Source organism: Amycolatopsis sp. NPDC033938, from assembly GCF_055575975.1.
Window position 1 is genome coordinate 509,023 of sequence record NZ_JBVIRO010000001.1, and the last position, 56,659, is coordinate 565,681.

The following is a 56,659-nucleotide window of genomic DNA, read 5'->3' on the forward strand; positions in this document are numbered from 1 at the left end:
GACGCTTTCCCCACATGCGACGCGGGTAAAGGGCCCTTCACCGCGTCTCATGCGGGTATGGCGTCCTTCAGCTCGCGTCAGCGGCCGATCGCGTCGGCGAGCGCCAGGATCCGCCGCGCGTTGTCCACGTGCAGGTTCTCGATCATCCGCCCGTCCACGGTCACGACGCCCTGTCCGGCAGCCTGAGCCTCTTCGAACGCCGAGATGATCTTCCGCGACCGCTCGATCTCCTCCTCCGACGGCGCGAAGACGCGGTTGCACGGCTCCAACTGCGAAGGGTGGATCAGCGTCTTGCCGTCGAAACCGAACTGACGTCCCTGAAGGCATTCGGCCTCGAAGCCTTCGAGGTCCTTCACGTCGTTGTAGACGCCGTCGAGGATCGCCTTGCCGGTCGCGCGGGCGGCCAGCAGCGCCAAGGAAAGCCCGCCGAGCAGCGGCGCGCGGCCGGGGACGAACTCGGCGTGCAGTTCCTTCGCCAGGTCGTTCGTGCCCATGACCAGCACGGTCAGCCGTTCGGACGCCGCCGCGATCTCCTCGGCGTGCAGCATCGCGACGGGGGTTTCGACCATCGCCCAGATCTTCGTGTGGTCGGGTGCGCCGCCGAGTTCCAGCGCGCGTTCGATGTTGTGCACCTCGGCGGCGGAGTTCACCTTCGGCACCACGATCGCGGCCGGGCCGGCCTGCGCGGCGGCCCGGAGGTCCGCGTCGTGCCACTCGGTGTCGAGGCCGTTCACGCGGATGGTCACCTCGCGTGAGCCGTACTCCTTCGACGACGCGGCCGCGCAAACGCGTTCACGTGCGGCTTCCTTCGCGTCAGGCGCGACGGCGTCTTCGAGGTCGAGGATGAGCCCGTCCGCGTCCAGCGTCTTGGCCTTTTCCAGCGCTCTTTCGTTCGCGCCCGGCATGTACAGCACCGAGCGGCGGGGCTTCAAAGCCGCGGAAGTCATGAGAGGGCCTCCTTGGTGGCCGCGTCGTAGGCGGCGGCGAGTTCGGGGTCGTCGGCGGCCAGCGCGTCGGCGAGTTCGGCGACCACGCGGCACTGCTTCACCGACGCGTCGTCCTGCATCTTCCCGTCGATCATCACGGCACCGGTGCCGTCACCCATCGCGGCGATCACGCGCCGCGCCCAGGCGACGTCCTCGGGGGACGGCGAGAACACCTTCTTGGCGATGTCGATCTGCACCGGGTGCAGGCTCCACGCGCCGACACAGCCGAGCAGGAACGCGTTGCGGAACTGGTCTTCGCAGGCCACGACGTCGCGGATGTCGCCGAACGGCCCGTAGTACGGCAGGATCCCGTTCGCCGCGCAGGCGTCGACCATCCGCGCGACGGTGTAGTGCCAGAGGTCCTGCTGATACGTCGTGCGTCCCTCGTTCAGGTCTTCGCCGGTCGGGTCCGTGCGCACGAGGTAACCGGGGTGTCCGCCACCCACCCGGGTGGTCTTCATCCGGCGGCTCGCGGCGAGGTCGGCCGGGCCGAGCGAGATGCCCTGCATGCGGGGGCTCGCGCCGGCGATCTCCTCGACGTTCGCGACACCGCTGGCGGTCTCCAGGATGGCGTGCACCAGGAGCGGTTTCGTCAGGCCGGCCCGCGCTTCGAGCTGCGCGAGGAGCCTGTCGACGTAGTGGATGTCCTGCGCGCCTTCGACCTTCGGCACCATGATCACGTCGAGCTTGTCGCCGATCTCGGTGACCAGGGTGATCAGGTCGTCGAGCACCCAAGGCGAGTCGAGGCTGTTGACGCGGGTCCACAGCTGCGTCTTGCCGAAGTCGGTCGACTTCGCGATGGAGACGAGCCCGTTCCGCGCCGCCTCCTTGCGGTCGGCCCGCACCGCGTCCTCTAGATTCCCGAGCAGGACGTCGACCTTCTTGGCGATGTCCGGGACCTTGGCGGCCATCTTCTCGTTGCTGGGGTCGAAGAAGTGGATCATCCGCGAAGGAGGCACGGGGATCTGGCGGAGCGGTTCCGGCGCCCCCACCGCGAGCGGGGCGAAGAAATCCTTCGGCGAACGCATCGTTCCTCCATCGCAACGGGCCAAGTGACCGACGAGTAACCCTAAACCCGGAACCCGGGGAACCGCTGCGGCGCAGCTCACCTCCAAGGGGACACGATCGGGAATCGCGGAGGATTCTGTGGACGACTGGGCCTTGCCGGGTTTCACCGAGATGGGGTCGCTCGGGGAGGGCGGTTTCGGCCGGGTCGTGCTGGCGCGGCACGACGAATCCGCCCAGGTCGTGGCCATCAAATACCTGTACGCGAGGTTCGCGGCGGATCCGGTGAGGCTGGCCGAATTCCGCCACGAGGCCCAGATTCTCAGCCGCGTCGCGGGGCCGCATATCGCCCGTCTGCACCAGTTCGTGGAAACCCCGCAAGGTGCCGCCATCATCATGGAAGCGGTGCACGGGGTCTCCCTGAAAGAGATCCTCGGCCGCCAGGAGAAGCTCGAACCCGAAGCCGCGCTGGCCATCCTCAAAGGGTCGCTGCTCGGCCTCGCCGGGGCGCACGCCGCGGGCACCGTCCACCGCGACTACAAACCGGCCAACGTCCTGGTCACCCGTGAGGGGCAGAGCAAACTCGTCGACTTCGGCATCGCCGTCCTCGCCGGGCAGACCGGCGTCGCCGCGGGCACACCCGCGTACATGGCGCCCGAGCAGTGGGCAGGCGGGGTCGCCACCCCCGCCACCGACGTCTACGCCGCGACCTGCGTGTTCTTCCAGTGCGTCGCCGGGCACCGGCCGTACGAGGCCGAACAGACCGAAGTGCTGCGCACGCTGCACGAATACGCGCCGATCCCGTTCGGCGAGGTCCCCGAGCCGGTACGCGACCTCATCGCGCGTGGCATGGCGAAGGACGTCGCCCAGCGGCCGTCGGGCGCCGCCGAATTCGTCACCGAACTGGAGACGTCCGCGCGGAAGGCGTACGGCGACGACTGGGAGCGCAACGGCTGGCACTGGCTCGCCAAGGGCGCCGGTGTCCTGGTCGCCCTGTCCCCGCTGGCCCTGCTCGGGGCCGGGACCGCCGCCGCGCCGGTCGTCGCGGGCGGCGCGGCGGGTGGTGTCGCGGCGACCACCGGCGGCGGGATCGCACTCGGGCTCAAGGTGACCGCCGCGATCGCCGCCGTCACCGCGGCCGCCGTCGGCACGGTCGTGGTGATCAACGCCAACGGCGACGACCAGGCCTCCGCGCCGCCACGGACCGCGACTCTCGCCGCGATGCAGGTCGACCTGCTCACCCGCACCGAGAAGCTCGACGGCTACGACTACAACGGCAAGTACGTCCGGATCACCGGGCTGAAGGACAAGGCCGCGGAAGAGCGGGCCAACAAGGCGCTGATGGCGCCCATCGACGGCTGGCTCGAGAACTTCTGGCCGGACAGCTACCGGCCGCAGCTCGAACCCGACGGCGACATCCCGCATATGAAGACCGAAGCCGAGGTCCTGCGTAAGGACGACAAGGTGGTGTCGATCGTCTACAAGCGCTCGATCGACTCCGTGCAGTTCGGCAACCGCGGCGGCTTCAGCATCCGCCCGATCGTCATCGACCTCACGACCGGTGAGCAGGTCACCAGCGCGAACCTGTTCGACAACGTCGACGGCACGCCCTCCCGGACGCGAATACTGGAGGATCGGCTCCTCGAAGCGGCGAAGCCGGGCAACTGCCTCGCCGGCGCGCGGAACGACGTCGAACATTTCCCGCCGAGCCCGCTGTCTTCGCGATACACCTTCGACTACGACAGTGCCCTGCAGGCGGCGCCCACGGCCGACGGGATGCGGTTCTACGTCTACGGCAGCGCACTCGGCTACCCGCACGTCTGCGATCCGACGGAGCTGGACGTCCCGTTCGACCGCCTGCATGACCTGATGAGCCCCACCGTCATGAAACTGCTCGGCCGCTCGTCCACCGGTACGCAGGGGCCACGGACCAAAGAGGAGAACGTCGGCGCCTTCACGATCACCACGCCGGAGAAATGGTCTCTGCTCTCCAGCGCGTTCGTCGAGCGCTATCTGGTGACCGCCGACCAGTGCGCGGGTGGCGGCGCGCAGCCTGCCCAGTGCGCGCACGTCCTCTTCAGCGACAACTCGCGCGTGGACCCGGCGACTCCGGCGTATGAACCGGGCAAACCGTACAACCGCTCGACCGGCCCGCGGCCGTGTCATTCCATCGGGGCACCTGGCGAAACGCAGGGTTCGCCCGTCCTGCAGAAGAAGGAGCTCCGGCCGATCGGGACGAAACGGGCCGCCTACGAGGAATGGCGGCTCACCTGCTCCGGCGGCGGGACGGTCACCCAGAGGGTCTGGTTCCTGCCGAAAACGCAGCTCGTGATCGTCGACGAGTGGAACACTCCAGGTCTCGACAAGATTCTGGAAGAGGCACGGTGGCAGTGAACGACGAGTGGAGACTGCCCGGTTTCACCGAGCTGGAGCAGCTGGGCACGGGCACCTTCGGCCGCGTGGTGCTGGCCCGTCAGGACAACACGGGCCATGTCGTCGCGATCAAGTACCTCTTCTCCCGCTTCGCCGCGGACCCCGCTTACCTGGCCGCGTTCCGGCAGGAGGCGCTGGCGCTGCATCGGGTGACGAGCCCGCACGTGGTCCGCCTGTACGAGTTCTTCGAGACACCGCAGGGCGCGGCGATCGTGATGGAAGCGATCAACGGCGTCTCCCTGCTTTCCGTGCTTCGGGCCGAAGGCGCTCTCGAACCCGAAGCCGCGCTCGCGGTGCTGAAGGGTTCGCTGCTCGGTCTGGCCGCGGCGCATTCCGTCGACGTCGTCCACCGGGACTACAAACCGGGCAACGTCCTCGTCGCCGACACCGGCGAAAGCAAACTGGTCGACTTCGGCACGGCCGTCCTGGCGGGTGAACAGGGACCGTCCGTCGGAACACCGGCGTATATGGCGCCCGAGCAGTGGGCAGGCGGCCCGGCCACTCCCGCCACCGACGTCTACGCCGCGACCTGCGTGTTCTTCCAGTGCGTCGCCGGGCACCGGCCCTACCAGGCCGAAGAAACCGAGATACTCCGCACACTGCACCAGCACGCGCCCATCCCGTTCGGCGAGGCCCCCGACCAGGTGCACGAGATCATCGCGCTCGGGATGGCGAAGGACCCCTCGAAGCGGCCGGTCGACGCGCTCACCTTCGTCGGCGAACTCGAACGCGTCGCCCGTGCGGGTTACGGCGACGACTGGGAGCGCAAGGGCTGGTCACGGCTGGCGAAGGCGACGGGTGTCCTCGTCGCGGCGACACCGCTGGTCCTGCTCGGTGCCGGGACGGCGGCCGCGCCCGGCGTCGCCGCCGCCGGAACCGGCGCGGTGGCCGCGTCGACCGGCGGGATCGCGGCCGGGCTGAAGATCGCCATCGGCGTCGTCGCGGCGACCGCCGCGGTGGTCGGCTCCGTGGTCGTCTTCTCCGACGCGAGCACCCCGCCGCCATCGCCGCCGACCACCCAGCAGGCCGTCGCGCTGAAGGTCGCCATGAAGACCAAGACCGGGACAGTCCCCGGTACGAACATCGCCTTCACCGGCGACTACCCGGAGGTGACCGGGACCACCGACCAGGCCTGGTTGAAACGGGTCAACGACGCCTTGGCCGCGCCGATCGACGACTGGAACCGCAAAACCGGCCCCGGCGCCGCCAAGCTGGAGCCCGAACGCGGTCCGTACACGCTCCTCACGAAGGCCGAAGTGCGCTCGCAGAACGAGCGGTACCTCTCGGTCCGCTACTCGCACGATCTCGCGAACAAACCGCATCCGACCTGGAGTTACGGCCGGGCCACGGTGACGATCGACCTGAAGGAGGGCAAGGCGCTCACCCCGGAGGAGCTGTTCGCCCCCGGGAAGCTCACCGACGACGGGACGCGGATCCTCACCGAACGGATCTGGCCCGACAAGGAGCAGTGCGGGCCGCCCAACAGCTACTTCCCGTACCGGCCCCTCAAGGCGGTGGATTTCACCAGCGAGCGGAAGGCGTGGCTCGCCTTCACGCCGACGGCCGTCGAGATCACCGTCAACATGACCGATCTCGGTTTCTCCACCGCCTGCGCCGTCCAGGACTACTCGCTGCCCTACGACAAGGTGGCCGATCTGCTGAACCCGGATCTCGTGGCAGGCGTGACCGGCGGAAAGCAGTTGAAGGGGACGTCGTCCGCGCCGCCTGCCCAAGGACTCACCGACGTCTCCGTCGGCGCGTTGACCCTGCACCTGCCGCCGGGTTGGTCGGTGCAGTCGCAGGGACTCGAGAAGGTCATCGTCGATTCGAGCTGCCCGGATCCGAAGAAGTACTTCAACTGCCGGTACTTCCTGGTCACCGACAACACGCAGGAGTCGGCGGAGCAGCCGTCGTACCGGCCGGGCGAGTTCTACCGTCGCAGCGCGGGAGGCCGTGCCTGCAACGCCGCCGGCCGCAAGGACCTCCGCCAAGAGGGTGACGCCGCGTCCACGGTTTCCGCCACCGCACCGATCGGCGCCGCGACGGCGACCTATCAGGAGTGGATCATCAACTGTGTTCCTCGTGGACAGACCGGTGGGAACAGCGAGACGCGGGTCACCCAACGGATCTGGTTCCTTGCGGAGAAGCAGATCGTCGTCATGGACGAGTGGCAGACCCCCGGCGTCGAAGAACTCCTCCGGACCGCGACGGTCTCATGACCCTGACCTGCGAAGGTCCACAGTGGAATGACTATTCACTGGGCTGAATGGACTAGTGGACTACTTCCGTTGCCGCGCCTGTGTTCGGTGGCGGCCCGTTCGCGCCTGTGACCGTTCGGAGACGCCGGGTAACACCACTTACCTCGCTCTCACTCGGTTGGCGGCACGGTCGGACTGAAGTCCGATGACCGCCCACCGACCGGTCACCGATCGCAAGGCGCCGCCGATCGCAGCCACTCCCGTTGTCCGGCGCCGCCGCCTTCCGGCCCTGTTAGACAGTTCATGTGCCGCTTCCACCGAGGTGGCACGGGATGAAGAGCCTTAGGGAAACCAGGTTCGAAGGAGGCGGAACGTGGCGGCTACACCGAACATGGAGAGCTCGACGGTCGCCGGTGGCGCGAAGCGCAGCCGGTCACTGCCGAGCCGGGTGGTGCCGCCGATCGAACTGCCCGCGAGCGTCGAGGAGCTATCGCGCAAGGCGGCGGCCCTGCTCGGCTGGAACGGCATCGTGTTGCCGGAGACCACCGTGCTCGGCCGCAAGATCTGCGTGGTCGCCCGGCTCCGTACCGACGTGCACGCGGAGCGCATCGCGATGGGCATGGGTCCCGTCGTCGATCGCGCCACCGTCGACACCTGGACATGGCCAGAGCTGGCCGCGACCGCACCCGCGCCGGCCGCCGAGATCATCGGCGTCCTCGCGGTCGCCCGGCACTGGCGCACCGCGATGGCCTCCGCGGTCCCGTTCGCACGCTACGGCGAGGCCGCGATGGTGCTCCCATCGCCAGCCGTACTGACCGAGGACTACGTCGGCAACTGCCTGCCGCGTGCCCGCGCCTACGGGCTCGCCATCGTCAGCGCCGACCCCAACGCGGTCACCGACCTCGACCTCGAGGGCCACAACGAGCGCATGATCCTGGACGAGGACCCGGTCTCGCGCCTGGTCAACGAGATCGTCTACGACCAGCTGCTGCGCGCCACCGAGCTCCCTGCCGAAGTGGACTGAACCCACTACTGTCGGTGCCATGCGAGTCGTCATTGCGGGTGGACACGGACAGATCGCGCTGAAGCTGGAGAAACTCCTCTCGGCGCGCGGTGATCAGGCGGTCGGGATCGTGCGCAATCCCGATCACGTCGCCGATCTCGAAGCGGCAGGCGCCGAAGCCGTCGTCCTCGACCTGGAAAAGTCCGATGTGGACGCCGTGGCCAAGGTGCTCGACGGCGCCGACGCCGCCGTCTTCGCGGCGGGCGCGGGCCCCGGCAGCGGCACGGCCCGTAAGGACACTGTGGACAGGGCCGCCGCGGCGCTCTTCGCGGCGGCGTCCGAACAGGCGGGTGTCCGGCGGCACATCCAGGTCGGTTCGATCAGCGCCGACGAATGGGAGACCGCGGACGTGCCGGACGATTTCCGGCTCTACCTCAAAGCCAAGAAAGCGGCCGAAGACGATCTGCGTGCCCGCGATCTCGACTGGACGATCCTGCGACCGGGTCAGCTCACCAACGACGAAGGCACCGGCAAGGTCCTCATCGCCGAAACCACCGAACGCGGCCCCATTCCTCGTCAGGATGTCGCCGCGATCCTGGTCGCGCTGCTCGACGAGCCGTCGACGGCGGGACGTATCCTCACCGCGATTTCTGGTGATACTGCTATCTCTGAGGCCGTTTCCGCTTTGTGAAACCATAGTGTGTGGACGTAATCCGTCTTTTGACTGAACGGAGTAGGTCCTTGCGCGAGGACATCGCGGTTTTCAGCGGTAGCGCACATCCCGAGCTCGCCGAGGAGATCTGCACTCATCTGGGTGTGCCGTTGCATCCCGTGCGGGTCCAGCGGTTCGCCAACGACTGTCTCGAAGTCCAGCTCCAGGCGAACTGCCGCGAACGCGACGTCTTCCTGATCCAGCCGCTGGTGCGGCCGGTGCAGGAGAACCTCGTCGAACTGCTGCTGATGCTGGACGCCGCGCGGGGCGCGTCGGCGAAGCGGATCACCGTCGTCATGCCCCACTACGCGTACGCCCGATCGGACAAGAAGGACGCGCCGCGGATTTCGATCGGCGGCCGTCTCGTCGCCGACCTGATGGCGACGGCGGGTGCCGATCGCGTCCTCGCGATGACCCTGCACTCGCCGCAGGTGCACGGCTTCTTCAGCGTCCCGGTCGACCACCTGCACGCGTTGCAGGAACTGGCCAAGTACTTCCGCCAGTACGACCTCTCCGCGACCACCGTGGTCTCGCCGGATCTCGGCAACGCCAAGGAGGCCGCGCATTTCGCGCGGCTGCTCGGGGTTCAGGTCGCCGCCGGCGCGAAGCAGCGCTTCGCCGACGACAGGGTCGAGATCAGCTCGGTGATCGGTGAGATCACCGGCCGCGACGTGATCGTCCTCGACGACGAGATCGCCAAGGGCAGCACGGTGATCGAACTGCTCACCAAGCTGCGGGAACTGAAGCCGCGCTCGATCCGCGTCGCGTGTACGCACGGGCTGTTCTCCAGCGGCGCGCTGAAGCGGATCGGCGGCCAGCCGGACGTGCTGGAGATCGTCTGCACGAACACGGTGCCGATCGCGCCGGAGGAGCAGAGCCCGAAGCTGCGGGTCCTGTCGATCGCGCCCGCGCTGGCGGAGGCGATGCGGCGGATCCACAACGGCGAGTCGGTCAGCGCACTGTTCGATACGGCCTAAACGGTGCCGAGAACCCGGTCGAGGTAAGTGTTCGCGAAGACCCCGGCCGGGTCCACCTCCTTGCGGACCCGTGAGAAGTCGTCGAACCGCGGATAGCGCGAGCGCAGGGTCGCGGCGTCGAGGTCGTGCATCTTGCCCCAATGCGGGCGGCCGCCGACCTCGCCGACGATCGAGGCGAACCCGGCGAAGTACTCGCGGTAGGGCATGCCGACGAACTGGTGGATCGCGATGTAGGCGGAGTCGCGGCCGTTCGCCGTCGAGAGCCAGATGTCGTCCGCGGCGGCGACGCGCACCTCGACCGGGAACGCGACCGGATTCTCCAGTTTCGGTACCAGCGCGCGGAGTTCGGCGAAGACGTCGAGCAGCGATTCACGCGGGACCGCGAACTCCGACTCGACGAACCGCACCCCGCGATGGGTCACGAAGACGCGATGCGACGTGTCGCTGTACTCGCGGACGGAGAGGACGTTCGACGCGAACCCGCCGAGCGGTCGCACGAGTTTCGGCACCGCCCGGCCGAGGCGGCAGAGGCCGCCGAACGCGAGGTTCTCCGTGATCTCGTAGTCGACGAATTCCTTCAGCTTGGTCAGCGGACGGCGCTCGCTGCCCGCCGGAAGCCGGTTGTTGCGTTTGACCAGTGCGTTCTTGCCGTAGGGAAACCAGTAGAACTCGAAGTGGTCGTTCTCGTCGGCGAACTGGTCGAAGCCTTCGAGAACCTGTTCGAGGGGTTCCGGTCGTTCCTGCGCGGACAGCAGGAACGACGGTTCACACTGCAGGGTGACGGTGCTGATGACACCGAGCGCGCCGAGGCCGACTCGCGCGGCGGCGAACAGCTCGGGCCGTTCGTCCGCCGAACAGGTGATCACGGTGCCGTCCGCGAGGACGAGTTCGAGCGCGGCGATCTGCGTGGCGATGCCGCCGAGCCGGGCACCGGTGCCGTGGGTGCCGGTGGAGATCGCGCCCGCGACGGTCTGCGCGTCGATGTCACCGAGGTTGGTCATCGCCAGCCCCAGCGCGTCGAGTTCGGCGTTGAGCTGCTTGAGCGTGGTGCCCGAACGGACCGTGACCAGGCCTTTGGCGACATCTGCCGACGCGATACCCGTCCAGCCGGTCAGGTCCATCGCGTCCGAATTCGCCGCGGCGATCGCGGTGAACGAGTGGCCGCTGCCCAGTGGGCGCAGGCGGCGTCCGTCCGCGACCGTACGGCCGATCGCTTCGGCGATGCCGTTCGTGTCACGCGGTCGATGCACGCGCAGCGGCGACGCCGTCGCGGTGCCGGCCCAGTTGCTCCACCGTGTCATGCGCCACCCGTTCCGTGAGTGTTCGAGTGCCGAAACAGTAAGTGAATAGTATTCGCGTTTCAAGCCCTTCTGTCGTACCTTAGTTCGGGTGACCAGTGCGACGGTGTACGACTTGGCGACGAAGGACCTGGATCCTCCGTTCGCGGTTGTCGACTTGGATGCTTTCGACGCGAACGGCGCCGACCTGCTGCGGCGGGCGGGCGGCAAGCCGATCCGCGTGGTCAGCAAGTCGGTCCGTTGCCGGTATCTGCTCGACCGGGTGCTAGCGCGGCCCGGCTTCGAGGGCCTCATGTGCTACTCGCTCGCCGAAGCCGTCTGGCACGTCGAGCAGGGGACGACCGATGACATCGTCGTCGCGTACCCGACCGCCGACCACGGCGCGCTGCGGCGGCTGGCGGCGAACGACCGGGCGCGGGCGGCGATCTCGATCATGGTCGACTCGCCGGAACACCTCGATCTTGTCGACGCCGCGCTCGGCCAGGACCACCCAGAGATCCGGGTTTGTCTCGAACTCGACGCTTCGTGGCGGCCGCTGCCCGGCGTGCACGTCGGCACCAGGCGTTCGCCGGTGTTCAGCCCGCGGCAGGCCGCGGATCTGACGCGGACCATCTTGTCCCGCAAGGGTTTCCGGCTCGTCGGGATGATGGCGTACGAGGGTCAGATCGCCGGGCTCGGTGACGCGGCGGGCAGCGGCGTCAAGAACGCCGTCGTCGGCTGGATGCAGCGAAAGTCCATTGTGGAAATCGCGAAGCGCCGCGCGGCCGCCGTCCGGGCGGTGCGGGCGCTGGCGGAGCTGGAATTCGTCAACGGTGGCGGCAGCGGCAGCGTCGAATCGACCGGTGCCGAGGAAGCCGTCACCGAGATCGCCGCGGGCTCCGGCCTCATCGGGCCCACGCTCTTCGACGGCTACGCGCACTTCTCGCCGCGACCGGCCGCGATGTTCGCGCTCCCCGTGGTCCGGCGCCCGGCACCGAAGATCGCGACGCTCTTCTCCGGCGGCTACATCGCTTCAGGACCGGCAGAGTCTTCGCGACTCCCGACGCCGTACCTGCCCGAAGGACTTTCGCTGCTCGGTTTCGAAGGCGCCGGCGAAGTCCAGACCCCCGTATCCGGCGAAGCCGCCCGCCACCTGCGGCTCGGCGACCGCGTCTGGCTGCGCCACGCGAAAGCCGGCGAACTCGCCGAACGCTTCACGCACTACCACGTCGTCGTCGGCGACCGCGTCGACCGGACCGTCCCCACCTACCGAGGCGAACACCAGAACTTCGGCTGATCCCGCGCGACCCACCCATCCCTGTGCCTCGTTCTGTTGATCAAGCTTCGCAAACGGATGCGAACCCGCGACGATGAAGGAATTGGGACACTCAACGTCCCAATTCCTTCATCGTCGGCCTGCAAGACGGGCCCCTGGCGCTAGACGCATGAAGGCTCCCTCCACGGACGATCGGGAGCGTCGGATTGCTGCCCCACCCAGCCCCCGCCCATCCCTGGGGGGCGCGCCCTGCACCAGCGTATCGGGAGGGGGTGTCGGGAATCGGGGTTCGGCGGAGTGAGGGGCGCGGTTGTCCACAACTGTGGGTGGGTGTGGACAACTTATGTGGATAACCGCGTAAAGCCAGGTCAGGATGGGTGGCGGCGTGGCTTGTGGGGATTGTGTGACTGCTGGGGCAGGGGGTCCGGGCGCCGGTGGACACGAATGGAGCAGGGGGATCCACCGGTGTCGCGAAGGCCCCCTTGGGGACGTTGAGCGTCCCCAAGGGGGCCTTCGCGACGTCCGATCAGTGAGTCGCGAGTCCACAAGGGACGGTCACGGGCTGAAAGCGTCCTTCACCGAGTCCGAAGCGACGAAGGGGCCCTTCACCGAGTCAGATGCGGTGAAGGGCCCCTTCAGCCCCCACTCAGGCTTCGCCGAACTTGCTCGCCAAGTACCCCTTGACCACCGACTTCGCTTCCGCGACGATCCGCTCGTCCCCGCGCGGGTCACGACGGAACGCCAGTTTCAGCAGCGCGTCGGCCGTCTCGTTCGCGATCGTCAGCGCGAACCGGATGTCGTCGAGCGGCGAGGAGATCCGCGCCGAAAGCACCTTGGTGAGCTCGTCGACGATGACGGCGTTGTTGTCGCGGGTCTCGTCCAGGAGCTGCCTGTCCACGACGTCACCGAAGTGGACCTTCGAGAACCCGGGAACCTCGCGGTGCATGTCGAGATAGATGTCGAGGATCGAGTCCACGACGTCCCACCAGTGCTCGGGCGCCAGCTGGTTCAACGTCTCCGACACCGAGGCGACGAATCGTTCGAGATTGCGCTGCGTCAGCGCCTGCACCACGGCCCGCTTGTCGGGGAAGAACTGGTACAGCGACCCGACGGCCACCCCGGCGCGTTTCGCGATCAGAGTGGTCGTCAGTGCGTCGTAACCGAGTTCGTCGATCAGCTGGGCGCTGGCGTCGAGCATCTGCTCCACCCGCTTGGCGCTGCGTTGCTGGACGGGCTGCCGCCGGAGCGGAGTCGTCTCCGCCGGCGGTTTCGCGGCCTGGATGTCGGACACTCGGGCTCCTCCTTCGCTGATCTGCGACTTTATCGTGCCGACGGGGTTCCCCACGGTCGAGTGAAGGCATAGTATCTGAGAACTTTTCATGTTCGGCCGTGTCTCCGGAGAAAGGTGCGTAGCCGGTGGAAAAATCGATCTTCCCGTCCGAATTCCTGTGGGGGGTTTCGACCTCCGCCTTCCAGATCGAGGGGGCGACCGGCGAGGGCGGCCGAGGACAGTCCATTTGGGACACATTCACCGAAACGGAGGGAAAGATCGCGCGGGCTGAGCACGCAAAGGTAGCCGCCGATCACTTCCACCGCTACTCCGAGGACATCGCGCTGATGGCCGACCTCGGTGTCGGCGCCTACCGGATGTCCTTCGCCTGGCCGAGGATCCAGCCCGACGGCGATGGCAAGCCCAACGCCGAAGGCCTTGCCTTCTACGACAAGCTCATCGACGAGGTCTGCGCCGCCGGAATCGACCCGGCGGGGACGCTCTTTCACTGGGACCTCCCGCAGGCGCTCGAGGACAAGGGTGGCTGGCTCGCCCGTGACACCGCTGAGCGGTTCGGCGAATACGCCGCCATCGTGGGCGAGCGATTCTCCGATCGGGTGAAAATGTGGATCCCGCTCAACGAGCCCATGGTCATGTCGATCTTCGGCTACGCGATCGGCGAATACGCTCCCGGCAAGACGCTCCTGCTCGACGCCCTGCCCACCGCGCACTACCAGAATCTCGCCCACGGTCTCGCCGTCCAAGCCCTGCGCGCGGCAGGTGCCCGCAGTGTCGGCACCGCCAACAACCATTCACCCATTTGGCCCGCCACCGATTCACCGGAGGACAAGGCTGCCGGCGAATGGATCGACGCCCTCATCAACCGGACGTACGCGGATCCCGTGCTGCTGGGCCGTTATCCCGAACAAGTCGTCCCGCATCTCCCCGTGGGCTTCGCGGAAGATCTCGCCACCATCGCGCAGCCGCTCGACTTCTACGGGGTGAACTACTACGAGCCGCAGGGCGTCGCCGCTCCCGGTGAAGGCAATCCGCTGCCCTTCGAGCTTCGCGCGATCGAGGGATATCCCATGACCACCAACGATTCGCCGATCGTCCCGCAGGGATTGCGCGAACTGCTCGTCGGCTTCCACGAGCGCTACCGGGAGCATCTCCCGCCCGTCTACATCACCGAAAACGGCTGCAGTTTCGATGACGTCGTGGCCGAAGACGGACGCGTGCACGATCAGGAGCGCATCGACTTCCTCGAAAGTCACCTCGTCGCGGTCCGGGAAGCGATGGACGCCGGTGTCGACGTCCGCGGGTACTTCGTCTGGTCGCTGATGGACAACTTCGAATGGTCGAAGGGCTACCAGCCGCGGTTCGGCCTGGTGCACATCGACTACGAGACGCAGCGGCGGACACCGAAGGATTCCTTCGGCTGGTACCGGAAACTGATCCGCCATGAGTGAGGTCAAGGCGCTGCCCGAGGCACTCGCCGAGCCGGTCGCCAGGGTCCGCGCGGGCTGGATGAGCCTGCTGTTCTTCGCGAACATCGCGCTCTGGCTCGGGGTTTACGCGCCCATCCAGGTTCTCCTGCCGAAACAGGCCGAGATTCTGGACGCCGCCGGCAAGGAGGCCGTGTTCAGCCTGGTCACCGGGATCGGCGCGCTCGTCGCGCTGATCGCCAACCCCGCCGTCGGCCTGCTTTCGGACCGAACCTGTTCCGTCCGCGGCCGCCGTCATCCGTGGACGGCGGCCGGTGCGGTGGTCGCCGCGGCCGGGCTCATGGCCCTCGCGTTCGCGCCGAACATCGCGGTCATGGTGCTCGGCTGGTGCCTCGTGCAGGCGGGGCTGAACGGGATGCTCGCGATGCTGGTCTCGGCGATCGCGGACCGGGTGCCCGTGCCCCAGCGCGCGCAGGTCGGCGGGCTGGTCGGCATCGCCCAGATGCTCGGGACCGTGCTCGGCGCGGTGGTGGTCGTGGTGATGCTGGATGTCGCGGGACTGCCACTGGCCTACGCGGTGTGCGCGGCCATCGTGCTGGTGGGGGCGGCGGCGTTCGTCCTGCGCACACCGGACGCGCGGCTGCCGATCGCGTTCCGGCCGTCCGTCCGGACCAAGGACGTGCTGGCGAATCTGTGGATCTCCCCGCGTAAGCATCCGGACTTCGCCTGGGCGTGGGGCTGCCACTTCATGATCAACCTCGGCAACGCCTTCGGCACGCTGTACCTGCTGTTCTTCCTCAAGGACGCGGTGCACTACGAAGATCCGGACACCGGGCTGTTGATCATGATGGGGCTCTACGGGGCGGCGCTCATCGTCGGCGCGCTCATCGCCGGGCATTTCTCCGACAAGTCCGGACGACGTAAGCCCTACGTCCTGGCGGCGTCGGCGGTGATGGCGATCGCCGCGCTGCTGCTGGTCGTCTGGCAGAACTGGACGGCCGCGCTCGTGGCGTCACCGTTGCTGGGCGTCGGCTTCGGTGCGTACATGGCCGTCGCGCTGGCGATGCTCACACAGGTGCTGCCCGCCGCGCAGGACCGGGCGAAGGACCTCGGGGTCATCAACATCGCGAACTCGCTGCCGCAGGTGGTGGCGCCGATGCTGACCGCGCCGATCCTGGCCTACCTCGGCGGATATCCGAGCCTCTTCGCGGCGTCGGCGCTGGCCACCGTTCTCGCCGCGGTGCTGGTCACGCGGGTGAAGGCAGTCAGCTGAAAGAAGGTTGGAGACCGCGGACCGGTGCCGGTCGGGGGAGGGGAGTGCAACGGCACCGGCCCGCGGGGTTCGGGGGATGACAACGCGGAACCGAAGGAATCTCGCGTTGCGTTTGTGATCATCAACTTAGCGACCGATTACGGCCTTCGCTAGGTGTTCTGTCGATAATTTTCGATTAATCGCGGTGGGGACCGGGGTGGTTACCGAGAGCGGCTCGTCACGTTCGGGGGTACGGGCGAACCGCTTCCGGCGGGAGGCGAGCTCGTGGCGTGGTTGCCGAGGGGGCGCTCGGACCGCCGTTCACTCGCCGACATCTAGGCGTGCACGCCGCCGATGGCCGGCCTGCGCGGGGTGACCAGCGCGTGCCTGCCGGTGGTTTCGGCGGGGGTCGGGTGCGCTCCGCGGGCCTGGCCGGGGACGAGGCGACGGCTTTGCCGCCGGTGGTCCTGGGAGGCCGCGGTCTGCTGAGGGGCGAGGCCGCCGGCGACCAGATGCTCGTGCGCCACCTGCCAGACCGAGCAGGGGGCCTTGCACTTGTGCCAGCGGGTCGAGCAGGTGGGGCAGTCCCCGCGCTCGTCGGGCTCGTGCGCCTGGAGCATGGCGCGCCAACCCTCGGTCAGCCGGGGGAGCTCCGAGCGGGCGACCGACACGAGCGACTGCGCGTCGGCCCGGTTCGCGAGATCGGAGAGCATGTCGAGGCGTTCCCAAACCGCGTTGCGGAGGACTTGCCCTAGGACCTGATCCACGGAGAACTCACCGTTACCTTTCCGCCATCTTGGCGGCTTCGTTGAGCGCGGCCCTGAGCTGTCCGAGCTGGCCGGACGTCAGGCGCGCGGTCTCTCCTGGCGGCGAGACGAGAACCACCTGGTTGTCTTCGACGAACACGGTGACGGCACGCTCGCGGCTGATGAGATCGCCGCACTGCACCCGCCAGACCAGTTGTCCGCCTTCATAACGGCGCACGCTCGCGGTACGGGGGTCGACCGGGGCGGACGGTGAGACCGGACGGTTGGCGCCGGGGGCGACGGCGACCGCCTGCTGACCGGCGGGGCCGGTCGCACGCAGGTGGCGCGTGGCCATACCGGGCCGTCCCGCGGTGATGGAGCCTGTTGCGATCGAGTCCACGAACTCCACTGGCTCTGCTCCGCTCTCTCGTTCCACGTCGTCTTCGTAACCGCGTATCCGCACCTGTAGGGGGTTCGGAGACTGGTAGCTCTCTGTGATCGCTGCCGGTGGCCGGTAGGTCACGGAGATCTGACAACTACAGTGATGTGAAACCGAGTTCGATAGAAGGTCGAACCGCCGTCATAGCGGTGACCGGACGAGGTTTCACGGTGAGCGGTCAAACGACTTCTGCCGGGCCGATCACGACGGGCATTCCGGTGTTTCGCGCGGTTGAATAGGTGTGCCTACGCTGTTTCTCGACCCCAACGGAACTGTGAGGGGGCGCAATGGACGCCAGTATCGGTGGCGGCGCTGTCGCCGGCTCGGACACGAATGTCAAGGGCCGCCAGAGTCACCCCGTGCCACCGGATGCCTGGGAGCAGCCGGAGATGCGAGCCGCACTGGCCACCCGGGAGATCTCTTCCGTGTACCGGCTGTTGCGCAAGCACGGTGTTTCGCAGCGTCAGATCGCCGCGATGACCGGCCAGTCGCAGTCCGAGGTGTCCGAGATCCTCAAAGGTCGCCAGGTGATGGCGTACGACGTGCTCACCCGCATCGCTGACGGCCTTGGTGTCCCACGGGGATACATGGGTCTCGCCTACGACGAGGCGACAGCGATAAAGGTCGTCGGCGCTGCCGACGGCCAGCAGGCGGAGGAGGACGAGTCCGTGAAGCGACGGAGGTTCCTCGCGCACGCCGCCCAGGTCACGATGGGGGCGGCGGTGTTCGGTCCGGAATCGGGTACGTGGTCCGCGGGACCGGCGAAGACGCCGGCCCCCGGGCGGATCGGTATGACCGACGTCCGCCAGGTGGAAGCCGCGACCAGGGCGCTCCGGTCCCTCGACTACCAGTATGGCGGCGGTTTCTGCCGTGACGCCGTGGTCGCCCAGCTGTCCTGGGGACAGCAGATGCTCGAGTCCAGCGGCACCGAAATGGTCAAGAACCGCCTCTACGTCGCGCTGGCCGACCTGCACAGTCTGGCCGGCTGGACGTCCTTCGACACCGGCCTCATGGACTCCGCCCGCGGACATTTCGCGAACGCGCTCGACCTGGCCAAACAGGGCGACAACCACCCGCTCGTGGCCAACGTGCTGTACCGGATGGGCCGCGTCTACCTGCACCAGGACGCGCCGAACGACGCGCTGAAACTGTTCCAGCTCGGCCAGATCGCCGCCCAGGAATCGGGCTCCGAACTGGCGGTCGCCGTGCTCTGCGCCAACGAGGCGTGGGCCTACGCGATGATGGGCAACGAGGAGCAGGCCGTGAAGCTGCTCGGCCGGAGCAAGGACGAATTCGCCCGCGCCAACCTGGCCGAGGCCGAGTCCTGGGTCAAGTTCTTCACCGAGACCGACGTCTACGCCATGATCGGCACCGTGCACACGGTGCTCGCCGCGAAGAACGCCGAGCACACCAAGTACGCGATCCCGGCGCTGACCAAGGCCGTCGAGTCCTACGACGACGACATGGCCCGCAGCAAAACCTTCATGCTCAGCGCGCTGGCCACGAATCACCTGCTCGAAGGCGATCTCGATCATGGCTCCAAGGTGGGCTCGAAGGCCGTCGACTGCGCCGAGGGCATCAAGTCGGAGCGGGTGAAGGACCGGATGCGGCCGCTGCAGGTCGAGGCTGAGCGCCGCCGGAACAACGCCGACGCCCGTGACCTCGCCGACCGCCTCAATTCCTTCTACGCCGCCTGAGCCGACCGGGTTGGACGGCCGGTTCACGCCCGGCAAACTGCACGATGCCCTGGGGCGGACGTGCGAACTGCTCGGCGTGGACCCCGCCGGTGCCCGGCTGCTGAGGTTCACCAACAACGCCGTCTACGAACTGGCGAGCGCGCCGTTCGTCGTCCGGATCGTCGGCTCCACCCTGCTGCGGCACCGCGTCGGCACGGTCGTGCGGGTCGCGCGCCATTTCGAACGGCACGGAGTGCCCGCCATCCGCCTGCTCCCCGGCTTCGAGCAGCCCATCCCGGTCGGCGAGCATCTGGTGACGGTGTGGTGGAAAGTGCCGCCCACCGGCCGGAAGGCCCGCTCCTCGGACCTCGCCGCGTTGCTGCGCCGGGTCCACGCGCTCAAGCCGCCGGAGGGGCTGCCCGAGTGGGCGCCGTTCGCCGCGGTCCGTGCCCGGGTTTCGGACGCGGAGGAGCTGGACGACGGCGACCGGCGGTTCCTGCTCGAACGCTGCGCCGAGGTCGAGGCCGCGCTCGCGACGCTCGACTTCCCGCTGCCGAGGGGCCTGATCCACGGCGACGCGCACACCGGGAATGTGATCACGGGACCGGACGGACCGGTGCTGTGCGATTTCGATTCCTCCTGCGTCGGGCCGCCGGAATGGGACTTGACCCCGCTCGCCGTCGGCCTCGAACGGTTCAGTGATCCACCCGCCCGCTATCGCGTGTTCGCGCGGCGATACGGATTCGACGTGACCACGTGGTCCGGATTCCCGGTGCTGCGGGCGATCCGCGAACTGAAGCTCACCACGAGTGTGCTCCCGATTCTCCGCAGTCATCCCAACGTACGGGATGAGCTGCGGAAACGGTTGGACGATCTCCGGAACGGGCGCACCGGTGCCCGCTGGAACCGGTATCGATGATTAGCGGAACGACCGACTTGCACGTGCATTCGCCGACGGCGAATGACCGTTCGTCGCTTGCCCGAAATGGTCCGTCAATGAGTGACTAATTCGCCCGCGCTAATCACTTCCATTGGCTCAGTGCTCCCCCAAATGTGCAAGTTGCAGCTACGCTCCGTTATTCGGGGCGCGGGGTTCACCTCGTCGTTGTGCACCGATCGGTGCCGTCGGGTCACAGTTGTTCCAAACGCGTACGCAGAGCGTCGGCCTCCGGACGCCCAAGACCGACGAAAATCGGCAGAGCCTGGTCGTAGTGGCGCCGGGCTTCCTCGGGTTCCCCCTGCGCCTCGGCGATCTCGCCGAACGCCGAAAGCGTCCTGGCCACCTCGAACCTCGACCCGCTGGCCTCCATGGTGGCGCGGGCGGGTTCGAGTTCGGCCCGTGCGGCCGCGAGCTCCCCGGTGGCCGTGAGGACGCGGCCGAGTTCGATCCTGGCGCGGGCCACGTTGTAGTCGTCCCCGTCGAGGATGTCGCGAGCGCGGGTGAGCTCGGCGATCGCGGTTTCGGCCTGTCCGGCCTTGGCGCGGGTCGCGCCGAGGTTGATCAGCGCCAGCCCGATGTCGTGCGGACGCTCCAGCCGTTCGCTGAGCGCGAGGTCCTCGGTGAACCACTCGACAGCGTCGTCGAGCCTGCCCTGCTGCAGCGCGACCAGGCCGAGCCCCTCCACCGACCGGATCTCGACGACGTGGTCGCCTGCCGCCCGCGCGGCGTCCCGTCCGGCCAGGTAGTGCCGGACGGCGTCGTCGTAGCGGCCCGTGCCGCGGCAAGCGGCGCCGCCGCGGTTGCGCATCAGCGCCTCCGCCGAGGTGTTGCCCCACTCCTTGGCGCAGTCGGCACCGAGCTCGCTCACCCGCAGGAAGTCCGGGTAGTGCTTGCGCAGCAGGAAAAGCGGCCACATCGCGGCGGCGAGCTGCCAGCCGAGTTCCCACAGCTGCCAAGCGTGGGCCGTCTCGACCGCGGCGATGAGGTTCTCGCGTTCCAGCTCGAGCCAGGCGAGTGCCTCTTCTGAGGAGTCGAACGTGGTCCGCGTCGACGGGCGGTACTCGTAGCGGTACGGGATCCCGTCCTGGTCGGGCGTGGTCAGGACGGCGGTCTCGGAAGCCGTGAACAGATACCACTCGAGCATGCGGCGCACGGCGATGTCGCGGTCGTACTCGTTGCCCGCCGTCTTCTCCTTGGCGTGCAACCGCGCGAGATCGTGGAAGGTGTACCGGTCGTCGCCGCGATCGATCAGCAGCCCGACGTCGACGAGCTGGTCGAGCAGATCGTCGGCGACCTCGGGGCGGACGTCGATCGACGCGGCCGCGACCCCGACACCGAAGTCGGGGCCGGGATGCAGGCCGAGCGCCGCGTACAGCGCGGCCGCGTCCGAGGGGAGTTCGTCGTAGGACAGGTTGAAGCTGGCTTCCACCGATTGCGCCTCTTTCGTCGAGAGCGTGGCCAGTCGACGATATTCCTTACCCAGCTCGGTGGCGATCTTCTCCAGCGACATCTTGGGCCGTCCGGCCAGCTTGGCGCTGATCGTGGTGAGGGCGATCGGCAGCCCGCCGCACAGGTCGGCGATGTCGCGCGCGTGGGCGGCTTCGGCGCCGACCCGCTCGGCGCCGAGCGCGCGGCCCAGCAGTTCGGCGCTGTGCGAGGAGCCGAAGGGAGCCAGCTCGATCAGCTTCGCGCGATGTTCGGCCTGGAGCCTGCCCAGCCGACGCCTCGAAGTCACGATCACGAGGCTTTCCCCGCAGGCAGGCAGCAGAGGCAGCACCTGGTCGGTCGACCCGGCGTTGTCGAGCAACAGGAGCAACGGCCGGTCGGCGGTCGTCGTGCGGTACAAAGCGGCGAGTTCCTCGACGTCCGAAGGCAGCCCTTCCGGCGGAAGGCCCAGCGCGCGAAGGAACCGGCCGAGCGCTTCGCTCGCGGAGAGCGGGCCGTTGGTGCTGAACCCGCCGAGATCCGCCCAGAGGTGCCCGTCCGGGAACCGGTCTCCGAGACGGCGGCCCCACGCGGTGGCCAACGCCGTCTTCCCGATCCCGCCCTGGCCGCTGATCAGGTGCACGGCCGGCCGGTCGACGTCGGTATCGGCCTGTGTCAGCAGCTTCTCGAGCAGCGTGAGTTCGGCCGTGCGGTTGGTGAAATGCGCCGGTACGGGCGGAAGCTGACGTGGACCGGCACTCACCTGCCTGGTGAGCGGGGCCGCCGAACGCTGGCGCGGTACCTGCGGCGTGCCGACTTCACTTTCACCCGGCATCGGGCTGCCCATCCACTATCCCCTCTTCGGGTTAACCCAGCGATCGCGTAGAGCATCGCGGCGAAGATCCGAAGAGGACAGCGAAACCGGCCAAATGCGGCCGGATGGAGCAAGGCGTGTCACAGCCGGCTGTCGGCACCACCGGCGTGGGTAAGGCCTCTTACGACGAAGTGCAATTGAGCGCATTCATGAGCTACGCTCGACATGTCGGATCGGCTTGCCGGTGCGACAACGAGAAGGTCCTACTACTCGTTGAGAGCGTGTCGTCGCGGACGTCGCGCGAGTCGCAAGGCCAGGTGACCTGGGGCATGACCGGGAGCCTGGCCTTACGCATGTCCAGTGCTGGTCAGGTCGGCATATCGATCCGGACCTCATGCACGCAGCCGCTCAGCGGCTGGAAGAAGGCGTCGTTGCCGTTTATCCGGGCCCGGACCGCCCCCGCCACGATGTCGGAGATCCAGAGCAGCGGCTCGTCCTTGCCGAAGCGGTGTTCGATTCGAAACGCCGTTCCCTTGGGCAGGTGCAGCCGCGCGTGCCGGACGCTGTCGACGTCGCGTTTGTTCAGGTCGGCTTGCCGGGCTTCGGCGACGAGAGTGTCGACGCCGACGTCGTGCAGTTCGACGACCAGTCGCTGCAGGCACAGCGCGCGACCACGCTCCTGTCTCTTCGGCCGCACTGGGGTGCCGACAGTGACCACGTGCAGTTCATCGAGATCGGCGACGCGCTTGGCGACGTCGAGCTTCTCCTGGTGATCCATCGGATACCAGTGCAGCTTGCTACTACGACGGCCGCCACGAACGTCCAGCATCACCTGGCGCAGCTCGGCGTGTCGGGCGATCGGCAATACCGCGGCCGCGAGTACGTAGAAGCCGCCGGCAGAGTCCTCTTGGAACGACTCGTCGGCGAAGGCCTGCGGCGGGGACATTCAGCAAGCGTAGGCGGCACCCATGACAGCACCATTCAGCGACGCGGGAGTACTCGTCTCCTGCTGTCTACTTCTCCTGAGAAAAGCTAGCTGGTCGGCACCACCGGCGCCCGCGTCAGAACCACGGCGAAGCCGAACGCCAGCCCCATCACGGTCAGCTCCAGCGTCGCCCAGGCGGCCAGCGCCGTCCGGTTGTGCCGGATGATCCGCGGCATCAGTTTCCACCGCGTGTAGGCGCCGAGTCCCGCGATCACGCCGGTGCACAACAGTTTGAGCAGCACCAACTGCCCGTACGGCGTGGTGAACAGGCCTTCCCAGAAGCCGAGTGACGGGTTGAGCGTGATCTCGATCAGTCCGTTGAACAGGCCGGTCGCCGCGCCGAGGATCAGGCACAGCGTCGCCAGTTTCGAAAACCGCGGCAGGGCGTGCGCCAGCAGCGTCCGGTTCCCGATGAGCAGCACCGTCATCGCGCCGAGTCCGCCGGTCCAGGCGACGGCGCTCATCACGTGCAGTTCCATCGAGATCATCGTGTAGTCGTGGTAGTTCCAGTTCGACGCGTGCCCGGTGACCGGCAGTGGAAGCAGCGCGAACAGCCCGAGTCCGACGCGGACCTCGGCTGGCACCTTCTCGCCGTGTTTCAGCGCCAGGATGCCGAGTCCCGCGTGCAGCAGCGCCAGTACCGCGACGATCAGCAGCGCCTTCCCGGCGCCGACGTCGGCGATGTAGCTCCCGACGTCCGACATCGACAGCGTGCTGGAGCCGGGCCGGTACTCGGCGGTCTGCAGGATCAGCGCGACGAGCGCGGTGGTCGCCCAGACCAGCGCGGCCGCGACGCTCGCGGGCCGCGCGACGCGCATGATCGGTTCGGAGAGCTTCGGCCGGTCGTAGCCGACCAGTACCGAAAGCAGCGCCAGCCCGATGGTGGCGACCGCCGAGATGTCCAGCAGCACCCGCACGATCGGGATGGAGACCGAGACCACCTCGCTGACCTGCGCGACCCCGGGGACCGGGGCGGTCGCCGTCAGCGCGACGCCGATCAGGACGCCGACCATCGCCGCGGTCACCACGCAGAACAGGACGGCGACGCGGGCGCGCGAGGTGGTCTCGGCCTGTGTCATGACCCGCTCTTCTCCTTGTCACCCGCGCCGGTGCGCAACGCGACGGTCAGCCCGACGGCGAGCAGCACGACGGCACCCGCGATCCACACCCAGATCGGCACCCCGGACGAGCCTTCGCCGCCGGTCGCCGGTGTGTTCGTGTCGCCGGCGTTGCCGCGCGCGGCATCGGCCGCCGCCGGGGTGCCGGTGCCCGCGGCGGTGAGGGTGAACGGCACCTCGCCGGTCACGGCGTGCCCGTCCGCGGAGAGGATCCGGTAGCCGATCTTGTACTCGCCGGCCGGGCCGAGCGGCCGCAGCGGCACGGACACGACACTGTCGCGGACCTCGACCTGTCCTTCGGCCCACTGGCCGCCGCCCGGTCCGATGACCGCGATCTGGTTGACGTTCGCGTTCTGGACGTATTGGTCGAACGTGAGCGTGACCTTCGCCGGTCCGGTGGCGAGCGAAGCGCCCTTCGCCGGGTCGGACGAGATCAGCACGTTGTGCGCCAGCGCCGGGGTGGCGGTGGCGAGCCACGCCACCCCGGTGATCGCCAGCGCGATGAGCGCCTTACGCATTTACTCGGTTCCCTCGGTGTTCTTGGTGGCGGCGGCCGCGGTGGCGCGGCGGGCGCGCAGGGTGGCCCCGGCGCCGACGCCGAGTCCGAGGGCACCGACGACCAGACCGGCGCCGCCCAGCCAGCGGGCGGTGTTGTCGGACGACGAAGAAGCGTGCGATTCCTCGGAGGTCTTCGCGTCGGAGCCGTGGCCGCCGCCGTGCCCGTCACCGCTCTTCTCGGCGAGCTTCACGCTCGGCGCGGGGTGCTCCGGCTCCTCACCCGAGGCCGGGGTCGGCTGGTCCCAGTTGACGACCTTGCCGTTCTCGTACGTCTGGGTGGCCGGGAACTCCAGCGCGTCGACGGTGGTCGGGAACTGGCCCGCGCTGATCTGGAACTCCTGGAATTCGGTCGAACCGGCGGCGATCTTGGTGCCGGGCTCCGCGGTCCAGGAGACCTTGGTGACGGCCTCGGTGATCTGCGTGCCGGACGCGGTGGTCACCGGGGTGGGCAGCTTCGACTTGACGACCTCGGCCTTCCAGCCGGGGATCGGCTTGGTGCGCACCGAGCTGAGCGCGTACTCGGGCTTGATGGTGACCTCGACCTTGATCGTGCCGGCGTCCTTCTCCTCGTTGGGGACGCGGAAGAAGATCGACCCGTAGCCGCCCTTTTCGGGCTGGGGGCCGTAGACGTTGGCGGTGACGTGGGCCGAAGCGATCCCGGCCGAGAGCAGACCGGTGATGCCGATGGTGGCGGCCAGGACACCGGCGCGCTTGAAGACGTGCTTGGACACGAAAACTCCTGAACGTGACTGTGGCGGCGGGTTCGGGGACCTCGCCGGAATACGGGGGATGAGTGAGGTTCAGGAGAAGAGCGGCGGGCCGCGTCTGCCGTGTACCCGGCGAAGGTCCACGCGGACGAGGTGACCGGGGCCCGCCGGACGGGCGAGTACCGGCGCCGCCGGACGGGCGGGCACCGGAAGCGCGTTGAGGATGAAGGGGACCAGCGCGCGCAGGCAGGCGAGGACGCCGAGCAGCAGTCCATCGGCCTTGGCCAGCAGCAGCGCGGTGACCAGCGTCGCCACGACGTGGGCCGCGGTCATCGCGAACCCGCCCGAACCGGGGGTGGGTTCGCTGTGCGGTTGGTGGCTGCTCAGCGAGCTGAGCACGAGATGCATCACGACCTGGCCGGCGCCGAGATCGACGATCGTGGCCAGCGGCCCGCGCGCCTTGGCGGCGAGTGCGGCGGCGTTCCAGCCGATCAGCACGGTGAGCAACACCGTCATCGCCGTATCGGGGAGGTCGCCGTCCCCGATCATGTGAGCGGTCACGGCCAGCGCCGCGGAACTGACGCCGAGCAACCCGCCACGTACAGCGCGTAACGCGCTTCGGTGATGGCTGCCTTTACTCACGGGTGAAGAGTATTCGACGTACAGCCGGGTGGTCGATCTCCTCCCGGCTGTTGAGCAGTGGGAAAGACACCGCCCGCCCGGCGCGTGCGGTTGCCCATCTAGGCCGAATGGGGAAGGTTGACGGGATAAAAGGCGGTAAACAGGGGTTTGACCGCACACTTTTTGGGTAGTCAGGCTCCCGATACAGCTACTCCGAATGGGTGAGCACTCTCACTCAGAGGCGGCGGGAGAACCAGCACGCGATGAATCTCTTCGAGTACATCTCGGATCGGTGGGACAGACTCGCCCTCCAAGGGCTTCTCCATGTCAGCGCGGTCGTGCAGTGCACCATCCTGGCCGCCGTGCTCGGCGTGCTGATCGGCGTCGCCGTCTATCGCAGCCCGATGGGGTCCGCGCTGGCCACGGCATTGGCGAGCACGATCCTCACCGTCCCCTCCTTCGCTCTCTTGGGTCTCCTCATCCCGGTCTTCGGCCTCGGCGCGAACACCACCGTCATCGCCCTCGTGCTCTACGCGCTGCTGCCGATCGTGCGGAACACGATCGTCGGGCTCAGCGGGGTCGATCCGGCGGTCAGCGACGCGGCGCGCGGTATCGGCATGAGCCGGTTCGGCGTGCTGACCAGGGTGGAGCTGCGGCTCGCGTGGCCGGCCATCCTCGCCGGGATGCGGGTCGCGACGCAGATGCTCATGGGCATCGCGGTCATCGCGGCCTACGCGAAGGGCCCGGGCCTCGGCTCGGAGGTCTTCTCCGGGCTCACGAACGCGGGGAGCACGAACTCCCTCAACCAGGCCTTGACCGGGACGCTCGGCGTGGTCGTCCTCGCGCTGGTCCTCGACGCCGTTTACGTCCTGATCAACCGTTTGACCGTCTCAAGGGGTGTCCGTGGCTGAACACGCTGAAACCGTATCCGGTGTCGAAATCCAGCTGGAGAACGTCAGCAAGCGTTACCCCGGCACCCGCGAACCGGCGGTCGACGACTTCTCGATGGTGGTGCCCGCCGGCAAGATCGTGGTCTTCGTCGGCCCGTCCGGCTGCGGCAAGACCACGACCATGCGGATGATCAACCGGCTGATCGAGCCGACGTCGGGCCGGATCACCATCGGCGGTGACGACGCGCTGAAGCTCGACGTCGACACCCTGCGCCGCCGTATCGGCTACGCGATCCAGCAGGCCGGGTTGTTCCCGCATTTCACCGTCGCGCAGAACATCGCGGTGGTGCCGGGGCTGCTCGGCTGGGACAAGAAGAAGGTCAACGACCGGGTCGAGGAGATGATGGACCTGGTCGGGCTCGACCCGATCGACTTCCGCGACCGCTTCCCGCGTCAACTGTCCGGCGGCCAGCAGCAGCGGGTCGGGGTGGCGCGGGCACTCGCGGCGGATCCGCCGGTGCTGCTGATGGACGAACCGTTCGGCGCGGTCGACCCGATCACCCGGGGCAACCTGCAGGACGAACTGCTGCGGCTGCAGACCGAGCTGAAGAAGACGATCGTCTTCGTCACCCACGACTTCGACGAAGCCGTGAAGCTCGGCGACAAGATCGCGGTGCTCGGCAACCAGTCGAAGATCCTCCAGTACGACACCCCGGACGCGATCCTCGCGAACCCGGCGGACGACACGGTCGCCGGTTTCGTCGGCGCCGGTGCCTCGCTGAAGCAGCTGACACTGCTGCGGGTCCGCGACGTCGAGCTGAAGCAGGACGCGCTGACGGCGACCGTCAGCGAATCGCCGTCGGACGTGCGCGAGAAGCTGACCAAGCAGCGCAAGCATTTCGTGCTGGTGCTCGATCAGCGCCGTCGTCCGATGCGGTGGGTCCACGTCCGGGAACTGACCGCGGGCAGCTCGCTGGCCACCGCCGGCAAACCGCTGCGTGACTGGGTCAGCCTCCAGTCGACGCTGCAGGACGCGCTCGAAGCGATGCTCGTCGAGGGCGGCAGCGTCCCGGTGACGGGCGCGCGCGGTGAGTACGCCGGGACGATCGAGCTCGACACCGTCATCTCGACGATCCAGCAGCTGCGCGAGGAGCACGCGGACGACAATCCGGCGGAAGGTGTGACCGCATGACGGCCGTCGATACCGGGTTCTCCACCGAATCCTCGTCAAGAAGCGCCGAGCGGGTCCGGCTGTTCGCCCAGCCGGCGGCGGTGCTGCTGATCGTCGCCGGGGTGCTGATCTGGGTGTTCGCCGGCGACCTGACCGCGACGGAGAAGGAGACGCTCAACGCCGCCGGGTTGCTCGCCGCGCTGCGCGACCACCTGGCGATGACCATCGTGGTGACCGCGATCGTGGTCGCCGTCGCGGTGCCGCTCGGCGTGCTGGTCACCCGGCCATGGGCGAAGTGGGCGGCGCCGGTGTTCCTGGCGGTCGCGAACATCGGCCAGGCCGCGCCCGCGCTCGGGGTGCTGGTGCTGTGGTTCATCGTCACCGGCGCGACCGGCGGGCTGTGGGTCGCGGCGCTGCCGCTGGCGTTCTACTCGCTGCTTCCGGTGCTGCGGAACACGATGGTCGGCCTGCAGCAGATCGACCCCGCCCTGATCGACGCCGGCCGCGGCATCGGCATGTCGGCGTCCGGCGTGCTGTGGCGGGTCGAATTCCCGCTGGCCATCCCGCTGATCCTGGCGGGCCTGCGGACGTCGCTGGTGCTGGCGGTCGGCACGGCGACGTTCGGCATGTTCGTCAACGCCGGCGGTTTCGGTCTGCTCATCGACACCGGCTACAAGCTCAACCTGACGAAAGTGCTGATCACCGGTTCGGTGCTCGCCGTCGCGCTGGCACTGCTGGTGGACTGGCTCGGCGCGGTCGCGGAACAGTTCTTCGGACCGAAGGGACTGCGCTGACATGCGAGTGAAGGCCATTCTCGGCACGATCCTGTTGTGCGGCACGCTTTCCGCGTGCGGACTCGAGGTCAACACCGCGCTGCCGTACAAGATCGAACCCGGTTCCATCCAGCCCATCGAGTCGCTCAAGGGCGTCGAGGTGACGGTGGGGTCCAAGGACTTCACCGAGAACATCATCCTCGGCTACATGGCCGAAATGGCGCTTTCCGCGGCGGGCGCGGACGTCGTCGACCTGACCGACATCAAGGGCTCGAACTCGTCGCGGCAGGCGCTGCTCGCCGGGCAGACCGACGTCACCTGGGAGTACACCGGCACCGGCTGGATCAACTACCAGGGCAACGAACTCCCCGTCCCCGGCGGGGAACAGGCCCAGTACGAAGCCACGAAGGCGGCCGACGAGGCGAAGTACGGCGTCACCTGGCTGAACTACTCGCCGCTCAACGACCAGTACGCCTTCGCGGTCACCGAGGCCTACGGCGCGGCGAACAACCTGAAGACGACGTCGGACCTGGCGGAGTTCCTGAAGCGGAAGCCCGACCAGAACGTGTTCTGCCTGGAGACCGAATTCACCAGCCGCCAGGACGGTTTCCCCGCCGCCGTGCGGGCGTACGGCTTCCAGAATCCGGTGATCAAGAACTTCGGCATCGGCACGATCTACTCGGCCGTGGCGAGCGGGACCTGCCCGATCGGCGAGATCTTCACGACCGACGGCCGTATCGCCGGACTCAACCTGCGCGTCCTCGAAGACGACAAGAAGGCGTTCCCGCAGTACAACGCCGTGCCGACGCTGCGGACGGACTTCCTCAAGCAGCACCCGGAACTGCGCGGCCCGCTCGACGCCGTCAGCGCGGCCCTCGACAACGAGCAGATGATCGAACTGTGCAAACAGGTCGACGTCGACGGCCGTGACCAGGGCGAAGTCGCCTACGAGTGGATGAAGAAGAAGGGGTTCATCCGCTAGGTGGGGGCTGAAGGGGACTTTCCCCGCATCCCACGCGGTGAAGGGAGCTTTCCTCGCATCTCATGCGGGGAAAGCTCCCTTCAGCTCGCTCAGATCCCCAAGCGGTGCAGCAGCTTCCCCTCCAGCTGGTCCAGCTCCCCGGCCACGGCCCGATGCGCCGCCTTGCGCCGCGCGGCGGGCATCCGCTCCGCGGCACGGACGGTCGCCGAAAGCTGCTCCAGCGTCCCCTGAGTGTCCTTCGCGAAGCTCGCGTCGGCGTCGGTCGCCTTCGCGGACTTCGTCAGCTCCGCGAGCCCTTGCGTCAGTCCCGCGATCCGCGCGTGCAACGCGGCACCGCGTCCGCTGTACTCGCTGAGCTGGTCGACGGCGACGCCGAGCTTCTTCGCCTGATAACGGTCGTATAGCTCTCGCGCGGCACCCGCCGCTCGAACGGCGTACGGCGCGATCACCGGCAGTACGGCCGGTCCGAGCACTTTGGCCACCGCGACGGCGTTTTTCGCCTTCTTCGGGGTGAACCTGCCTTCGCCCTCGATGGCTTTGGCCTTGCGCGCCATGGCACCTCCCACGCTGTGTCACAGACGAACTTACTGGTCCCCGAAGTGGCGGGCATGTCGGCTTGCCGGTCGCCTTCTAGAGTGTTGTCTGTGAGTAACGAGGTGCTACTGGACGCGGGAGCGGTGAGCCGCTGCCGGCGTCGCGTGCACCTTGAACACGATCCGGCGATGCGCGAGGTTCCGCTCGCCCCGCCAGACCCCGCCGCGCAGCAGCGGATCGCCGACGCGTCAGCCCATCGCGAGGCCATTGTCCAGCGATTGATGGACGCGACCGGCCCGGACGCGGGCTGGGTCAAGATCGCCCGCGACCTCCCGGCCGCCGAACGCGTGCAGCTCACCGAAGAGGCTCTCGCCGCCGAAGCGCCCTACATCTGGGGTGCGCTGCTGCCGGTGGATCGCGCCGGTCACCGGCGTGGCGGCTCCGAACTCCTGGTCCACACCGGCACGGGGTACGTGCCGGTGCTGGTCGTACGGCACCGCATCACCGATCGCGGCGCGGGCGCGCCGACCACGGTGATGACCGACCTCGATCCGGCGAACCGGCTGCCCGACCCGGCGCGAAAGGTCCGCTCGCAACCGCGGGACCAGATGCGGCTCGCGCATCTCTACCGGATGCTCGAAGCGCTCGGGAAGCACGAAGGGCATCGCGCGTTCGGTGGCGTCATCGGTCTCGACGCGGACGTCGTCGTCTGGCACGACCTGTCCGCGGGCACCTGGCCGGGCGGGAAAAGCGCGCTGACGGAGTACCAAAGCCGCTTCGCCGACAGGCTCGCCATCGCGACCGCGGCGGCCGAAGGCGAAGAGCCGCTCGCCGAACCGTCGCGTGTCCTCGAATGCCGTCGCTGTCCCTGGTGGCCCACGTGCGAGGTCCTGCTCACCGAAACCCGCGACGTCAGCCTGGTCGTCCGCGGCGAGGACGCGATGGAACTCCGCCGCGCCGGGGTGTCCACAGTGGACAAGCTGGCGGCGCTCGATCCGGCCGACGAACCCCCGTCGATGAACTGGACCGGCGGCACCTTCGCCGACGCGATCATCCTCGCGCGCGCCTGGCTCGCCGATCTCACGATGGTGCGCAAGGTCGACCGCGTCGAGGTCTCCCGCGGCGACGTCGAGGTGGACGTCGACATGGAGAGCTTCGGTGATTCCGGCGCGTATCTGTGGGGTTCGCTGCTGACCGGCGCCGACATCGGGATGGAGCAGGGCTACCGGGCCTTCGCGACCTGGGAGCCGCTGCCGACCGCGGACGAGGCCCGGTCGTTCGCCGAATTCTGGGCCTGGTTCAAGGAAGTCCGGGAGCGCACCCTCGCGGCCGGGCTGACCTTCCGCGCCTACTGCTACAACGCGCTCGCCGAGAATCGCTGGCTCTTCGGCTCCGCGGAACGGTTCGGCGATCACCCCGGCGTTCCCACGAAGGCCGAGATCGCGTCCTTTGTGGACTCCGAAGAGTGGATCGATCTCTTCCGTAGCGTCACCGACCAGTTCTTGTGCTCGCACGGCAAGGGACTCAAGGTGATCGCCCCGGTCGCCGGTTTCGCCTGGCGCGATCCGGAAGCGGGCGGCGAGGCGTCGATGAGCTGGTATCGCGACGCGGTCGGCATGGACGGCGGCGTCCCGGACGATGCCCAGCGTGAGCGCCTGCTGCGCTACAACGAGGACGACGTCCTGGCCACGCACGCGCTGCGGAACTGGATGACCGACCACGCGCAGACGTCCGTGCCGTACATGAACGACCTCTGATCTCTCAGTTGCCGAGAGACTTGCGATCAAGCTCGCTCATCCGGATACTCGTAGACGAGTACTCGCAAGCGAGGAGGCGGCTTGAAGCGGCGGAAGGTCGGGAATCTGCTCGCGCTGGCGATCCTGTCGACGCTGAACGAGCGTCCGATGCATCCGTACGAAATGGCCTCGATCCTGAAGAGCCGCGGTAAGGACCGCGACATGGGGATCAAATGGGGCTCGTTCTACACCGTCGTCGGCAACCTGCGGAAACACGGCTTCATCGAGGCCGTCGAGAGCGGTCGCGACGGTGCCCTGCCTGAGCGCACGGTGTACCGGATCACCGACGCCGGCCATGACGAAATGCTCGACTGGCTGCGTGAGCTGCTCGGCGAACTCGCGCCGGAGGAACCGAAGTTCGTCGCCGGACTGTCGGTGCTGGGCTGGCTCGGTCCGGACGAGGTGATCGCCCTGTTCCGCACCCGGCTGGCGGCGCTGGAGGAGGACATCGCCTCGACCCGGGCCGAACTGGCGCGGCTCCTCGAGGAGATTCCGCGGCTGGTGCTGCTCGAGGTCGAGTACCACCTGGCGATCCGAACGGCGGAAGCGGAGTGGGTCCGCTCGATTCTCGGAGAACTGACCTCCGGCTCGATGCCCGGCCTCGCCGAGTGGCGGGCCCTGTTGGCCGAAAGGGGGAATACCCGCAGTTGAAAGGGCCCCGGCGAGGTGTTGCAGCACCTCACCGGGGCGACGATCCCGCAACCGGAACCCGGCCACGAGAAGGCACCTTGAGGATAGCCGGGCTCCGGGCGAACAACCTGGAGAGACCATGTCGAACATCAAGGACAGAAAGCGGTTCAAGCTCATCCCGGAGATGGGCGGCGCGCTGGCCCGGAACTACGCCCGGCAGCGCGGCACCGAACCGCAGCTCGAACTCTGGCGGAAGCAGGCCCGCGAACTCACCGCGGAACTGCCGGAAGGCGCGAAGATCCTCGAAGTCGCCTTCGGCCCCGGCTACTTCGCCGTCGAACTGGCGCGGTTGGGGTTCACCGTCACCGGACTGGACGTCGCGCCGACGTTCGTCGAGATCGCGAGCGAGTACGCGCGGACCCAAGGCGTCGAGGTCGAGTTTCGCGAGGGGGACGTTTCACGGATGCCGTTCGACGACGAGTCGTTCGATTTCGTCGTCTGCCAGGCCGCGTTCAAGAACTTCGTGTGGCCGGTGAAGGCACTCGACGAGATGCACCGCGTGCTGCGTCCCGGTGGTACGGCCGTGGTGCAGGACATGGACCGGAACGCGACCGACGGTGACATCGCGCGCGAGGTCGAGGGCATGAAGCTCGGCAAACTGGCCGCTTTGACGACCCGGCAGACGCTCGGGCAGCTGCGGCGGCGTGCCTACACGCCGGTCGACTTCGGCGGACTCGTCGCCGAAACCGCCTTCCGGACGTGCGACGTCACCACCGCCGGTATCGGCCTGGAAGTCCGTCTCACCCGCCCCTGACGTGCCATGAAAGGTCCTTTCCTTGCAAATTTTGCAAGGAAAGGACCTTTCATTGCGCGCGGAGGAGGCTCAGCGAGGGGCCATGCGCAGCGAGCCGTCCATCCGGACGACCTCGCCGTTCAGGTAGTCGTGGTCGATCAGCGACAGCGCGAGCTGCGCGTACTCGTCCGGCCGCGCGAGCCGCTTCGGGAACGGAACCCCCTCGGCGAGCGAGGCGCGGAACTCCTCACTCACCGTCGCCAGCATGGGGGTGTCGACGATGCCCGGCGCGATGGTCAGCACGCGGATCCCGTGCGACGCGAGGTCGCGCGCGGCGGGCAGGGTCATCCCGACGATGCCGCCCTTGGACGACGAGTACGCCACCTGCCCGATCTGGCCGTCGAAGGCCGCGATCGACGCGGTGTTGATGATGACGCCACGCGCGTTGTCGGCGAGCGGTTCCGTCTTCGCGATGGCCTCGGCGGCCAGCGTCAGCACGTTGAAGGAGCCGATCAGGTTGATCTGGACGACCTTCGCGTACAGGGCGAGGTCGTGCGGGCCCTTCTTCGAAAGGATGCGGGCGGACGGCCCGATCCCGGCGCAGTTCACCACGGTCCGCAGCGGCACCCCGGACTCGGCGGCGGTCGCGACGGCGGCGCGCACCTGCTCCGGATCGGTCACGTCGGCCTCGACGTAGGTGATGCCCTCGACCTGCTCGGCGTTGGCGATGGCACCGGCGAGGTCCAGCGCGAAGACCCGCGCGCCCTTCGCCGCGAGCGCCTTCGCGGTCGCACCGCCGAGCCCGGACGCGCCACCCGTGACGAGCGCCGCGGTGTCGGTGATCTGCATGTTCTCCCTTTCGTCGACAACCGGGTCTAGGTTAACGCTCGTTCGCATCGGTGCGGTGGGTGTGCTGGCTCACGTCGGTGCGAAGCATGTCGTGAGGAGTATTCGGGCCTGAAGCGTTCCGTTCGCTTCCAGGTCAACTCCGGCTGTCACCTTCAGCAGCATGAGCACTGCTCGGATCGTGGTGGTGGGGACCGGTTACGTCGGATTGACCACGGGGGCCTGCCTGGCCGGCCTGGGGCATCGAGTCACTTGCGTCGATGTCGACCAGGCGAAGGTCGCAAGGCTCTCCGCCGGACGGGTGGACATCCTGGAGCCGGGATTGTCCGAGCTGGTGTCGAGGGGGCTGACCAGCGGAAGACTCACCTTCGTGGTCGGCGCGCGCGACGCGGTTCGCGACGCGGAGGCCGTTTTCCTTTGTGTGCCGACGCCGATGGGGGCGGGCGGGTCGGCGGATCTGCGTGCGGTCGAAGCGGTGACCAACGAGATCGGCGACGTCATCCCTTCGGGTTGTGCGCTGATCACCAAATCCACCGTTCCGGTGGGCACGTCGAAGCGCATCCAAGCGATGCTCGGCCGCACGGACGTGCCGGTCGTGTCGAATCCGGAGTTCCTGCGTGAGGGCACCGCGGTCGAGGACTTCCTCGGCCCGGACCGGATCGTCGTCGGCTCCGACGACGTCGCGGCCGCCCGCTGGGTCGGCGATCTCTACGCCGATCTGGCCGCCCCGGTCGTCGTCGCCGACGCGGCCAGCGCGGAACTGGTGAAGTACGCGGCGAACTGCTTCCTCGCGATGAAACTGTCCTATGTGAACTCGATCGCCGAGCTGTGCGAACGCCTCGGCGCGGACATCGACCTGGTCACCGAAGGAATGGGTTACGACCGGCGGATCGGCCGCTCGTTCCTGAAGCCTGGCCCGGGTTGGGGCGGCTCCTGTCTGCCGAAGGACACCAGTGCGCTGGTCAAGGTCGCCGAATCCGTGCAGTACGACTTCACGCTGCTGACCTCGGCGATCGAGGAGAACATCGCGCAGCGGGACCGCATCGTCGCGAAGATCGCCGGTGCCGTCGGCGGCACGTTGGCCGGTTCCCGGATCGGCATCCTCGGTCTGGCGTTCAAGGCCGGGACGAACGACCTGCGCGACTCACCCGCCCTCGCGGTCGCATCCGTGCTGGGCGCGCTCGGCGCGGAACTGACCGCTTACGACCCGGCCGTCGGCGGCCAGCTCGCCGGGATGACCGTGGTCGACGACCCGTACCAGGTCGCGAAGGCGGCCGACGCCGTCGTCGTGCTGACGGAATGGGACGAGTTCAAACGGCTCGACTGGAACTACATGGCCGAGCAGATGGACGGCGACTCGGTCGTCGACACGCGCAATCTCCTGGACCCGCGACGGATCCTGGACGCCGGTCTGTCGTGGCAGGGCGTCGGACGGCCCCGGGCGGCGCTGCGGCGGAAGGTCGCCGTCTCCTGACCCAGTCAACCCTCCCGCGCGTGCAATGAAAGGACCTTTCCTTGCGAAATTTGCAAGGAAAGGTCCTTTCATTGCACGAGAGAGACGAGCTTCATCAGCCCGTCCACGACCTCCTCGGCCGCCGGAGCGTTCTCCGGGTCGAGCATGTGCTGCAGCATCACGCCCGAGTTCAGTGCCGAGGCCACCGCGCCGATGCGGCGCTCGTCCGCCTCGGTGAGGTTGTCCTCGTCGATTCCCAGCACCCCGGCCGCCATCCCGCGACGACCCTCGCGCTGCGCCGCGGCGAGTTGTTTCCGCAGCTCAGGGTGATGCTCGGACTGGACGAATGCCTCGATCGAGGCAATCCACAGCTGCCGGTTGCGCCCGTAGGAGTCGATCATCGCCCGCCACGAGGCCCGGTACTGCTCGGACGGCGACGACCCCGGGTCGATGGCGCTCCTCATCTCCCGCAGGACTTCCTTGCCCCACTCGTCCATCGCCTGGGAGAACGCCGTCAGCAGCAGGGTTTCCCGGGAGCCGAAGTGGTAACCGATCGCCGCGTGGCTGACCCCGGCCGCCGCCGCGATATCCCGCACTGTCGTGCGTGACCAGCCCTTTTCCTTCAAGCACTGGATGGCACCCGCCATCAGGTCCTCGCGATTGCCCATGGCCAAGATCCTAGACCATGCGGTTTATCCATTTGGTTTAACCAAGCGGCTTGACCAAGCGTGCAAATCTGCCGTACGGTCGTTCCCATCACCGAGAACATCGAGGAGCAGCCATGACGACCACCGTTCTGATCTCCGGCGCCGGCATCGCGGGACCGGCCCTCGCCTTCTGGCTGCGGAAGCGCGGTTTCGCGCCGACCGTCGTCGAGCGCGCCCCGGCCCTGCGCGAAGGCGGCAGCGCGGTCGACTTCCGCGGCGAGCAGATGACCCTGCTGAAGCGCATGGGGATCCTGGAAGCCATCCGCGCGAAGGAAACCGCGATGGGTTCGCAGGTCATCGTCGACCCCAGTGGCAAGAAGGTCGCGGAGATGCCGTCGATGTTCTTCAGCGGCGAAGTCGAGATCGAGCGCGGAGACCTGACCCGAATCCTCTACGAGCACACGAAGGACGAAACCGAGTACATCTTCGGCGACTGGATCACCGGGTTGGATGAGCACGGCGACGGCGTCGACGTCACCTTCGCCGCCAACGAGCCGCGCAGATTCGACCTCGTCGTCGGCGCGGACGGGCTGCACTCGGGGGTCAGGCGGCTGGTCTTCGGCGAAGAAGAGCGGTTCCGCACCGATCTCGGCTTCCACACCGCGGGCTTCGCCGCGCCCAACCACCTCGACCTCGACCATCTCGGCCAGATCTGCAGCGTCCCCGGCCGGACGGTGATGGTCGCCAGCGGCCGCGACCGCTCGGCGCTCAACGTCACTTTCGTCTTCGCGTCGGGACCGTTGGAGGTCCACCGCCGCGATGTCGAAGCGCAGAAGAAGGTCCTCGCCGAGCGCTACGCCGACTTCGGCTGGGAAGTTCCGGCACTGCTGGAAGGCCTTGGCGACGTCGACGCGCTGTACTTCGATTCGCTCAGCCAGATCCACCTCGACAAGTGGTCACAGGGCCGGGTCGTGCTGCTCGGCGACGCCGCCTGGTGCGCGGGTCCTGGCGGTTCGGGAACCGGGCTCGCGATGATGGGCGCGTACGTCCTGGCGGGTGAACTCGCCGCCGCGCGTGGAGACCACGAAGTCGCCTTCGCGCGCTACGAGGAGAAGCTCCGAGGTCCGGTGAAGGTCTCTCAGAAGCAGGCGGCCGGGATCGGTACGTTCCTCGCGCCGAAGACGCGGTTCATGGTCGGCTACCGGAACTTCCTGTACCGGGTGCTGGGCTCGCGGCCGATGACCAAGGTGTTCACGTGGCTGACTTCGCGCGCGGCCAACGCGGCGACGCTGGAAAACTACGACGTCCCGGTCGTCGCGCGGGGATAGTTTCGGTGAGTGAGGGACGAGAAGGAGTTTCGCCGGGCCTGCTACGAGGCGGCCCGGCGAACAGAGGGCAGGGTGAAGGAGTTCCGGCACTCCGACTACTCGCCGAATTTCGACCAGGGTCACATCGCCTATCGCCACCGCACCGTCGCCGTGTTGTGGACGCGCGACTGGGGCAAGCACGCGACGTGGCATGGCATCGGCATCGCCGCGACGCCGGTGGGATTCGGTTCGCTCCGTTTCGTCGACGAGCCGGGATTGCTGGCCGTCCTGAAAGAGCTTCTCCCCGAGTGCCGGATCTTCAGCTGTGCCGAGCTGCATGGGCCGTTCGAGCAGGCCGCGTGGCCTTGGGTCGATGAAGACGACGTCAGGTATTGGCGTCCGGACAATCTCGGTGAAGCACTCTTCAACTTCTGGGACTGAAAAAGTAGTTAGCAAAGCGTAGTATCGGCCGGGTGTTCACGACCAGGCCGGAACTGGCCGGCACCCACGGCATGGTGGCATCGACGCACTGGCTGGCTTCGGCCACCGGCATGGCGGTGCTCGAAAACGGCGGCAACGCCTTCGACGCGGCGGTAGCGGCCGGGTTCGTCCTGCAGATCGCCGAGCCGCATCTGTGCGGTCCGGCGGGGCAGGTCCCCGGCATCTTCGTCACCGCCGCCGATCGAACCCCGCGAGTCCTCGCGGGTCAGGGCGTCTCACCCGCGGCAGCGACACCGGAGCGGTTCGCGGACCTCGGGCTCGACCTGATCCCCGGCAGTGGTCTTCTCCCCGCGACCGTTCCGGGGGCGTGGGACGGCTGGCTGCTGCTCCTCCGGGATCACGGCACGAAGTCGTTGCGCGATGTTCTCGGCTACGCGATTTCCTACGCGCGTAACGGGATTCCGCTGGTCAGCCGGGTCGGCGACACGATCCGCGCGGTGCAGGACCTGTTCACCGAGCACTGGCCGACGTCGGCGGCGCTGTGGCTCACCGACGGCAAACCCGTCGAGGGCCTGCATCGCAATCCGGCGCTCGCGGACACCTGGGAGCGGCTGCTCGCCGAGGCCGAGTCCGTCAGCGGCCGCGAAGCGCAGATCGACGCGGGACGGCGGGCGTGGTCGCAGGGCTTCGTCGCCGAGGCGATCGAGAAGTTCAGTCGCGAGGCCTTCCGCGACGACTCCGGCCGTGACCACGCCGGACTCCTGACCGGCGAGGACATCGCGAACTGGGAAGCGACCTACGAAGACGCACTGCAGGTCGACTTCGGTGACTGGGGCCTGGTGAAGATGGGCGCCTGGACCCAGGGGCCCGCCTTGCTGCAGCAGGCACGGTTGCTGGACGGCCTGCGTGACGAACTGTCCTATGTGGATGGAATCCCGACCGAACGCACGGTGCACTTGGCCGTCGAGGCGGCGAAATTGGCCTTCGCCGATCGCGAGGCCTGGTACGGGGATTCACCCGAGGTGCCGATCGAGCTGTTGATCTCCCGTGAATACGCGGAAACCCGCCGCGCCTTGATCACCGAAGAAGCATCCGCCGAACTCCGGCCGGGTGGCCCCTCGCCGCGGCTGCCCGCGATCCTCGAAAAGCTGCGCGGTCTCGAATCCGGTTCGGGTGCGACGGGGGAGCCGACGGTCGGGCCGCTGGGCGAGACCCGTGGCGACACCGTGCACATCGACGTCGTCGACGCGGCAGGGAACATGATCTCGGTGACGCCATCGGGCGGCTGGCTGCAGTCGAGCCCGACGATTCCCGAACTCGGGTTCTGCCTCGACTCTCGCGGGCAGATGTTCTGGCTGGAACAAGGCCTGCCGAACTCGCTGGCACCGCGGAAACGCCCGCGGATCACGCTTTCGCCGTCGATGGGCCTGCGTGACGGCGAGCCGGTGCTGGCCTTCGGGACGCCCGGCGGGGATCAGCAGGACCAGTGGCAGCTGTGTTTCTGGCTGGCGCATACGCTCGGCGGGCTGAACCTGCAGGAGTCGATCGATTCGCCCGCGTGGCATACGACGGCGTTCCCGAGTTCGTTCTATCCGCGTTCGTGGACGCCACGGGAACTCGTGGTCGAATCGCGGCTCGGCAAGTCCACAATGGACGCTCTGGCCGAGCGCGGCCACGCCGTCGTCGATGCCGGACCTTGGGCGCTGGGGCGGCTTTCCGCCGTGTCGCGTTCCGGCGGAGTCCTCCGCGCCGCCGCGAACGCGCGGGGAATGCAGGGATACGCCGCCGGCCGCTGACGCTCACAGTGCAGGCGGCCGAACCTTCGCTAGCTCCGTGGATCCGGCAGCCGCCGCGCCACCGTGATCACACCGATCGTCAGTACCGCCTGAATCCCGATGACCAGCGCGAACGCGCCCTTCATCCCGAGCGGGCCCGCGCCGACCGAGGCGAACAACGTGCCCAACGTCGCCACCCCCAGCGCCATCGCGGCTTGCTGAGACGTCGTCAGCATCCCGCTGCCGACCCCGGCGATCTCCGGCGGCACCTTGGACAGCACGATGCGGAACACCGTCGTCATCGCGAGTCCCTGACCGAGACCGCACAGCAGCATCCCCGGCGCGAAATCGAGCACGCCCAGGTTCGGCCATTCCAGCAGCACGGTGCCGATCAGCACCAGCAGCCCCAGCAGCTGGACCGAGAGCCCGGCCGCCACGACCCGCTGCCCGAACCGCGTCACCAGGCGGCTGCTGACCAGGCACATCGCGAAGAACGCGAGCGAAAGCGGCGCCGTCACCAGTCCGGAACCCAGCGGGCCGAGGTGCAGGCCGTCCTGCAGCGTCACCGCGAACACGAACATGAACGCGCTGAAGCCGATGAAGAACGGCACCCCGACCAGCAGCCCCTGCCGCACGCTCGGCATCCGCATCACCGACGGGGGGAGCAGCGGGATGCCGCCGTGCCGCTCCATCCGGCGTTCGACCTGGACGAACCCGGCCGCGGCGAACGGGAAGACCACCAGCAGCGCGATCGTCCACAGTGGCCAGTCCAGCACCGGGCCTTCCGCCAGCGGCAGCAACAGCGACACCAGGGCGATCGCCAGGAGAACGGTGCCCCAGCGGTCGATGCCGATCGGGTTGGTGGAGCGGCTCTCCGGGATCAGCCGTCGCGCGATCACCAGTCCGGCGATCCCGACGGGCACGTTGACCAGGAAGATCGGCCGCCAGCTGGTGCCAAGGAGATCGACGGCGACCAGCGCCCCGCCGAGGAACTGGCCGAGCACCATCGAAAGCCCCGCGGTCGCACCGTAGAGACCCAGCACCTTGGACCGGCGTTCACCGGTCGTGGTCGCCTGGATGATCGACAGCACCTGCGGCAGCATCAACGCGGCGGCCGCCCCCTGCGCGGCCCGCGCCAGTACCAGTGTCAGCGCCGTCGGCGCGATCCCGCAGAGCAGGGAGGTCACGGTGAACGAAGCCAGCCCGATCAGGAACAGTTTGCGACGACCGAAGGCGTCACCGAGCCGTCCGCCGACGACCAGCAGCACGGCGTAGGCGATCCCGTAGGCCGCGACCACCAGTTCCAAGGTGGCCGACGAAGTGCGGAGGTCGGAGCCGATGGCGGGCAGGGCGATGTTGACGATGAAGAAATCGATGAGGGGGAGTGCCGCCCCCAGCAGCACGGTGACCAGGCCCGCCGAGGTCAGGGCCGGTCCGGCGGCGACGCGGGTGGGCGTCGCCGGAACTTGCGTCGAAGTCATGGGTACTACGATCAAGCGAAACTCAGCCTGGTACCAGGAGTGTATTTATCCTGGTACCACCACTACCTGGTAACCGGCTCGGAGTTTTGCGAACCTGATGAGGTGACCATGACCGTCGATTCGCGAGTGGCCGACGTGCGACGGCACGAACTGGCCGCCTTCCTGCGCAGCCGCCGTGAGCGCATCACCCCGGATCAGGTCGGTCTGCCGATCAGCGGCAGGCGCCGCACGCCGGGACTGCGCCGCGAGGAGGTCGCGCAGCTCGCCGGGGTCGGCGTCACCTGGTACACGTGGCTCGAACAGGGCCGCGACATCAACGCGTCCGAGCAGGTGCTGGAGGCGATCTCCCGCACGCTGCGGCTCGACCCGCACGAGCATCTGCACCTGTTCACCCTCGCCGGCGCGCCCGAACCGCCGTTGGAGAAGGACTGCAAGCTCCTCAGCCAGAACATCTACCGGATGATGGCGAAACTGGAGCCGTTCCCGGTCTGCGTGCGCAACGCGCGATGCGACATCCTCGCCTACAACCGGGCCTACAACTGGCTGATGGGTGACGTCGACGCGATCCCGTTCGAGGACCGCAACACGATGGTCCAATGCCTGACCAACCCCGAGTGGCGGCGCAGACTGCCCGACTGGGAGACCAACCTGCCGCGTGTCGTCGCCGGTTTCCGGGCGGCGATGGCCGAGCACCTCACCGAACCGGCGTGGAAGAACCTGGTCAAGCGGCTGCGGCAGGAGTCCGAGGTCTTCGAGCGGATGTGGAAGGAGCACGACGTCTCCGGTGACCGGATCGTGCTCAAGCGATACCTGCATCCGGACGTCGGCCTGCTGCGGTTCGAGTTCTCCTACCTGTACCTCGGGCGGCGTTCGGAGCTCTCGCTGGCGACGCTCACCCCGGCCGATAAGGAAACCGCGGCGAAGCTGCCCAGTTCCTTCTGAAGAGGGAGGCGGACCAGGCTCGCGAGGGAGTCTTTCCGCGGTGTGTACGCCGAAGCTGACCGTATGACCGCAGCAGTCGCCACGCCCAAGATCTCCAGTGCCCGCTTGATCGTCTGCTACGCCGCGATCCTGGGCACGTTGCCCTATCTGACCCTCAAGGCCTCCTGGGTCACGGGAGGCAGCCTCGGCCTCCGGGATCCGTCCTTTGTGGACTCCGAGCTGATGCTCTTCGCGAACCTGCTCACCGGCGGGATGGACGTCGTCGCGGTGGTGCTCGCGCTGGCGTTCACCTACTCCTGGGGCCGCCGGATCCCCGCCCCGCTCCTGCTCTTCCCGATCTGGATCGGCACCGGGCTGCTCGCGCCGATCGTGCTGGACCTTCCGGTGATCGTCGCCGACCTGACGCGGCCGCAACCGGCCGGACTGCCGTTGGAGAACTGGGTCTGGGCCGTCGTCTACGGCGGCTTCGCGTGGCAGGGTGTCCTGCTGCTGACCGCGTTCGTGCTCTACGCCCGCGATCGCTGGTGGTTCGTCGTCACCGGCACCGTCCGACCGGGAACGATCGGCGCGGCGGGCGGGCTCGGTATCGCTGCCGCCCTCGTTTCCGCGATCGGCCACACGAGCTGGGCGTTCGGCTCCGGCGGGATGTCGGCCCGGGGCCAGGACGTCGTGATCGCACTGCTCGGCGTGCTCGCCGCGGTGGCCTTGGCGACCGTTTCGCGGGGACGGTTCTGGCCGCGGCTGGTGCTGGTGTGGACCGGCGCCGGGGCGATGGCGGGCTCGGGGGCGTGGGGCCTGTTCAGCGCGTTCGCCATGAACTCCTCCGGGCAGGTGCCGGTGCTGGTCGTGCAGGTGATCGGCGGGGTGCTGATGATGGTGTCGGTCCTGCGGCGGCTACCGCACGCGGCGTAGCCGAGAAGCCGCTTTCCAACGGACGCGATACGCCCCCGCCCCCGGTAGCTTTCGTCCTGTGCTGCTGAAAGAACGGTATCCGTGGAGCCCTTGGGCGGGCCGCGTACTGCGCGTGGCGCTGCCACTGGGGTTCGTCCTCGGCGCCACGAGCAGCGCGGCCCGCTGGCAACCGGGCACCCCGCCGCTGACCACCTTCGGCGCATTGTGGCTGGTCGCCATCGCGTTGCCGCTGCTGCTGGTCCACCGGTACCCGACGGTCGTCTTCCTGCTGACGTCCGCGCTGACGCTGGGCTACTACGCGTCCAGCAACCCCGGCGGGCCGGTGATCGTGCTCCCGACGATCGCGTTGTTCGTGCTCACCAAGATCCGCGGGCCGCTGGTCGCCGGGATCACCGGTGGCTCGCTGCTCGTGGCCGCCGGTGTCGCCCTGTTCGCCCGGCACGGGTTGGCCGGTTTCGATCTCCGGACCGGACTGGGGTTCGTCTGGGTGATCGCGGTAGTCGGGGTCGGGACGGCGGTGCGCAACGGCCTGGCCGCGGCACGGGCCCGGCGTGAGCAGGCCGACGAGCATCGGCACCGGATGGCCGAGCAGGAGCGGCTCACCATCGCCCGCGAGGTGCACGACGTCGTCGCGCACAGCCTCGCGATGATCAACGTGCAGGCCGGGGTCGCCGCACATGTCGCCGATCGGCGTCCTGAGCAGGCGAAAGAGGCGTTGCTGAACATCAAGGAGGCGAGTGCTTCGGCGCTGAAAGACCTCCGCGCGACGCTGGCCGTCCTGCGGTCCGGCGAGGACAAGGCGCCCGCGCCGAGTCTCGCCCAGGCCGGCGAACTGTTCGAACACGCGCGGGCCGCCGGGCTGGAGGTCCGGGTCGACGGCGAACCGGGGGAGCTGCCCGCTCCCGTCGACGGCGCCGCGTACCGGATCCTGCAGGAATCGCTGACGAACGTGGTGCGCCACGCGAATCAGGCACGCGGAGTCGACGTCAGGTTCGAGCGGAAAACCGGTGCGTTGATCCTGCTCGTCCGCGACGATGGGCGTGACGCCGTCGAGCCCACGCCCGGCCACGGGCTGCGCGGCATGTCCGAACGGGCGGCGGCGCTGGGTGGGGCGCTCACGACGTCCGTGGTGGACGGCGGATTTCAGGTTCGCGTGGAGTTACCGATCGAGGGGGAACAATGACGATCCGGGTGGTCCTCGCCGACGACCAGGTGCTGGTCCGCGCGGGTTTCCGGGTGTTGCTGGAGACCGAAGACGGCTTCGAGGTCTGTGCCGAGGCCGGTGACGGCGAGCAGGCCGTCGCGGCCGCCGTCGAGCACAAGCCGGACATCGTGGTGATGGACGTCCGGATGCCGGGCGTCGACGGGCTCGAAGCGACCAGGCGGATCACCGCGAATCCGGAGCTGGCCGGGGTGAAGGTCCTGGTCCTGACCACTTTCGACGTCGACGAGTACGTCTACGAGGCGTTGCGTGCCGGCGCGAGCGGGTTCCTGCTGAAGGACACCGATCCGGTGGAACTGCTGCGGGCGCTGAAGGTGGTCGCCGCGGGTGAGGCGCTGCTGGCGCCGACCGTGACCCGGCGGCTGATCGCGGAATTCGTCGACCGGCCGGAAAACCGCCGCATCGACGTGAGCGCCGTCCGCGAGATCACCGACCGCGAACGTGAGGTGCTCGGCCTGGTCGCCGGCGGTATGTCGAACGACGAGATCGCCGCGCATCTGGTGATCTCCACGGCCACCGCGCGCACGCACGTCAGCCGGATCATGACCAAGATCGGGGCGCGTGACCGGGCCCAGCTGGTGGTGCTGGCCTACGAATCCGGCCTGGTCAGCCCCCGGCGGACCTGATCGGGGCTCCCACCGCGTTAGCCTGCCCGTGGGGATTCCCCCAAAAAGATGAGATTTGCGGGGAAGACCCCCGAATCACGCGGGGTGACCACGGACCCGGGTTCGTTGACCCTCCGTTAAATCGGCGAGATGCACGTGCAGATGCACGACCCTCAGCTGCTCAAGCAGGCAGGATCCTGTTCGGGCATCATCGCTTCTTTTTCATTTCCACCTGGGGAAACCTTCGGGCCTACGGAGTGCTCGACGATTCCCGGTGAGCGAACCCAAGCCATATGCGCGTACGGCTAACCTTGATTTCCCGGTGTTTTCAACCGTGACTCGCCGAAACTTGCGGCGAGTTCGGGCACGGTCCGTGATTTTCCGCTTTCGGCGCGACGGAAATTGCCGTCACTTTCCGTCGCGAAATGCTCGGCTGAAGGCTCCCTGTCCGGGTGCGGTGGGCGCGGAGTTGCTTTCCCGCAATGACTCTGAGCACTAGTCTTCGATGCCACGGCCGCGCCGCGTTGTCACCTACTTGACGTGATCCTCACCCGGCCGGGCAGGGCTCGACAACACTTCAAGATCGCATTTCTTCTCACTGGGAGTCACCATTGGCGACAAATACACCTGACCCCCTTCTGGTGGTCACCGCGGGCGTCGTCGTTCTCGCCTACATCGTTTTCGCCGCGATCCTCACCCGGCTGCTGCTCGCCAGAAAAGTCGCGCAGCCTGCCAAGGTGATCGGCTCGGTCGCGGCGTTGGTGGCGGGTCTGCCCGCCATCCTTTACGCGTTCGCGGCGGTGGTCGGCTGATGGGCGGATCTTTCCTGGAGGCGCTCACCGAGCGGCAACGCCGGCGGCTGATCGACCTCGGCAGACATGTCGACCACACGGCCGGGTCGAACCTGGCGAATCAGGCCGACCCGATCCCGCCGGTGCTCATCCTGCAGTCGGGTTTCGTGAAAGCGCTGCGTACGGCGCAGGGCGACACGCCGCCCGTGATCGTCGACCTGTGCGGTGTCGGCGACGTGCTCGGGCTCGAGGACTGCTTGGCCGGAGGGTCGAGCCACCTCGCCTACGTCGCGACGAAGCCGGTCCGGGTCCTCGAAGTCCCGCAGAAGGCCTTTCGCCGCTATCTCCACGACAACAAACAGGCGATGGGCGCGGCCGCTGAAGCGCTGGCGCTCCGGCTGCGCCGCCGGGATGCCGCGCTGGGCTTCGCGTCCGCCAAGGTCCGGAGCAGATTGACCGCTTTTCTGACCCGGTTGCAGGTGGTCTACGGAATCCCCGGTGAAGAGGGCGTGGTGATCGACATAGGCCTGAACCACGCGGATATCGCGTCCGCGATCGGGGCGTCGGCCGCGTCGGTGCACTCCGAGATGGTGAAACTGAAGAACGAGGGCTATCTGACGACGGGATACAAGACGATTCACGTCAAGAAACAACTGCGGGAAGACGGACCTCCGCTTTTCCCGCCTGGAGCCGCCAAGACAAGGCGGATTCCGCGGATGAAGCCGCGGCGCCGCGAACTCAGCCGCGCTTCAGTTGAAGCGCCAGCCGTATGACGAACACGACGGCCAGCGCGGCGACCAGGGCGATCTCCCAGGCCATGGCGGCTCCTCCTCGTCCAGCATCCGAAGGCTCCGATGCTCTGCCTATAAGGCGCACGACCGGGGGAGGACGTTCACCGACACGGCCTAACTCACACTAATGGGGCAACGGAATGGCAGCCCCGCGTGCAAGGAAAGGTCCTTTCCTGGCAAATTTTGCGAGGAAAGGACCTTTCCTTGCACGCGCGGGCACCTGAGACACCGAGCAACGACTACAGTGCGCTGCCGACCGCCGCCCACACCCGATGCGGGTCGAGGTCCATCGGCCGCGAGTCCGGATCCGGCCGCAGCCGCCGCAGCAGCACCTGCTGCACCAGCGCCGTCGGCTTCGCCGCCGAAGCCACCCGCCGCCAGAACAGGTGGTCCTCCAGGCCCTCGAACAGCACCTCGGAGTTCCAACCGCCAAGCTCGTCGATCAGCGACCGCCGCACCAGATACCCGCTGCCCAGGTACGGCAGCGTCCGCAGCCGCCGCTCCTCCGGCGGCAGCGCGCCGACCAGGCCGTCCACCGGATCCGCGACCGGGCAGTGCACGACGTCGACGTCGTCGGAAGCGGCCAGCAGCCGCTCCAGCAGGAATTCCGACGCGCGCATCCCGCCGTCGAGCACCAGCAGCCAGGACGCCGTCGAGCGCTCGAGCAGCGAGTTCCTGGTGAGCCCACGGCCGAGCGGGGTGTCGTGCAGCAGGACATCGTACGGGCGCGGACGTGGCCACGGGTGCACGCCGTCCTCGCCGACGAGCACCTTCCGCGGCAGCACACTGCCGGTGAGCAGGTCGTTCGCCAGATCGTCCGGGTCGACCTCGCCGGTCCGGCGCACGATCAGCACGTCGACATCGGCCGAGCCCGGCACCGAAGCGGCCGCGGGCTCCCAGCGCCGCGAAGCGACCCTTCGCGCACCTGCCGCCCGCTGAGCGATCCGTGCCGATAGCGCCGTTCCGCGTGCCGAAGCCGGTCCGGCGGCGGACCGGTCGCCCGCGAACCGCGCGTCGAACGACGGGGTGTCGACGGCGAGCGCGTCCTCGGGGTTCCGCAGGCTCGTCGCCAGTGCCCGCGCCGGCGCGATGTCCGCGGCGGGGGCCGAGCCCAGCGACGACGCCAGATCGATCAGCCGTCGCGCGGACGCCGTCATGTCCAGCGACTTCACGAAACCGTAGGCGGCCGAACGCAAATGCCGTTCACGCTCGGGCTCGTCGGCCAGCGCGGCGACGACCGCGCCCAGCGCCTCCGGCCGGGCCAGCACCAGATGCTCGCCGGGGACCAGCGGTTCGACGTCGGCGGAGGTCTCGCTGACCACCACGCAACCGTTGGTCATCGCTTCGAGGGTGCGCACCCATTCCAGGGTCTGCTTCTGCTCGCGGTGCAGGTTCAGCAGGAACCGCGACCGCGCGAGGTGCTCGAACTTCGCCTTGCCCGGCAGGAAGTCGACGCGTGCGGTGGTCATCGGCTCGTGCGGCGGGGTCAGCAACCGCGTCCGCAGCCCGGCGAGATCACGCGCGTACGAGCCGAGCAGCACCGAACGCCGCCGCTCGGCCGTGCCGAGGTAGGTGACGTCGAGGTCGCGTGGGCTGTCGAGGTCGCCGCCCCACAGATCCCACAGTGGGCTGTAGCCGAGCTGGAAATGCTCGACGGCGATCCCGCGCCGCCGCAGTTCGGCGGTCGAATCGTGGTTGATGTCGACGGCGCCGCCCAGGATGGAGAGCAGTTCGGCGTTGCGTTCGAAGGTCGCCGTCCCGGGATGCTCCACACAGAACCCGATGGTGCGGCGGCACTGTTCGGCGGTCGGGAAGGCGGCGTCCGGGACGGTCACGAAATACTCGTGGGGGACGACGACGTACACCGTGTCGGCCCCGCCCTCGGGATACTCGCCGACCGCGGTCCTGGCCTTGCCACCTGCCGCTCGCACGGCGTCGGCGACCACCTCCAGGAGTTCCTCCATGAAGGCGGAACCGCCCTCGGCGGAGACGAAGCAGAGTTCGGTCACGGCCGGTCCATCTTCTTCCGCACGACCCGCAGCGGCGCGGTGACCCGCCAGCTGACGGTGCGGCGCGTGGCGTCGAGTTCGCGGGCCATCTCGGCGGCGAGCCGTTCGGCGTTGAGCAGCCGCTGCCGGTCCGCCGACGGTTCGCCGCCGGGCAGGATGTCCGCGTCGACGACGCCCGCCGAAACGACGAGTTCGGCGTCGAGCAGCGCGAGCCGCAGTTTGTCCCGCTCTTCACGGCAGGTCTTCAGCTCGGCGCGCAGCGAGTCGCGCTGCTGGTGGGCGAGCAGGACCTCGGCCTCCAGTGCGCGAAGGCGTGCTTTCGCGACGTCCAGTTCTTCCTGCTGAGAAGCGAGCTTCTGGTTCAGCTCGGCGGAGTCGCCTTCGTTCGACGAAGCACCGGCTGTCGCTTCGCGCAGCTCGTGCTCCGTCTCGGCCAGCTTGGCCTTCAGCCTGTCCTGTTCGGCGGTGAACACCTGCCGCTCGGCACGGAGCCGGGTCAGTTCGGCCTGGACGCGGCCGGGAATTTCGTCAGACATGGACGCCCCCACTCTGGTGCCCGTGCAGGGCCAGTTCGGTCAGGATTTCGGAGTATTCGCGCGCGTAACCCGCCGGGTCGAGCCACGGCAGCAGCTTTTCGTGCGCCGCCTTCGCCATTTCACGGCGACGCGTGGCCGGCGTGCCCAGTGCGCGCAGCAACGCCGCTGTCAGCGCGTCGACGTCGTTGGTCTCGAACAGCCAGCCCGTCTCGCCGTCGACGATCATCTCCCGCGCGCCGAACACGTCGGTCGCCGCGACCGGGACGCCGCAGCAGACGGCTTCGAGGATCGACCGCGGCAGCGATTCGATGTCGGAGCTGTTCACGAAGATGTCCGCGGCCTGCAGCCAGCGCAGCGGATCCGGCTGGATCGGCACCAGGCTGACCGACTTCTCCAGCCCGGCGCGCTCGACCGATTCCTCCATCGCCAGCCCGTACGGCGACGGGTGCAGCCCGACGACGGCCAGCTTCGCTTCGGGGTGGACCTTGTGGATCCGCTCCATCGCCGAGATCAGCGGCGCCTGCCCCTTGCGGGATTCCGCGATGCCGATGTTGACCAGCACTATGTCGTCCGGCGCGTAACCGAGCATGTTCCGCGCCTGCCGCCGGGTTTCCGACCGCGTGCGACCACCGAACTTGTGCATCGGCGTGCCGTAGCGGACGGTCTGGCAGCGTTCCGGCTTGCTGTAGGGCAGGAACATCTCGCGCGTCGCGTCCGCGACGAACAGCAGCTTGTCGACCTCGGCGAGCGTGCTCTCCCAGCGCTGCCAGACCGCGGCGGGCGGTTTCACCGGACCCCAGTTCTGGTAGGCGAACGCGGGGAGCGAGAAGCTCTCGTGGATCACCCACGCCGTCGGCATCCCGGCACGCTTCGCGGCGTCCGCACCGACAAAGCCGCCGAGCGTGTTGACGAGCGCGACGCCCGCTCCGGAGCACTTCGCGAAGCGCGCCAGCTCGGCGACGTGACCTTCGTAGGCCGGGACCGTCTGGTTCCGGTAGTGCGTCGTGACGTGCACGGGGATGCCGAGTTCGTGGCAATCCGCGCGCAGCGGACCGTCGGTCTCACTGACGAGGCTGACCTGCCAGCCGTGGTCGGTCACCATCCGGCTCAGCAGTTCCTGCAGCCACAGCTGCCCGCCGCCGACCCCGAGGCTGTGCGTGAACACCAGCACGTGCCTCGGATCGGTCGGGATGTTCACCCGCGCCATCGCCTTCGCCGTGTCGCTCGCCAGCTCGTCGGCGAGTTCGGCGTCGTCCGGGTCCGCGACGGGGTTGCGAAGCGTGAAAGTGCGCTTCGCCGACACGACCTCGCCGACGCCTTCGGTGCGGTACCGGACGCGAAGCGACAGTGTCCGCTCTTCGCCGTACGGCAGGTCGACGGGCACCCAGGCTTCGAAACCGCTGACGGCGGCGTCGTCGAAGCCGGGGAATTCCTTCGGCACGTCCTTGCGCGGCAGACGGGTGCGCGCGCTGACCGTGCCACCACCCTCGACCATGACCTCGATCAGGCTCGGTGCGCGGCCTTGAAGCATGGCCCAACCGGTCACGTAGACGACGTGACCTTCGGCGACCTTGCCCTGCTTCGGCGCTTCGAGTTCGCCCAGCCACAACGGTTCTTCACCGGGCAGCGTGCCTACGTGGACGGTCGCCTGGTTCAGCACGCGCTCGTCCGGCCCGGTGACGACGATGTCCTGAGTGCCCGCGGGAACCCACGTGGCCGGGACGGCACGCCAGCCGAAGGTGCCTTCGGGCGCGCCAGGGCACGGCTCGGGGAACAGGTTCGCTTCGACGTCCGCGATGGTCACGGACATCTCATCGATCCGGCTGATCCCCGTGGTCCAACCCCGGAGCTCGAACAGGTGCCCGACCGGCCGGTCCGGGGTCAGGATGCCGGCGGTATGCAGGCTCGTCATCGCTTCGCTACCTCGTCTTCGTTCGCCGCCACAACGGCGCCGACCTTGGGTGAACGGTACTCGGGGGGCCTCCGCCGGAGGCGCGATCGCCAGATTTCGGCGATGGCCTCCCGTACCTCGTCCGTGCCGTGCGTGGTGCCGCACGAGCCGATCGTCGAGAAGGCGACCTCGCGTGCCAGCGCACTGTCCACAAAGGATGGATGGAGGCCGATCAGCACCCCGAGCCAGCCGGCCAGATCGCGCGTCGAGCCGCCCTCCGCGGCCGCTGACCAGCCCGCGTCGGCGAGTTTGTCGGCCAGTACGAGCACGCCGCGTTCGAGCACCTCGGAAAAGCCGGCGCCCGCGTTCCGCCACTCGAGGTCGATCGGGCGCAGCGTCGCGCCGTCGACCAGCACGTTGTGCGGCACCAGATCCCACAGCGCCTCGACCCCGCGTGCGGCCTCCGCGCGCAGGAGATCCCGCCAGCCGGTCAGCAGCTCCGCGACCCGTTCGGGTTCGTCGAGCAGGACTTCGACCATCGTCGGGGCGTCGTACACCTTGTCCGTGCACGGCCCGACCGAGATCCCGGCGACCGGCGGCGACGGGGCAAGCGGCGTGCGACGGACCTCGGCGCCTTCACCGGTGCGCACGACGTCGGCACGCGTGCAGGCGAACGCGGCGCGCTCCGCGGTGTTGAAATACGTCGCGAGCCGGTACGCGGGCCAGAGCGAGGCGGCGCCGGGTCCGCACAGCAGGGCGAGGCCGTTCGCGGGGCCGCCGGTGATCGCGGCGGACAGGCGGGGGAGCTCGGTGTCGATCTGCGCGCCGCGCACCGCGCGGGCGACTTCGTGGCCGGGGGAGCAGAGCAGCTCACGCTGGACCTCGAGACCGGCCGCCGCGAGCGTCTTGACGACGCCGCGCGACGCGGTCAGCACCACGAGGGCACCTGTCGGCGACAGCCGCTCGCGAACCACGTCCAGCAGGCTTCGCGTCGCGTAGGGCTGCTGGACGACGATGAGGTCGTAGGTCCCCGATTCGGGAGGCCGGTCGTACACCGTGACCGTGCCGAGGTCGCGTGTGCGGAACCGGACCGCGGCGGCATGGACCGGCTCGGCCTCGACGGCGTGCACCGTCGCCGAAACCTCGCCCAGATACCGGGTCAGGCCGCCGAAACCGGCCCCGACCTCGAGGACTCGCGCCGCTTTCGGCAGCACGAGCGCCCGGAGGACGTTCGCGGCGCCGTGGTCGAGCGGAACGCGCTCGGCGGCGTCCCAACCGGCGAAATGCAGTTCGTCGGATAGCGACCCGGTGTCCTCGGCCAGCGAAAGCAGAGTCGTGAGCAGCCGGGCCTTCTCGCCGATCATCGGATCAGCTGGTGACGGCGTAGTTTTCCAGCGTCTTCTTCACCGCACGCTGGTACGTGCCGCTCAACGCCTTCTCGCCCTCTTCGCCACCGAGCGGGTTCTGCAGCACGTCCACCCGGATGATGTTGTTGCCGCTGATCCACGTGCCGCGGTAGGTGCCCTTGTCGCCGTCGATCTTCTTCTGGAAGTTCAGCTTCGGCGGCATACCCGGCAGCGGCTCGGTGATCTGCACGAACCCGTTGCTCGTCTGGTACTGGCGCAGCTGCTTGACCAGGTCACCGGCGGCGCCGGGGCTGGTCAGCGGGATGACGGTGACCGAGATCTTCGCCGGCTGCGGACCGGTTTCGTCCGGCTGCTTCTGCGAGCCCCGGTACGCGACCTGCTTCACACCGGCGGCGATGACCAGATCGGCCTCGCCCTTTTCCATGCCGGTGATCTCGGCGAGCTGGGCAGCGGTGATCACACCGCTCTTCGCGTCCTCTTCGCCGGACTGCTCCGGGATCTTCTCGAACAGCAGCTCTTCGGGCGTCTTCGGCTTGGCCGACGACGTCGGGGGCGCGTTCTGCGACTGGGTCGGCTGCGGCGCAGCGGTCGGATCCACCGGGTCGTCACCGCCGCCGGAGAAGGCGAAGTAACCGCCGACGCCCAGACCGGCGAGGACCAGCACGGCGACGATCGCGATGATCGCGATCTTGCCGCCCTTGCCCTTGGGCTTGTCTTCGAACAGCTCGGGGCCCTGTTTGACCCACTCCGTGCTGCCGACCGGCGAGATCGGCGGGAAGTCCGAACCACCCCACGGCGGGCTGGCGTCGGTGTCGGTCCAGCCCTGCTGCTGCGGCTGTTGTTGCTGCTGCGGGTAGCCCTGCTGGGGCGGCTGCTGCGGGAAACCGCCGGCGGGCGAAGCCTGCCCCTGCTGGGGGAAACCGCCTGCCGGGGATGCCTGGCCCTGCTGGGGGAAACCGCCCGGCGGCGACGCGATCGGCGGCACGACCTGGGTGCGGTTCGGGTCGGCCTGCTGTTGCTGCCAGTTCGGGACGACCTGGGTGCGCTCGCCCTCGCCGTTCTGCGGCGGCTGGTTCACCGGCGCGATGATCTGGGTCGAGTCGGCACTGTTGGGCTGGCCGGACTGCGGAGCCTGCTGGGGTGGCTGCGGCGCCTGCGGAACGGGCGGCTGCTGGAAGGGCTGCTGGCCGGGTTGCTGGACCTGCTGCTGAGCGGGATCACCGTAGGCGACCGCCGAGGACAGCACCTGGTCGCGGCGGATCCGGTAGTCGTCCGCTGAGAGGCGTCCAGACGCGAGCTCCTCGTCCAGATTGCGCAGCTCTTCCTGCCAGGACACCACCAGCCCCCTTAATCCGATTCAGGCGGGAAAGTACGCTCCCGGCCGTCGCGATACCACCACTGCGGTGACCTCGCACATTCTGCACTGCCCGGCCACGTCACGCCCTCGCGGGTCGAATCCGTGATCTCCCCGCGACCTGCGCTTCTCAGGTCGCCGGGAGGACCGTGTCCAGCGAGGTCAGGGTCTGCTCCAGACGGGTGTCGAGCGCCTGTGAATCCCCGCCGAGCGGCTGCGAGACCCACGCCGTCACGGCCATCGTCCCGGACACGTAGCCGATACCGCTGAGCTGGCCGTTCTGGTTGGCGCCAACGAGGGCGAGCCGGTCGCCGACGCGCTGTTCGCGCAATCCGGCGTTGATCGAGTTCTCCCGGAAGTACTTGACGATCGCGGCGGCGTCCTTCGCGTCGTTCGCCGGGATCACCAGGACGAGGTAACCGTTCGTACCCTCGTTCGAACCCTTGTAGGTGACGGACGCGATGCTTTTCGACGTGAGGTAATCGCCTGCGGCCTTCGAATAGAGGTTGAGCTCGACCCCCTTCGCGACCGACATCGTCGAGTTGTCCTTCGACGGGGTTCCCGGCAGCGTGGGCAGCCGGTCTTCCAACGGCGTCTGCGCGCTGTTGGGCTGACTCGACGGCGCGAGCCCGGAGAGACCGTCCGGCGGCTGGGCCACGCTCGGCTGCTCGGCGACGTTCGAGGACGACGACGAGCCCAGCCACAGCGTCCCGCCGATGATCAGCGCCAGCACGACCAGCACCCCGGCGCCGATGAACAGCCAGGTCGGCTTGCGCTTGCCGACGCCCGCGTAGTCCTCGGCCGGCGCGCTGTGGCGCGGACCGGGTTCCGGGGCGAGCGGCGGAAGCGGCCGGTTCAGCTGCCGGGTCGACGGCTTGTGCTTGGCCTGAGGCGGCTCGGCGCGCAGGTAGACCGTCGGATTGATGTCGGCGGGCGAAGGCGCGGTGGTCTTGTGGTCCGCGATGCGAGGGATTGCGCTCTTCTTCTCTTCGCGCGGCTTCGGTTTCTCGGTTTCGAGAGGCTGGGTGCGCTGTTCCGGCCGCGGCGTGTAAGGCTGCTGATACGGCTGCGGCTGCTGGACCGTGACCGTCGGCAAATCGATCGGCCGCGCCGCCGGATTGGTGCTGTGCCAGGCGCCGCCCGGCTGTCGCAGCGGCGAGGGGACCGGTGACGGCATCGTCCCGCCGGAGGCCTCCGCCAGGAGCTCGTCCCGCTTCTTGCGGTGTTCGGCGTGCCCGATACGACCCGCGGCCAGCTCGACGTCCAGCTGTCGAAGCTCGTCCTGCCAGCTCATGTAGCCCCCTGCCGCCGGGTGTGGGCAGCCAGTGTTGCATGCACCCTTATGGGTGGTTGATGTGGTCTTTCCACATTCTTGCGTCCACAAGTGACCCGGTCCAGCATCGATCTCGCGTCCGGTCACCAGGAGATGAAGGGGCCTTTCCCCGCATCGCATGGGGTAAAGGGCCCTTCACCGCGTGAGACGCGGGGAAAGGCCCCTTCACCCTGCCGCCGGTACGGTGGCGGACGTGGGAAGCGCCGGATGACGGAAATCGACGAGTGTCGTAGCGCGCTGCGCGAGCTGGCCATCGGCAGGCTCGCCGGTCGGGACGTCCGCACGTCCCATTTGGTCGAGGCCGGTCTGGACGCGATCGTCGCCGGGCTCGACGCCCCTTCTCTCGGTCTGCTGGCCGGGCTCGAGTCCGCGGGCGAAGACGCCGTCGACAAGGCGCTCCACCAGGTGGTCGACGAACTCGGTATCGAACTGCCCGCCGACCCCACGGCCGCGCGGTGGCTGCTCATCCACGGCTGGCTCACCGCCATGGTCAAGGGCGACCTGTCACCGGCGACCGGTGGCGCGCTGGTCAGCGAGGTCGGCGAGCTGCTCGGGTCGCCGCCGTCGTTGCGGGGGATCACGCGCTGGTCGGCGATGCTCGACAACTGGATCCCCACCGATCTCACCCCGCGTGACGTCTGCGAGGTGCCGATCCTCGAAGAATCGGCCGAGCTGCTCGAAGGGCCTTGGCCTCCTTCTCCGCGTCACCCGTAAGGCGCCGGTTTCTGTCGTACATGTGTTCTAAAATTGGCGTTGTACAGCAGGAACAGCGGCGAAAGGCAGACACGGATGGCCTACATCACCCTGCCCACGTTCGTGGGATACAGCACGAGCTCGGGTCCCTCGCGTTCCTCTTTCGTCCGGCGCTGGCGCCGCCAGTACGAGGATCCGGCGCGGGGCGGGTTCAACTTCTATCTCCGGGCCGCGAACGCGATCCGGGCCGGCCGCATCTCGGGGCGGGATCGAGAGGTGATGCGGGCACTCGTCGAGAACGCCGACGAGCGCACGCGGCCGCATTACGCCGAGATCGCCAACGGCTGGCTGCGCTATCTGGGGCGGCGTGACCTGCGGCTGGCCGAGGTCGGCCGGTCACGCTGGCGGCTCGGCGCGCTCGAAGTCGGCATCAATCCGCACCTGGGGCTTCGCAAGGGCGACGGTCCTGTCCACGTGACCTGGCTTTACTTCAAGGAGGAACCGTTGAGCCGGGACGCGGCGCAGATGGTGCTGTGGCTGCTCGAACAGACCATGGACGAGCTGCGGCCGGGCGGCCGCCCGCTGGTGGTCGACGTCCGGCGCGCGAAGGAGTTCGCGTTGTCCCCGCGTGACCGCGACAAGGTCAAGCCGTGGGTGCGGAGCGAGGCGTCGGCCTTCATGAGCCTTTGGGAGGCAGCCGCATGATCGAACGACGGCGAGCCCGCATTCGGTGGGCTCGCCGTTCACACACCGTCATTCTCACGGTTCCGGCGGCGGCGCAAGACACCTGATCAGGTGACAGTTTCACGGAGTATGCCCGCGAGCTGGACA

The 56,659-nt window shown here is 68.3% G+C and carries 51 protein-coding genes; 29 read left to right on the forward strand and 22 right to left on the reverse strand.

All coding sequences use genetic code 11. The annotated features are described in order from the left end of the window. Positions 1-77: 77 nt before the first annotated feature. Together ACZ5ZX_RS02510 and ACZ5ZX_RS02515 are read right to left on the reverse strand one after the other, a co-directional pair. Complete coding sequence (locus ACZ5ZX_RS02510) at positions 78-932, reverse strand: HpcH/HpaI aldolase/citrate lyase family protein (RefSeq protein WP_465501015.1); 855 nt, start codon at positions 930-932, stop codon at positions 78-80. An 11-nt stretch (positions 933-943) separates the two neighbouring features. Beyond that, positions 944-2,014 (reverse strand): HpcH/HpaI aldolase/citrate lyase family protein, encoded by a 1,071-nt coding sequence (locus ACZ5ZX_RS02515; protein WP_465459592.1) that lies wholly within the window; start codon positions 2,012-2,014, stop codon positions 944-946. A 118-nt stretch (positions 2,015-2,132) separates the two neighbouring features. Here ACZ5ZX_RS02515 and ACZ5ZX_RS02520 point away from each other — a divergent pair, with 118 nt between their 5' ends. The 5 genes from ACZ5ZX_RS02520 (at position 2,133) to ACZ5ZX_RS02540 (ending at position 9,314) form a co-directional block, all read left to right on the forward strand. Beyond that, positions 2,133-4,385: a serine/threonine-protein kinase gene (locus ACZ5ZX_RS02520; protein ID WP_465500300.1), complete on the forward strand. Its 2,253-nt coding sequence runs from the start codon at positions 2,133-2,135 to the stop codon at positions 4,383-4,385. Continuing rightward, positions 4,376-6,643 carry a serine/threonine-protein kinase gene (locus tag ACZ5ZX_RS02525; RefSeq protein WP_465500301.1) on the forward strand — a complete coding sequence of 756 codons (2,268 nt, stop codon included), beginning with the start codon at positions 4,376-4,378 and terminating at the stop codon, positions 6,641-6,643. Before ACZ5ZX_RS02520 ends, ACZ5ZX_RS02525 begins: the two co-directional genes overlap by 10 nt. A 352-nt stretch (positions 6,644-6,995) precedes the next feature. Continuing rightward, the gene (locus ACZ5ZX_RS02530) at positions 6,996-7,646 is read left to right on the forward strand and encodes a hypothetical protein (protein WP_465459589.1); all 651 of its coding nucleotides are present in this window, start codon (positions 6,996-6,998) and stop codon (positions 7,644-7,646) included. A 19-nt stretch (positions 7,647-7,665) separates the two neighbouring features. Continuing rightward, positions 7,666-8,316 (forward strand): NAD(P)H-binding protein, encoded by a 651-nt coding sequence (locus ACZ5ZX_RS02535; RefSeq protein WP_465500302.1) that lies wholly within the window; start codon positions 7,666-7,668, stop codon positions 8,314-8,316. 50 nt (positions 8,317-8,366) lie between these two features. Continuing rightward, positions 8,367-9,314 carry a ribose-phosphate diphosphokinase gene (locus ACZ5ZX_RS02540; RefSeq protein ID WP_465500303.1) on the forward strand — a complete coding sequence of 316 codons (948 nt, stop codon included), beginning with the start codon at positions 8,367-8,369 and terminating at the stop codon, positions 9,312-9,314. On the opposite strand, the gene ACZ5ZX_RS02545 is transcribed toward ACZ5ZX_RS02540, so the two are convergent. Beyond that, positions 9,311-10,615 carry a D-arabinono-1,4-lactone oxidase gene (locus ACZ5ZX_RS02545; protein WP_465500304.1) on the reverse strand — a complete coding sequence of 435 codons (1,305 nt, stop codon included), beginning with the start codon at positions 10,613-10,615 and terminating at the stop codon, positions 9,311-9,313. The two genes, ACZ5ZX_RS02540 and ACZ5ZX_RS02545, sit on opposite strands and share 4 nt — an antisense overlap. Before the next feature lie 88 nt (positions 10,616-10,703). On the opposite strand from ACZ5ZX_RS02545, the gene ACZ5ZX_RS02550 reads away from it, so the two are divergent. Further along, positions 10,704-11,888 (forward strand): amino acid deaminase/aldolase, encoded by a 1,185-nt coding sequence (locus ACZ5ZX_RS02550; protein ID WP_465500305.1) that lies wholly within the window; start codon positions 10,704-10,706, stop codon positions 11,886-11,888. A gap of 625 nt (positions 11,889-12,513) precedes the next feature. Here ACZ5ZX_RS02550 and ACZ5ZX_RS02555 read toward each other — a convergent pair. Next, a complete protein-coding gene (locus tag ACZ5ZX_RS02555; RefSeq protein WP_465500306.1) occupies positions 12,514-13,158 on the reverse strand; it encodes a TetR/AcrR family transcriptional regulator in 645 nt (214 codons plus the stop codon). 125 nt (positions 13,159-13,283) lie between these two features. On the opposite strand from ACZ5ZX_RS02555, the gene ACZ5ZX_RS02560 reads away from it, so the two are divergent. Next, positions 13,284-14,606 carry a GH1 family beta-glucosidase gene (locus tag ACZ5ZX_RS02560; RefSeq protein WP_465500307.1) on the forward strand — a complete coding sequence of 441 codons (1,323 nt, stop codon included), beginning with the start codon at positions 13,284-13,286 and terminating at the stop codon, positions 14,604-14,606. Next, positions 14,599-15,855: an MFS transporter gene (locus ACZ5ZX_RS02565; protein ID WP_465500308.1), complete on the forward strand. Its 1,257-nt coding sequence runs from the start codon at positions 14,599-14,601 to the stop codon at positions 15,853-15,855. The genes ACZ5ZX_RS02560 and ACZ5ZX_RS02565 overlap by 8 nt, the downstream gene beginning before the upstream one ends. A 314-nt stretch (positions 15,856-16,169) precedes the next feature. On the opposite strand, the gene ACZ5ZX_RS02570 is transcribed toward ACZ5ZX_RS02565, so the two are convergent. After that, a complete protein-coding gene (locus ACZ5ZX_RS02570; protein ID WP_465500309.1) occupies positions 16,170-16,601 on the reverse strand; it encodes a hypothetical protein in 432 nt (143 codons plus the stop codon). 13 nt (positions 16,602-16,614) lie between these two features. After that, the gene (locus ACZ5ZX_RS02575) at positions 16,615-16,989 is read right to left on the reverse strand and encodes a hypothetical protein (protein WP_465500310.1); all 375 of its coding nucleotides are present in this window, start codon (positions 16,987-16,989) and stop codon (positions 16,615-16,617) included. 317 nt (positions 16,990-17,306) lie between these two features. On the opposite strand from ACZ5ZX_RS02575, the gene ACZ5ZX_RS02580 reads away from it, so the two are divergent. Both ACZ5ZX_RS02580 and ACZ5ZX_RS02585 read left to right on the forward strand, forming a co-directional pair. Next, positions 17,307-18,716 (forward strand): tetratricopeptide repeat protein, encoded by a 1,410-nt coding sequence (locus tag ACZ5ZX_RS02580; protein WP_465500311.1) that lies wholly within the window; start codon positions 17,307-17,309, stop codon positions 18,714-18,716. A 10-nt stretch (positions 18,717-18,726) separates the two neighbouring features. After that, entirely contained in the window at positions 18,727-19,614 is an 888-nt protein-coding gene (locus ACZ5ZX_RS02585) for a phosphotransferase family protein (RefSeq protein ID WP_465500312.1), read from the forward strand. Positions 19,615-19,825: 211 nt separating this feature from the next. Here ACZ5ZX_RS02585 and ACZ5ZX_RS02590 read toward each other — a convergent pair whose 3' ends face one another. The 6 genes from ACZ5ZX_RS02590 to ACZ5ZX_RS02615 all read right to left on the reverse strand — a co-directional run bounded on the left by ACZ5ZX_RS02590 (position 19,826) and on the right by ACZ5ZX_RS02615 (position 25,833). Next, positions 19,826-21,895, reverse strand: a complete 2,070-nt coding sequence (locus ACZ5ZX_RS02590) for an ATP-binding protein (RefSeq protein ID WP_465500313.1) — start codon at positions 21,893-21,895, stop codon at positions 19,826-19,828. Between the two features lie 346 nt (positions 21,896-22,241). Continuing rightward, on the reverse strand, positions 22,242-22,820 hold the full coding sequence (locus ACZ5ZX_RS02595; protein ID WP_465500314.1) for a hypothetical protein: 579 nt from the start codon (positions 22,818-22,820) through the stop codon (positions 22,242-22,244). Between the two features lie 86 nt (positions 22,821-22,906). Next, complete coding sequence (locus tag ACZ5ZX_RS02600) at positions 22,907-23,938, reverse strand: copper resistance D family protein (RefSeq protein WP_465500315.1); 1,032 nt, start codon at positions 23,936-23,938, stop codon at positions 22,907-22,909. Further along, a complete protein-coding gene (locus ACZ5ZX_RS02605) occupies positions 23,935-24,495 on the reverse strand; it encodes a copper resistance CopC family protein (protein ID WP_465500316.1) in 561 nt (186 codons plus the stop codon). The genes ACZ5ZX_RS02600 and ACZ5ZX_RS02605 overlap by 4 nt, the downstream gene beginning before the upstream one ends. Then, positions 24,496-25,266: a YcnI family copper-binding membrane protein gene (locus ACZ5ZX_RS02610; protein ID WP_465500317.1), complete on the reverse strand. Its 771-nt coding sequence runs from the start codon at positions 25,264-25,266 to the stop codon at positions 24,496-24,498. Between the two features lie 69 nt (positions 25,267-25,335). Further along, complete coding sequence (locus ACZ5ZX_RS02615; RefSeq protein ID WP_465501016.1) at positions 25,336-25,833, reverse strand: hypothetical protein; 498 nt, start codon at positions 25,831-25,833, stop codon at positions 25,336-25,338. Positions 25,834-26,126: 293 nt separating this feature from the next. Here ACZ5ZX_RS02615 and ACZ5ZX_RS02620 point away from each other — a divergent pair, with 293 nt between their 5' ends. The 4 genes from ACZ5ZX_RS02620 to ACZ5ZX_RS02635 are packed head-to-tail and all read left to right on the forward strand — an operon-like array spanning position 26,127 to position 29,679. Further along, entirely contained in the window at positions 26,127-26,774 is a 648-nt protein-coding gene (locus ACZ5ZX_RS02620; protein ID WP_465501017.1) for an ABC transporter permease, read from the forward strand. Then, complete coding sequence (locus ACZ5ZX_RS02625; protein WP_465500318.1) at positions 26,761-27,945, forward strand: ABC transporter ATP-binding protein; 1,185 nt, start codon at positions 26,761-26,763, stop codon at positions 27,943-27,945. Before ACZ5ZX_RS02620 ends, ACZ5ZX_RS02625 begins: the two co-directional genes overlap by 14 nt. Then, entirely contained in the window at positions 27,942-28,718 is a 777-nt protein-coding gene (locus ACZ5ZX_RS02630; RefSeq protein WP_465500319.1) for an ABC transporter permease, read from the forward strand. The genes ACZ5ZX_RS02625 and ACZ5ZX_RS02630 overlap by 4 nt, the downstream gene beginning before the upstream one ends. Position 28,719: 1 nt before the next feature. Continuing rightward, positions 28,720-29,679 carry a glycine betaine ABC transporter substrate-binding protein gene (locus ACZ5ZX_RS02635; protein WP_465500320.1) on the forward strand — a complete coding sequence of 320 codons (960 nt, stop codon included), beginning with the start codon at positions 28,720-28,722 and terminating at the stop codon, positions 29,677-29,679. 89 nt (positions 29,680-29,768) lie between these two features. Here the strand turns inward: ACZ5ZX_RS02635 and ACZ5ZX_RS02640 are convergent, their stop codons facing one another. Continuing rightward, positions 29,769-30,233: a DUF6474 family protein gene (locus tag ACZ5ZX_RS02640; RefSeq protein WP_465500321.1), complete on the reverse strand. Its 465-nt coding sequence runs from the start codon at positions 30,231-30,233 to the stop codon at positions 29,769-29,771. 54 nt (positions 30,234-30,287) lie between these two features. On the opposite strand from ACZ5ZX_RS02640, the gene ACZ5ZX_RS02645 reads away from it, so the two are divergent. The 3 genes from ACZ5ZX_RS02645 (at position 30,288) to ACZ5ZX_RS02655 (ending at position 33,453) form a co-directional block, all read left to right on the forward strand. After that, the gene (locus tag ACZ5ZX_RS02645) at positions 30,288-31,970 is read left to right on the forward strand and encodes a TM0106 family RecB-like putative nuclease (RefSeq protein WP_465501018.1); all 1,683 of its coding nucleotides are present in this window, start codon (positions 30,288-30,290) and stop codon (positions 31,968-31,970) included. Between the two features lie 81 nt (positions 31,971-32,051). After that, positions 32,052-32,660 carry a PadR family transcriptional regulator gene (locus ACZ5ZX_RS02650; RefSeq protein WP_465500322.1) on the forward strand — a complete coding sequence of 203 codons (609 nt, stop codon included), beginning with the start codon at positions 32,052-32,054 and terminating at the stop codon, positions 32,658-32,660. 118 nt (positions 32,661-32,778) lie between these two features. Next, positions 32,779-33,453, forward strand: coding sequence for a class I SAM-dependent methyltransferase (locus ACZ5ZX_RS02655; RefSeq protein ID WP_465500323.1), 675 nt, complete (start codon positions 32,779-32,781; stop codon positions 33,451-33,453). A 69-nt stretch (positions 33,454-33,522) separates the two neighbouring features. Here ACZ5ZX_RS02655 and ACZ5ZX_RS02660 read toward each other — a convergent pair whose 3' ends face one another. After that, entirely contained in the window at positions 33,523-34,281 is a 759-nt protein-coding gene (locus ACZ5ZX_RS02660) for an SDR family NAD(P)-dependent oxidoreductase (protein WP_465500324.1), read from the reverse strand. 160 nt (positions 34,282-34,441) lie between these two features. Here ACZ5ZX_RS02660 and ACZ5ZX_RS02665 point away from each other — a divergent pair, with 160 nt between their 5' ends. Next, positions 34,442-35,752, forward strand: coding sequence for a UDP-glucose dehydrogenase family protein (locus tag ACZ5ZX_RS02665; RefSeq protein ID WP_465500325.1), 1,311 nt, complete (start codon positions 34,442-34,444; stop codon positions 35,750-35,752). A gap of 68 nt (positions 35,753-35,820) precedes the next feature. Here the strand turns inward: ACZ5ZX_RS02665 and ACZ5ZX_RS02670 are convergent, their stop codons facing one another. Continuing rightward, positions 35,821-36,399 (reverse strand): TetR/AcrR family transcriptional regulator, encoded by a 579-nt coding sequence (locus ACZ5ZX_RS02670; RefSeq protein WP_465500326.1) that lies wholly within the window; start codon positions 36,397-36,399, stop codon positions 35,821-35,823. A 113-nt stretch (positions 36,400-36,512) separates the two neighbouring features. On the opposite strand from ACZ5ZX_RS02670, the gene ACZ5ZX_RS02675 reads away from it, so the two are divergent. Genes ACZ5ZX_RS02675 through ACZ5ZX_RS02685 form a run of 3 tightly spaced genes read left to right on the forward strand, consistent with a single transcriptional unit; the run spans position 36,513 to position 39,922 of the window. Next, positions 36,513-37,706 carry an FAD-dependent monooxygenase gene (locus tag ACZ5ZX_RS02675; RefSeq protein ID WP_465500327.1) on the forward strand — a complete coding sequence of 398 codons (1,194 nt, stop codon included), beginning with the start codon at positions 36,513-36,515 and terminating at the stop codon, positions 37,704-37,706. A 9-nt stretch (positions 37,707-37,715) separates the two neighbouring features. Continuing rightward, positions 37,716-38,126: a hypothetical protein gene (locus tag ACZ5ZX_RS02680; protein ID WP_465500328.1), complete on the forward strand. Its 411-nt coding sequence runs from the start codon at positions 37,716-37,718 to the stop codon at positions 38,124-38,126. Between the two features lie 32 nt (positions 38,127-38,158). Then, positions 38,159-39,922, forward strand: a complete 1,764-nt coding sequence (locus tag ACZ5ZX_RS02685; RefSeq protein WP_465500329.1) for a gamma-glutamyltransferase family protein — start codon at positions 38,159-38,161, stop codon at positions 39,920-39,922. Positions 39,923-39,951: 29 nt separating this feature from the next. Here ACZ5ZX_RS02685 and ACZ5ZX_RS02690 read toward each other — a convergent pair whose 3' ends face one another. After that, positions 39,952-41,382, reverse strand: coding sequence for an MFS transporter (locus ACZ5ZX_RS02690; RefSeq protein WP_465500330.1), 1,431 nt, complete (start codon positions 41,380-41,382; stop codon positions 39,952-39,954). Between the two features lie 108 nt (positions 41,383-41,490). On the opposite strand from ACZ5ZX_RS02690, the gene ACZ5ZX_RS02695 reads away from it, so the two are divergent. From ACZ5ZX_RS02695 to ACZ5ZX_RS02720, 6 genes are all read left to right on the forward strand, one after another. Next, a complete protein-coding gene (locus ACZ5ZX_RS02695) occupies positions 41,491-42,324 on the forward strand; it encodes a helix-turn-helix transcriptional regulator (protein WP_465500331.1) in 834 nt (277 codons plus the stop codon). A gap of 63 nt (positions 42,325-42,387) precedes the next feature. After that, positions 42,388-43,236: a hypothetical protein gene (locus ACZ5ZX_RS02700; RefSeq protein WP_465500332.1), complete on the forward strand. Its 849-nt coding sequence runs from the start codon at positions 42,388-42,390 to the stop codon at positions 43,234-43,236. A gap of 58 nt (positions 43,237-43,294) precedes the next feature. After that, the gene (locus ACZ5ZX_RS02705) at positions 43,295-44,419 is read left to right on the forward strand and encodes a sensor histidine kinase (protein ID WP_465500333.1); all 1,125 of its coding nucleotides are present in this window, start codon (positions 43,295-43,297) and stop codon (positions 44,417-44,419) included. Continuing rightward, entirely contained in the window at positions 44,416-45,084 is a 669-nt protein-coding gene (locus tag ACZ5ZX_RS02710; protein WP_465500334.1) for a response regulator, read from the forward strand. The genes ACZ5ZX_RS02705 and ACZ5ZX_RS02710 overlap by 4 nt, the downstream gene beginning before the upstream one ends. A gap of 620 nt (positions 45,085-45,704) precedes the next feature. After that, positions 45,705-45,875, forward strand: coding sequence for a hypothetical protein (locus ACZ5ZX_RS02715; RefSeq protein ID WP_465459560.1), 171 nt, complete (start codon positions 45,705-45,707; stop codon positions 45,873-45,875). Then, positions 45,875-46,627, forward strand: a complete 753-nt coding sequence (locus ACZ5ZX_RS02720; protein WP_465500335.1) for a cyclic nucleotide-binding domain-containing protein — start codon at positions 45,875-45,877, stop codon at positions 46,625-46,627. Before ACZ5ZX_RS02715 ends, ACZ5ZX_RS02720 begins: the two co-directional genes overlap by 1 nt. A 257-nt stretch (positions 46,628-46,884) precedes the next feature. On the opposite strand, the gene ACZ5ZX_RS02725 is transcribed toward ACZ5ZX_RS02720, so the two are convergent. The 6 genes from ACZ5ZX_RS02725 to ACZ5ZX_RS02750 form a co-directional block, all read right to left on the reverse strand. Then, positions 46,885-48,654 (reverse strand): glycosyltransferase family protein, encoded by a 1,770-nt coding sequence (locus ACZ5ZX_RS02725; protein ID WP_465500336.1) that lies wholly within the window; start codon positions 48,652-48,654, stop codon positions 46,885-46,887. Continuing rightward, entirely contained in the window at positions 48,651-49,190 is a 540-nt protein-coding gene (locus ACZ5ZX_RS02730) for a hypothetical protein (protein ID WP_465500337.1), read from the reverse strand. The genes ACZ5ZX_RS02725 and ACZ5ZX_RS02730 overlap by 4 nt, the downstream gene beginning before the upstream one ends. Then, positions 49,183-51,102 (reverse strand): glycosyltransferase family 4 protein, encoded by a 1,920-nt coding sequence (locus ACZ5ZX_RS02735; protein WP_465500338.1) that lies wholly within the window; start codon positions 51,100-51,102, stop codon positions 49,183-49,185. Before ACZ5ZX_RS02735 ends, ACZ5ZX_RS02730 begins: the two co-directional genes overlap by 8 nt. Continuing rightward, a complete protein-coding gene (locus ACZ5ZX_RS02740; protein WP_465500339.1) occupies positions 51,099-52,445 on the reverse strand; it encodes a methyltransferase in 1,347 nt (448 codons plus the stop codon). Before ACZ5ZX_RS02740 ends, ACZ5ZX_RS02735 begins: the two co-directional genes overlap by 4 nt. 4 nt (positions 52,446-52,449) lie before the next feature. After that, positions 52,450-53,787, reverse strand: coding sequence for a flagellar basal body-associated FliL family protein (locus ACZ5ZX_RS02745; protein WP_465500340.1), 1,338 nt, complete (start codon positions 53,785-53,787; stop codon positions 52,450-52,452). A gap of 145 nt (positions 53,788-53,932) precedes the next feature. Next, positions 53,933-55,096 (reverse strand): flagellar basal body-associated FliL family protein, encoded by a 1,164-nt coding sequence (locus ACZ5ZX_RS02750; protein ID WP_465500341.1) that lies wholly within the window; start codon positions 55,094-55,096, stop codon positions 53,933-53,935. Positions 55,097-55,342: 246 nt separating this feature from the next. Between ACZ5ZX_RS02750 and ACZ5ZX_RS02755 the strand changes: the two genes are divergently transcribed. After that, positions 55,343-55,849, forward strand: a complete 507-nt coding sequence (locus ACZ5ZX_RS02755; protein ID WP_465500342.1) for a hypothetical protein — start codon at positions 55,343-55,345, stop codon at positions 55,847-55,849. 75 nt (positions 55,850-55,924) lie between these two features. Next, positions 55,925-56,533 carry a hypothetical protein gene (locus ACZ5ZX_RS02760; RefSeq protein ID WP_465500343.1) on the forward strand — a complete coding sequence of 203 codons (609 nt, stop codon included), beginning with the start codon at positions 55,925-55,927 and terminating at the stop codon, positions 56,531-56,533. Positions 56,534-56,659 lie beyond the last annotated feature (126 nt).

What these genes read in the sequence shown, in the direction of transcription:
- ACZ5ZX_RS02630 (WP_465500319.1), top strand. Translation starts at nt 27,942, where the DNA reads ATGACGGCCGTCGATACCGGGTTCTCCACCGAATCCTCGTCAAGAAGC.
- ACZ5ZX_RS02645 (WP_465501018.1), top strand. Translation starts at nt 30,288, where the DNA reads ATGTCGGCTTGCCGGTCGCCTTCTAGAGTGTTGTCTGTGAGTAACGAG.
- ACZ5ZX_RS02720 (WP_465500335.1), top strand. Translation starts at nt 45,875, where the DNA reads ATGGGCGGATCTTTCCTGGAGGCGCTCACCGAGCGGCAACGCCGGCGG.
- ACZ5ZX_RS02635 (WP_465500320.1), top strand. Translation starts at nt 28,720, where the DNA reads ATGCGAGTGAAGGCCATTCTCGGCACGATCCTGTTGTGCGGCACGCTT.
- ACZ5ZX_RS02670 (WP_465500326.1), bottom strand. Translation starts at nt 36,399, where the DNA reads ATGGGCAATCGCGAGGACCTGATGGCGGGTGCCATCCAGTGCTTGAAG.
- ACZ5ZX_RS02740 (WP_465500339.1), bottom strand. Translation starts at nt 52,445, where the DNA reads ATGATCGGCGAGAAGGCCCGGCTGCTCACGACTCTGCTTTCGCTGGCC.
- ACZ5ZX_RS02735 (WP_465500338.1), bottom strand. Translation starts at nt 51,102, where the DNA reads ATGACGAGCCTGCATACCGCCGGCATCCTGACCCCGGACCGGCCGGTC.
- ACZ5ZX_RS02730 (WP_465500337.1), bottom strand. Translation starts at nt 49,190, where the DNA reads ATGTCTGACGAAATTCCCGGCCGCGTCCAGGCCGAACTGACCCGGCTC.
- ACZ5ZX_RS02640 (WP_465500321.1), bottom strand. Translation starts at nt 30,233, where the DNA reads ATGGCGCGCAAGGCCAAAGCCATCGAGGGCGAAGGCAGGTTCACCCCG.
- ACZ5ZX_RS02755 (WP_465500342.1), top strand. Translation starts at nt 55,343, where the DNA reads ATGACGGAAATCGACGAGTGTCGTAGCGCGCTGCGCGAGCTGGCCATC.
- ACZ5ZX_RS02605 (WP_465500316.1), bottom strand. Translation starts at nt 24,495, where the DNA reads ATGCGTAAGGCGCTCATCGCGCTGGCGATCACCGGGGTGGCGTGGCTC.
- ACZ5ZX_RS02700 (WP_465500332.1), top strand. Translation starts at nt 42,388, where the DNA reads ATGACCGCAGCAGTCGCCACGCCCAAGATCTCCAGTGCCCGCTTGATC.
- ACZ5ZX_RS02620 (WP_465501017.1), top strand. Translation starts at nt 26,127, where the DNA reads ATGAATCTCTTCGAGTACATCTCGGATCGGTGGGACAGACTCGCCCTC.
- ACZ5ZX_RS02690 (WP_465500330.1), bottom strand. Translation starts at nt 41,382, where the DNA reads ATGACTTCGACGCAAGTTCCGGCGACGCCCACCCGCGTCGCCGCCGGA.
- ACZ5ZX_RS02760 (WP_465500343.1), top strand. Translation starts at nt 55,925, where the DNA reads ATGGCCTACATCACCCTGCCCACGTTCGTGGGATACAGCACGAGCTCG.
- ACZ5ZX_RS02655 (WP_465500323.1), top strand. Translation starts at nt 32,779, where the DNA reads ATGTCGAACATCAAGGACAGAAAGCGGTTCAAGCTCATCCCGGAGATG.
- ACZ5ZX_RS02695 (WP_465500331.1), top strand. Translation starts at nt 41,491, where the DNA reads ATGACCGTCGATTCGCGAGTGGCCGACGTGCGACGGCACGAACTGGCC.
- ACZ5ZX_RS02750 (WP_465500341.1), bottom strand. Translation starts at nt 55,096, where the DNA reads ATGAGCTGGCAGGACGAGCTTCGACAGCTGGACGTCGAGCTGGCCGCG.
- ACZ5ZX_RS02565 (WP_465500308.1), top strand. Translation starts at nt 14,599, where the DNA reads ATGAGTGAGGTCAAGGCGCTGCCCGAGGCACTCGCCGAGCCGGTCGCC.
- ACZ5ZX_RS02515 (WP_465459592.1), bottom strand. Translation starts at nt 2,014, where the DNA reads ATGCGTTCGCCGAAGGATTTCTTCGCCCCGCTCGCGGTGGGGGCGCCG.
- ACZ5ZX_RS02710 (WP_465500334.1), top strand. Translation starts at nt 44,416, where the DNA reads ATGACGATCCGGGTGGTCCTCGCCGACGACCAGGTGCTGGTCCGCGCG.
- ACZ5ZX_RS02545 (WP_465500304.1), bottom strand. Translation starts at nt 10,615, where the DNA reads ATGACACGGTGGAGCAACTGGGCCGGCACCGCGACGGCGTCGCCGCTG.
- ACZ5ZX_RS02675 (WP_465500327.1), top strand. Translation starts at nt 36,513, where the DNA reads ATGACGACCACCGTTCTGATCTCCGGCGCCGGCATCGCGGGACCGGCC.
- ACZ5ZX_RS02665 (WP_465500325.1), top strand. Translation starts at nt 34,442, where the DNA reads ATGAGCACTGCTCGGATCGTGGTGGTGGGGACCGGTTACGTCGGATTG.
- ACZ5ZX_RS02590 (WP_465500313.1), bottom strand. Translation starts at nt 21,895, where the DNA reads ATGCCGGGTGAAAGTGAAGTCGGCACGCCGCAGGTACCGCGCCAGCGT.
- ACZ5ZX_RS02600 (WP_465500315.1), bottom strand. Translation starts at nt 23,938, where the DNA reads ATGACACAGGCCGAGACCACCTCGCGCGCCCGCGTCGCCGTCCTGTTC.
- ACZ5ZX_RS02535 (WP_465500302.1), top strand. Translation starts at nt 7,666, where the DNA reads ATGCGAGTCGTCATTGCGGGTGGACACGGACAGATCGCGCTGAAGCTG.
- ACZ5ZX_RS02660 (WP_465500324.1), bottom strand. Translation starts at nt 34,281, where the DNA reads ATGCAGATCACCGACACCGCGGCGCTCGTCACGGGTGGCGCGTCCGGG.
- ACZ5ZX_RS02595 (WP_465500314.1), bottom strand. Translation starts at nt 22,820, where the DNA reads ATGTCCCCGCCGCAGGCCTTCGCCGACGAGTCGTTCCAAGAGGACTCT.
- ACZ5ZX_RS02580 (WP_465500311.1), top strand. Translation starts at nt 17,307, where the DNA reads ATGGACGCCAGTATCGGTGGCGGCGCTGTCGCCGGCTCGGACACGAAT.